Annotated in this window: 34 protein-coding genes and 1 pseudogene (1 of these 35 running past the window's edge); 14 read left to right on the top strand and 21 right to left on the bottom strand. The window is 45.0% G+C overall.

The window, feature by feature from the left end:
• Window positions 1-450, top strand: partial view of a pyruvate:ferredoxin (flavodoxin) oxidoreductase gene (nifJ, locus tag Q5076_RS05375; RefSeq protein ID WP_303011429.1) — the end only. 3,099 nt of this gene lie to the left of the window's left edge; the window shows 450 of its 3,549 coding nt (coding positions 3,100-3,549); its start codon lies off the left edge, out of view; it ends in the stop codon at window positions 448-450.
• Window positions 451-573: 123 nt separating this feature from the next.
• Here the strand turns inward: nifJ and Q5076_RS05370 are convergent, their stop codons facing one another.
• Complete coding sequence (locus Q5076_RS05370) at window positions 574-1,563, bottom strand: hypothetical protein (protein WP_303011427.1); 990 nt, start codon at window positions 1,561-1,563, stop codon at window positions 574-576.
• A gap of 157 nt (window positions 1,564-1,720) precedes the next feature.
• On the bottom strand, window positions 1,721-2,020 hold the full coding sequence (locus Q5076_RS05365) for an NVEALA domain-containing protein (RefSeq protein WP_303011426.1): 300 nt from the start codon (window positions 2,018-2,020) through the stop codon (window positions 1,721-1,723).
• An 80-nt stretch (window positions 2,021-2,100) separates the two neighbouring features.
• On the opposite strand from Q5076_RS05365, the gene Q5076_RS05360 reads away from it, so the two are divergent.
• Complete coding sequence (locus Q5076_RS05360; RefSeq protein ID WP_303011425.1) at window positions 2,101-2,322, top strand: hypothetical protein; 222 nt, start codon at window positions 2,101-2,103, stop codon at window positions 2,320-2,322.
• A 153-nt stretch (window positions 2,323-2,475) separates the two neighbouring features.
• Here Q5076_RS05360 and Q5076_RS05355 read toward each other — a convergent pair whose 3' ends face one another.
• From Q5076_RS05355 to Q5076_RS05305, 11 genes are all read right to left on the bottom strand, one after another.
• Entirely contained in the window at window positions 2,476-3,339 is an 864-nt protein-coding gene (locus Q5076_RS05355; protein WP_303011524.1) for a glycine betaine ABC transporter substrate-binding protein, read from the bottom strand.
• A 20-nt stretch (window positions 3,340-3,359) separates the two neighbouring features.
• On the bottom strand, window positions 3,360-4,184 hold the full coding sequence (locus Q5076_RS05350; protein WP_303011424.1) for a proline/glycine betaine ABC transporter permease: 825 nt from the start codon (window positions 4,182-4,184) through the stop codon (window positions 3,360-3,362).
• Entirely contained in the window at window positions 4,181-5,407 is a 1,227-nt protein-coding gene (locus tag Q5076_RS05345) for a glycine betaine/L-proline ABC transporter ATP-binding protein (protein ID WP_303011423.1), read from the bottom strand. The genes Q5076_RS05350 and Q5076_RS05345 overlap by 4 nt, the downstream gene beginning before the upstream one ends.
• Window positions 5,408-5,664: 257 nt before the next feature.
• On the bottom strand, window positions 5,665-6,003 hold the full coding sequence (locus Q5076_RS05340; protein WP_303011521.1) for an MGMT family protein: 339 nt from the start codon (window positions 6,001-6,003) through the stop codon (window positions 5,665-5,667).
• Window positions 6,004-6,116: 113 nt separating this feature from the next.
• A complete protein-coding gene (locus Q5076_RS05335; protein ID WP_303011422.1) occupies window positions 6,117-8,858 on the bottom strand; it encodes a substrate-binding domain-containing protein in 2,742 nt (913 codons plus the stop codon).
• Window positions 8,859-9,149: 291 nt separating this feature from the next.
• Window positions 9,150-11,576: an alpha-amylase family glycosyl hydrolase gene (locus Q5076_RS05330; protein ID WP_303011419.1), complete on the bottom strand. Its 2,427-nt coding sequence runs from the start codon at window positions 11,574-11,576 to the stop codon at window positions 9,150-9,152.
• Window positions 11,577-11,602: 26 nt separating this feature from the next.
• Entirely contained in the window at window positions 11,603-13,474 is a 1,872-nt protein-coding gene (locus Q5076_RS05325) for a SusE domain-containing protein (RefSeq protein ID WP_303011418.1), read from the bottom strand.
• Window positions 13,475-13,493: 19 nt separating this feature from the next.
• On the bottom strand, window positions 13,494-15,137 hold the full coding sequence (locus Q5076_RS05320) for a RagB/SusD family nutrient uptake outer membrane protein (protein WP_303011415.1): 1,644 nt from the start codon (window positions 15,135-15,137) through the stop codon (window positions 13,494-13,496).
• Window positions 15,138-15,149: 12 nt separating this feature from the next.
• The gene (locus tag Q5076_RS05315; protein WP_303011412.1) at window positions 15,150-18,224 is read right to left on the bottom strand and encodes a TonB-dependent receptor; all 3,075 of its coding nucleotides are present in this window, start codon (window positions 18,222-18,224) and stop codon (window positions 15,150-15,152) included.
• Window positions 18,225-18,313: 89 nt separating this feature from the next.
• On the bottom strand, window positions 18,314-20,491 hold the full coding sequence (locus Q5076_RS05310) for a glycoside hydrolase family 97 protein (protein WP_303011410.1): 2,178 nt from the start codon (window positions 20,489-20,491) through the stop codon (window positions 18,314-18,316).
• A gap of 199 nt (window positions 20,492-20,690) precedes the next feature.
• Window positions 20,691-22,541: a glycoside hydrolase family 13 protein gene (locus tag Q5076_RS05305; RefSeq protein ID WP_303011409.1), complete on the bottom strand. Its 1,851-nt coding sequence runs from the start codon at window positions 22,539-22,541 to the stop codon at window positions 20,691-20,693.
• A gap of 248 nt (window positions 22,542-22,789) precedes the next feature.
• On the opposite strand from Q5076_RS05305, the gene Q5076_RS05300 reads away from it, so the two are divergent.
• From Q5076_RS05300 to Q5076_RS05270, 7 genes are all read left to right on the top strand, one after another.
• Window positions 22,790-24,391, top strand: coding sequence for a DUF6377 domain-containing protein (locus Q5076_RS05300; RefSeq protein WP_303011408.1), 1,602 nt, complete (start codon window positions 22,790-22,792; stop codon window positions 24,389-24,391).
• A 560-nt stretch (window positions 24,392-24,951) separates the two neighbouring features.
• The gene (locus tag Q5076_RS05295; RefSeq protein ID WP_303011407.1) at window positions 24,952-28,074 is read left to right on the top strand and encodes a TonB-dependent receptor; all 3,123 of its coding nucleotides are present in this window, start codon (window positions 24,952-24,954) and stop codon (window positions 28,072-28,074) included.
• Between the two features lie 12 nt (window positions 28,075-28,086).
• Complete coding sequence (locus Q5076_RS05290) at window positions 28,087-29,934, top strand: RagB/SusD family nutrient uptake outer membrane protein (RefSeq protein ID WP_303011406.1); 1,848 nt, start codon at window positions 28,087-28,089, stop codon at window positions 29,932-29,934.
• Window positions 29,935-30,340: 406 nt separating this feature from the next.
• A complete protein-coding gene (locus Q5076_RS05285) occupies window positions 30,341-34,369 on the top strand; it encodes a hybrid sensor histidine kinase/response regulator transcription factor (protein WP_303011405.1) in 4,029 nt (1,342 codons plus the stop codon).
• A gap of 384 nt (window positions 34,370-34,753) precedes the next feature.
• Window positions 34,754-35,869: a glycoside hydrolase family 105 protein gene (locus tag Q5076_RS05280; protein ID WP_303011404.1), complete on the top strand. Its 1,116-nt coding sequence runs from the start codon at window positions 34,754-34,756 to the stop codon at window positions 35,867-35,869.
• Window positions 35,870-35,917: 48 nt separating this feature from the next.
• Window positions 35,918-38,032, top strand: coding sequence for a glycoside hydrolase family 2 protein (locus tag Q5076_RS05275; protein WP_303011403.1), 2,115 nt, complete (start codon window positions 35,918-35,920; stop codon window positions 38,030-38,032).
• Window positions 38,033-38,072: 40 nt separating this feature from the next.
• Entirely contained in the window at window positions 38,073-39,626 is a 1,554-nt protein-coding gene (locus Q5076_RS05270) for a Gfo/Idh/MocA family protein (RefSeq protein WP_303011402.1), read from the top strand.
• A gap of 424 nt (window positions 39,627-40,050) precedes the next feature.
• Here Q5076_RS05270 and Q5076_RS05265 read toward each other — a convergent pair whose 3' ends face one another.
• The 7 genes from Q5076_RS05265 to Q5076_RS05235 all read right to left on the bottom strand — a co-directional run bounded on the left by Q5076_RS05265 (window position 40,051) and on the right by Q5076_RS05235 (window position 52,044).
• The gene (locus tag Q5076_RS05265; protein WP_303011401.1) at window positions 40,051-40,938 is read right to left on the bottom strand and encodes a carbohydrate kinase; all 888 of its coding nucleotides are present in this window, start codon (window positions 40,936-40,938) and stop codon (window positions 40,051-40,053) included.
• A 34-nt stretch (window positions 40,939-40,972) separates the two neighbouring features.
• Window positions 40,973-42,139 carry an MFS transporter gene (locus tag Q5076_RS05260; RefSeq protein ID WP_303011400.1) on the bottom strand — a complete coding sequence of 389 codons (1,167 nt, stop codon included), beginning with the start codon at window positions 42,137-42,139 and terminating at the stop codon, window positions 40,973-40,975.
• A 116-nt stretch (window positions 42,140-42,255) separates the two neighbouring features.
• Window positions 42,256-44,043 (bottom strand): GH32 C-terminal domain-containing protein, encoded by a 1,788-nt coding sequence (locus Q5076_RS05255; RefSeq protein ID WP_303011519.1) that lies wholly within the window; start codon window positions 44,041-44,043, stop codon window positions 42,256-42,258.
• A gap of 69 nt (window positions 44,044-44,112) precedes the next feature.
• The gene (locus Q5076_RS05250; RefSeq protein WP_303011399.1) at window positions 44,113-45,774 is read right to left on the bottom strand and encodes a glycoside hydrolase family 32 protein; all 1,662 of its coding nucleotides are present in this window, start codon (window positions 45,772-45,774) and stop codon (window positions 44,113-44,115) included.
• A 231-nt stretch (window positions 45,775-46,005) separates the two neighbouring features.
• Window positions 46,006-47,742 carry a RagB/SusD family nutrient uptake outer membrane protein gene (locus Q5076_RS05245; protein WP_303011398.1) on the bottom strand — a complete coding sequence of 579 codons (1,737 nt, stop codon included), beginning with the start codon at window positions 47,740-47,742 and terminating at the stop codon, window positions 46,006-46,008.
• An 18-nt stretch (window positions 47,743-47,760) separates the two neighbouring features.
• A complete protein-coding gene (locus Q5076_RS05240; protein ID WP_303011397.1) occupies window positions 47,761-50,883 on the bottom strand; it encodes a TonB-dependent receptor in 3,123 nt (1,040 codons plus the stop codon).
• A 291-nt stretch (window positions 50,884-51,174) separates the two neighbouring features.
• The gene (locus Q5076_RS05235) at window positions 51,175-52,044 is read right to left on the bottom strand and encodes a patatin family protein (RefSeq protein ID WP_303011516.1); all 870 of its coding nucleotides are present in this window, start codon (window positions 52,042-52,044) and stop codon (window positions 51,175-51,177) included.
• A 212-nt stretch (window positions 52,045-52,256) separates the two neighbouring features.
• Between Q5076_RS05235 and Q5076_RS05230 the strand changes: the two genes are divergently transcribed.
• The 3 genes from Q5076_RS05230 (at window position 52,257) to Q5076_RS05220 (ending at window position 54,288) form a co-directional block, all read left to right on the top strand.
• Window positions 52,257-52,784, top strand: a complete 528-nt coding sequence (locus Q5076_RS05230; RefSeq protein ID WP_303011396.1) for a hypothetical protein — start codon at window positions 52,257-52,259, stop codon at window positions 52,782-52,784.
• 51 nt (window positions 52,785-52,835) lie between these two features.
• Entirely contained in the window at window positions 52,836-52,961 is a 126-nt protein-coding gene (locus Q5076_RS05225; protein ID WP_303011395.1) for a hypothetical protein, read from the top strand.
• A gap of 142 nt (window positions 52,962-53,103) precedes the next feature.
• A complete protein-coding gene (locus tag Q5076_RS05220) occupies window positions 53,104-54,288 on the top strand; it encodes an aminopeptidase C (protein WP_303011393.1) in 1,185 nt (394 codons plus the stop codon).
• 28 nt (window positions 54,289-54,316) lie between these two features.
• On the opposite strand, the pseudogene Q5076_RS05215 reads toward Q5076_RS05220, so the two are convergent.
• Window positions 54,317-54,477: pseudogene (locus Q5076_RS05215) on the bottom strand (DNA-binding response regulator); the annotation flags it as partial.
• A gap of 78 nt (window positions 54,478-54,555) precedes the next feature.
• Between Q5076_RS05215 and Q5076_RS05210 the strand changes: the two are divergent.
• Together Q5076_RS05210 and Q5076_RS05205 are read left to right on the top strand one after the other, a co-directional pair.
• The gene (locus Q5076_RS05210) at window positions 54,556-55,245 is read left to right on the top strand and encodes a hypothetical protein (RefSeq protein ID WP_303011392.1); all 690 of its coding nucleotides are present in this window, start codon (window positions 54,556-54,558) and stop codon (window positions 55,243-55,245) included.
• A gap of 39 nt (window positions 55,246-55,284) precedes the next feature.
• Window positions 55,285-57,165 carry an alpha-L-fucosidase gene (locus Q5076_RS05205; protein ID WP_303011390.1) on the top strand — a complete coding sequence of 627 codons (1,881 nt, stop codon included), beginning with the start codon at window positions 55,285-55,287 and terminating at the stop codon, window positions 57,163-57,165.
• The last annotated feature ends 506 nt before the right edge of the window (window positions 57,166-57,671 follow it).

The raw sequence follows: 57,671 nt of genomic DNA, 5'->3' as shown, positions 1-57,671 counted from the left end.
CTGATGGCTACCACTTACGGTTATGTATATGTCGCTCAAATCGCTATGGGCGCTGACCAGGCACAAACCCTGAAAGCACTCCGCGAAGCTGAGGCATATCCCGGACCTTCTCTGATTATCGCTTATGCTCCATGTATCAACCACGGCCTGAAAGCCGGTATGGGCAAGAGCCAGGCGGAAGAAGAAAAAGCTGTTAAGTGCGGTTACTGGCACTTGTGGCGTTACAACCCGGCTTTGGAAGCAGAAGGAAAGAATCCGTTCCAACTGGATAGCAAAGAGCCTAACTGGGAAGACTTCCAGAACTTCTTGAAAGGTGAAGTACGTTACGCTTCCGTAATGAAACAATACCCGAATGAAGCAGAGGAACTGTTTAAGGCTGCTGAAGAAAACGCTAAGTGGCGTTACAACAGCTACAAACGCCTGGCTAAAGAAAACTGGGGTGCTGAATAAAGAGCTATTTTAAGAAAGAAAAGGCGGAATCCACAAGGATATCCGCCTTTTTTACACAATGAGTAAAAATATCTTTAATCAATATAGCTTCAGCTCACCCGGCAAACTAGGGGAATTCGTGCATTACAAGATAGTGTACTTCAAAAAGCCGTCTTCAAATACATCACTATTATAACCATATATAATTCCGTTCTCTTCATCTACATCAAATGCATACAATAGAACGTCCAGTTCGTATTTGGCAACAGAATGTCCTGAATAATCAAAAACTTCAATAAAACATCCCTTTTCCTTTTTAGGACATCTTATATAGAAATACCGCTTACCGGCAACTAATTCACGCTGACAGAATTTGGTTTCTTTGACATTATTCACTATTATATGAGGTACTACAGTATTATCAATAAGTCTTTTGCAGAGCTTCATATCGCTCACTCGATAAAAATCTATTTGCTTTTTATAGGTATATGCATAGATTATTAGAGAATCGTTAGCTGCCAAATATCCTCTATTCTCATCAAAAAATAATTCCTTCTGCTTTTGCTCAATCAAAATCCGTCCCGTTACCTGCATGGTATTCAAATTGACTTTCTCTATGTTAAGTTTATAGGGAAACGTACTATATATAAATAAAGAATCATTGATAACATTCATATAATTGACTATTCCATCAGAGATAGGTAGTCTAATTTCTTTCTCAAAAGACATATGGTTATTATCCAACATAAAACATTTGATAAGAAATGGAGTGTATCCCCAAATATAAACTTTATCAGAAACAGTTTTACACAATGTGGGAGGTATTTGAAATTCATCTTTTCCTCCTCCTTTAACCCCACCTTGATAAACACAATGAAATTCCGGAAGTGAATATTGATATAACATAGCATCATTGTTTCTTGAAGCTGTTACAAAGAGATTTCCTTTTTTTATCTCTATTCCATCAGGAGAGAATATTTCATTTACTCTTATTTTCTCCCCATGAAAAAATTTCTTCACTGGAAAGGTCTCCATTGCCTGTGAAGATACCTGCCTTTGTGCACAAGTCTGCCCGCTGCATGCAATAATGATTAAAGTATAAATAAGCAATAAACAAGTTTTATTTTTCACCATATAATTTATTCTTTCTAAAATGACTATCTTAATTCAATAAATAAGCGTAGATAATCCTGTCTCTATCATTTAGAGGGTTTTAGCCCGAAGAACCAGTTTTTATGCATAAAAAAATGATATTTTTCAATGAATAATAAATCTATAGGCTATAATAAAGTTACCATCCCGGTAGATTAGGAAAAGAACCTGCACAGGTAGAAGCACCCATACTCGTAGTAGATTTTACTGTATGGCAGTCACTGCACGACGTAACATACAATGCGGGTTCGTCCGGTAACAATGTTGTACTAGTAAAAATGTAACACTGTTTAAACCCTCCAGCAAACTCATAATTTGCCAAAGCCTCCACATTAAGAAGTGTCAACTGAGCTAATTCATTTTTTGAATTATGCGTCACATAGGTGCCATAACAAGCAACAGCTATAACCAAAGCAGCTAAACCATAATTTTTTTTCATCTTGATAAGTTTTTAATTTGTTATTCTATGTATTTCCTGTAAATGTACCGGTTTATTAGTTGCAAATAATATATTACTCTATGTTATTCAACAGATTACGTATAATTTATTACTGCTGCTTGTGGTGTTACAACCCGGCTTTAGAAGAAGGCAAGAATCCGTTCCAATCGGATGGCAAAGAACCGAACTGGAAAGAATTCCAAGGTTTCATGAGGGGAGGAGTTCGTTACGCTCCTGCAATGAAACAATATTCTGCAGAAGCTGAAGAACTGTTCAAAGGTGCTGAAGCAAACGCTAAATAGCGTTACAATAGCTACAAACGTGGCTATGCTGAATAATTAATCACACTCTGATAGATATAAAAATGGAAGTCATGCATTGAGCAGACTTCCATTTTATATGTTCAATCCTTTTCTTATGTCTAAATCGATTCCGAATAAAGAATTGTACCGACCTTACTTTTTTGATTCCGGAATCCAGCTATCCACCAATTGCCGATGTTCATTCCGCCATTTACGCGCTATCTCCTCTTCGTCCATCCGGGCGTCTTTCATTGCTGTCATGAAAGAACCCAACTCTTCTGTCGTGAGTTTCATATTGCCCAGAAAACCGGCAGCAAACGGGTCCGCTTCCCTGAAACCTTTCCATGCAACGGCATGTATCCCTTCAAGGTCGCCGTACACTTTCTTCGGGTCATTCAGGAACTTCAAATCAAACCGGTCGAACATCCAATGAGGAGTCCAACCTGTAATGACAATCCATTTGCCTTTATCCATCGCTTTTTTCAAAGACGCCAACATCGTCGAACTGCTGGAAGTCATCAGCGTATAACCGTCCAATCCATAAGCCGACATGGCTTTATCCGTTGTTTTCATAATTCCCGCACCGGCATCAATTCCTACAATTTCAGCAGAAAAACGTTCCTTACTGGCTGCCAGTTCACTGATGGAATCGATGGTGACGTACCGGGGCACCACCAATCCTACCCGCGCTTCGCCATACATCTCTCCCAGAAATTCAATGCTGTCTCCATATTGGGACAAATAATCCTTCATGGTTATCGGCAACCAGGTATCCAGAAACACATCCGTATTCTTGCCGGAGACAGATACGAAAATAGGTGCAAGGTCTGCATTCTGCAATTCGACCTCATATCCGTATTCTTCCAGCACGACTTTAGCCAGATTGCTCATGGCTATTCCTTCCAGCCAGTTAGCATACCCTATCTTTATCTTTTTCCTACCGGACCCCGTACCGCCGCACGATGCCAATAAAAGCAGTGCAGACAATACGATTCCTGCTATCTTATATATTCTTATGTGCATTTATACCTCCCGCTTTATTTTTTATCCTTACGGCCTGCCATCCCTTGCGTGATACGGTCTAAGATTATAGCCAGAATGACAACGGCTATGCCGCCTTCAAACCCAAGCCCGATTTTCATTTGGGTGATTCCTTTCAACACAATTTCCCCCAGGCCGCCGGCAGCAATCATGGCAGCGATTACAACCATGGAAAGCGACATCATTATTGTCTGGTTAACTCCGGTCAGAATGGTAGGCAACGCCAATGGGAGCTGTACCTTATACAGCAATTGCCAACGGGTAGCGCCGAACGAACGGGAAGCTTCCACCACATTCTGGGGAACCTGACGGATTCCCAGCCCGGTAAGGCGTACCACCGGAGGCATGGCAAATATGATTGTCGCAAAAACTCCGGGTACTGTCCCTAAGCCGAAGAACAGAACGGCGGGAATCAGATAAACGAAAGCGGGCATAGTCTGCATCAAGTCCAGGATAGGGCGGACAATCTGGTTCGCACGTTTATTGTTGGCCGTCCAGACTCCCAGCGGCACACCGAGAATCAACGCCAGGCAGGTAGATGAGAAAACAAGGGCCAACGTCTGCATGGTAGCTTCCCAAAAGCCCATGCCGTATATCAGGAGCAATCCCAATACTGTAAAAATTGCTATTCCCCGTCCTGCTTTTATCCATGCGACGGCAGCAAGCACAAGAATAGTCAGATAAAAAGGGATTCCGAAAAGGACATGCTGGAATCCTGTTATAAAGCTTCCGATACCGACATTCACGGCATCAAAAAAAGTTGAAAAATGTACCATCATCCAGTTGATGGCTATTTCTATATATTGTCCTATATTTATCATAAATCTATTGCGTTTTGAATTATTTCATTTATTTCGTCTTTATCTTTTCCCGTCACCTCTATAATCAAGGATGAAAGGGGAATGGTGCCGAGAAATTCACGTGATTCGTCAATCACCCAAACAGGTGAATTGCTCTTTGTCATCAAAGGCAGGATGTCTTCCAGCACCGTATCGTACAAGACGGAATGTACTTCTTTACGTATAACGGGCTCTATGGACTTTTCCTGCCTGCTGCGCAAATGAAGCAGGTCTTTCAAACGTACTTCTCCCACCAATTTATCATCGGCGTCTACTACCGGCAACACGGTGATGTTCTTCGCACGCATCTTACGAATCAGCACTTCGGGACCTTCTTTTTTCAGACGTGCCACCAACGGTTTGTCAATCATCAGGGAAGAGGCGGTTATAATCTTACTTCTGTCCACATTTTCCACGAAACGGGCTACATAGTCATTCGCCGGTTCGGTCAGGATTTCCTCGGAAGTACCCACCTGAACGACTTCACCGTCTTTCATGATGGCAATCCGGTCGCCCAGTTTGATTGCTTCGCTCAAGTCATGGGTGATAAAGACAATTGTTTTTTTCATTTTCGACTGTAAAGCAAGCAATTCATCCTGCATCTGTACCCGTATCAGAGGGTCAAGGGCGGAAAAAGCCTCATCCATCAACAGCACTTCCGGATTGTTGGCTAAAGCACGGGCAAGCCCCACACGTTGCTGCATTCCGCCGGAAAGTTCGCTCACCATCTGGTCTTCATATCCTTTCAGCCCCACCAGTTTCATACTTTCCATCGCTTTCTTTTCGCGTTCTTCTTTTTTCACTCCCTGGAGTTCAAGGCCAAACGCGATATTATGCAGTACCGAACGGTGTGGCAATAACCCGAAATTCTGAAAAACCATCGCCAGCTCTTTCCGCCGGACTTGCAACAGTTCTTTTTCCGAAGCTTTGGATATATCTACTCCGTTGATTAACACCTGCCCCGAAGTGGGACGAATCAAACGGTTGATGCACCTCAACAAGGTTGACTTCCCACTACCGGAAAGCCCCATAATCACAAAAAACTCTCCTTCATTAATCGAGAGATTGGCATTTTTCACGCCTACCGTACAACCGGTACTCTGAAGAATCTCCGCTTTGCTCTTATTGTCTTTCAACATTTTGAGCGCTTTCTGCTTCTCATTGCCGAAAATAAGATACAAATCTTTTATCTCTATTTTACTCATATAATAAATTGGTTTAGATTAAATATTCACTTTATTCCAACTTGCCGTGTTGTCATTCTCAACAATAATAAACAAATCGGGCGTTCCGTTGGTTCGCCCGTACAATGTCATTACCTGACAATCCGAAGATTATCGGAACAATTTTCTCTACTGGCAGGATTATTTTAAAAGAAAATACGCAAAGAAGAGGATAACAGCACTCTGTTTTATATAATATGGAAATAAAAAGACGGGAAACAGACTGATTTATACAAACTCTATTCAGAATCTGAATAATTCCAAAGATGTTTTTTCAAATCCACATACCCGTTTTTCCTGAAAGCGACTTTCTCTTCCAGCAAGAGCCGTTTTTGTTCTTCCCAACCGGGCACAAGACGTCCGGACGCATTGACTACCCGATGGCAAGGCAACGCCAACTCTTTCGGGACCTGTTTCAACACACGTCCTACCATACGCGAACATTGCGGCACTCCCAACAAAGCGGCAATCGCTCCGTAAGTAGACACTTTACCCGCAGGAATTTCCCGGACAACCTGATATACTTCCCGGCAAAAAGAGGCGGAAAGCCTGGCTTTATCTGTTTTATAATCTTTCATCATTATCTTTACTTACTTCCGGATTTACTGTTCTACGGCATTATCCACACCCCGCCGTATTGTCTCGGAGATTACTCCCTTGTAAGATTGCAACCGTAATATCCGATGTTCTCCTACCCTCTCCTTTTCAACAGGTCTGTAGGACTCTCACCGAACTGTTCTTTATAACATTTGGCAAAATAAGAAGGAGAGCTGAAACCGACTTCATATCCGATTTCCGCTACTGTCATGTCCGAAGAGGCTAACAAAGAAGCTGCTTTCTTCAAACGGGCGATACGGAGCAGTTCATTAGGAGAATAATTCGTCAACGACTTTATTTTACGATAAAGCTGCACACGGCTTAATCCCATCTCTTTTCCCAAATCTTCTACATTCAGTCCGGAATCTCCCATTTTCTCTTCAATCAAGGTTTTGAACTTTTCTACGAAATTCTTATCCATATCACAGACATTCTCTTTCGCCAACGTTTGCCCGTCACCAAAAAATTCTTTCAAACGACGATGGGAATCTATCAAATTACGAACACGCACCAACAGTAATTGCGAACTGAACGGTTTGGATATGTAAGAATCCGCTCCACCGTCATATCCCTGAATACGCTGCTCGTCCAAAGAACAGGCGGTCAACAGAATCACCGGAATATGACAGGTTTGGAGCTCGCCCTTTAAACGGCGGCAACATTCCACACCGTCAATTCCCGGCATCATCACATCGGAAACAATCAAATCCGGAACATATTTCATCGCTTTACGGATGCCTTCCGAACCGTTTGCCGCTTCAATTACCACATAGTCGGAACAAAGCAATCTGCGGACATATAAACGAATATCCGCATTATCATCAATAATAAGTACGGAAGGTTTGGAAGAATCATATTCTTCTTCCCCGTCTTCTTCGACTGCCGGGACATCAATGGCGGCTGACGGCGCAAGTGTCATAGGAACGACTTTTTCCCCCGAATACGTTTCGGAAACTTCCACAGGCAGGTCTACCGTAAAGACGGTTCCCTGTTTCTCATCGCTTTCTACGGAAATCACGCCTCCATGCATTTCCACAAAAGCCTTTACCAATGCCAATCCGATTCCCGAACCGGCATGATGCATATCTATCTTGTAAAAACGGTCAAAAATATTCCGTATATGCTCTGCAGAAATCATACTTCCCGTATTGGCTACGGTAAACCGGAACCACCGTTTATCCTCTTTGTCCAAAACCGACAAACGAACTGTCACTCTTCCATTCTCCGGAGTAAACTTAAAGGCATTTGAAAGAAGATTAAAATAAATACGTTCCAATTTTTCCACATCCGCCAAGGTATGATAGTCTGTATCGGGCATGCTATCAAACGAAAAACGGATGTGCCTTTTACGGGCAACTGCCTGAAAAGATTCGTTCCATCCTTCAAAAGACGAAAGGATATCCACCGGAACAGGCGTATATTCCATCTTCCCGTTTTCATATTTACGGAAGTCCAATATCTGATTAACCAGACGCAGGAGGATGTCTACATTACGCTGGACCAGCATCAACATCCGGCGCTGGTCTCCGCTCAGCGTTCTATCTGCCAGCAATTGCTCTACCGGATCGGCTACAAGCGTCAACGGAGTACGGAAATCATGGGAGATATTGGTGAAGAAAACCAATTTTGCATGAGTAGCCTCTTCCAACTGATGCGAAAGCTGAATCAACTGGTCACGCTGCATTTCCAACTCGTCACGTTGTTCTTCCAACTGTCTCTTCTGCAAAGACAGCTCTCTGTTCAACCGGTTTTTAGAACGAAGAGACTTATAAACGACAAGTAATAATCCCGCCACTAACAAAAGAATCAGCAAACTCCCATACATGATAACCTGTTGGGTAGCCACTCTCGAAAGATACCCTCCGATACGCCCGTTCAATGTTTCGATTTTCCGGTCCAGCTCTGAAATATGGGTGGTTTGAAGTTGCATGATATGCGCATTGGTATAATCGACAACCGCCGTATTCATTACTGTCTCACGAGGATAAGGTTTCTTCTCCAGAATATTCATAGCCAACTGCATCACTTTATCGCCATTAGTCGGATAGATGAAAGTTGCGTCCAGCACACTGTCAAGCACTAATTCCAATCCATTGCCTTTACCCGGCAAGGCATCGATGCCGACAAAAATCATTTCTTTTTCCCGCCCTGCCTTCTTAGCCGCCTGATAAGCTCCCGGAGCTATCCGGTCGTTATGGGCATATACCGCATCAATCTTCGGATGCTTGCGAAGCATACTGTCCATTTCCACTTCCGCCGGTTTACTCTCCCAGGCTGCATCCGCTTTGTCAATCAGCCGTATATCCGGAAAACGGCTGATAGCAGCCATAAATCCTTGATGACGTTCCATAGCGGGAGTGGAGCCGCCTAGTCCCGTCAGCTCCACGATATTTCCTTTTCCCTTCAAACGGGATGCAAGGTAATTGCCTACCGCACGGCCAATCTCATAATTATCCGCTCCGATATAGGCCGTATATTTATCCGAAAGGATTTTCCGGTCGACCGTAATCACCGGAATGCCTCTCCGGTACACCTCTTCTACAATCGGAGTGATAGGCGCCGCCTCATTGGCTGAAATAATCAAAAGGTCTACTCCCTCATCCATAAAATAATAAACATCTTCCACCTGCTTGCGGTTATCGTCCCCGGCAGAACGGATTTCAACCGACACGCCGTCATAAAACATCGCTTCACGAAGAAGCTCATCATTCATCTTATGCCTCCATGAATCATCGCTACACTGAGCTACGCCGATACGGAAACGGGGAGTATCCTGCCGGCAGGCAGTCATTCCGACAAGGCTAAACAATAAAACCACCCACTTAATATATTTCATCACGATATCTTTCTTCTTGCAACCTGATAACAGAACAGCTTTATTCGCCCATTCAAATACGGCTATTCCATTATACAAACGGTTTGTTACAGAACAAAAATACGAAATAAAACAGTATATTCTTCAGTCTGTCTTCAATTATTATTGTAAAAAGCGCAATAAGAAGCCCATACAGGGATATAAACAGCCCTATAACGAAAAAAGCGAGAGTACCCGTTTCCGGATACTCTCACCCAATGATTCCCGCCTCCGAATTCGTTTGTTACGGCGGCAAATTGTTCTATTTATTTTTTACGGTTGGAAGCTGGTTCCCAAAAAGAAGCTATGCGGATTGACAGTGATACTGCCTGAAACGTTCTCGCCGGACATATAATCATATTTAATTTTAGAGTCCAAAGAATAAGTGCTTGTTTCGTTACCGAAATTCCCGACAACCACCAGTTCTTTATCACCGTATTTCAAATGAATGGTGCGCGGCTTGTTTCCTGTCCAATAATCATTCGTAACCTTCCATGAGAAAGATGCATTCTGTCCGAACAAATCAGCGTGCTCCTTGCGCAATTGCAAAAGTCTGGCATATACATTATATAGGTTCCGGCGTGCCGGTTCATCATAATATTCCCAATGCAGCGGTTTCTTGGCGGTTTTATTATCTTCCGTGCCCAGCGTTTCATCATACCCCAATTCTCCAAACTGCCAAATCATTTTCGGTCCCGGAACAGTAAAACAGAAGGCGGCATTCGCAGCAAGCTGGTTCATGCGGACAGTAAGCTCCGTACCGATATCATCGGCCCCATAAGCTTTTGCCTTATATGCCACCCGCTCTTCATCATGGCTTTCCATAAATCCTACCCAACCGCCGAAATGGATAGTATGTTCGCCGCTTTGCGTCAGATTGGTAAACGAGCTTCTCTCCTGCCATCCCATACCGGACTGGTAGTAACCGTCCTCTGCCGTATTGCTTCCTTTACGCCAACACTGTATGCCTGCCAACGCAAGAACATTTTCTTCCGCCCAATCCGCCCAGTGTTCGCAAATCATCACGGCTTCCGGGGATACGGACTGAATCGTATTATAATAATCCCGCAAAATACTGATACGTGAGTTGTCATAAGCCGAAGCATCATAATTTCCATTCGTGTTTTGAGTAAATCCTTTGGTTAAATCGAAACGGAATCCGTCGATATGGTACTCGTCAATCAAGTACTTCAAATTACGTTTCACGAAATCCCGCACCAACGGACTTTCATGATTGAAATCATGGAATACGCTGAAATCATGAGGAGCGTCGACATTGAACCACGGATTGTTTTCGGCTGTTTTATTGTTTTCCGAATCCCAGTACAAACGGGCAAAAGTATTGCTTCCGGTAGCATGGTTATAAACTACGTCAAAAAGCACCGCAATCCCCCTCCCATGGCATTCGTCTATAAATTTCTTATACATATCGGGAGTACCGTAGGCCTTGTCAAGCGCAAAATAGAACGTAGGATTATATCCCCAGCTATCATTGCCTTCAAACTCTTGCACGGGCATCAATTCGATAGCGGTCACTCCTAATTTCTCCAGGTAATCAAGCTTCTGATATGCTCCCTGCAAATCGCCGGTCTCGCTAAAATCACGCAAAAGCAATTCATAAATCATCAGATTGTTTTTATCCGCTATTTTGAAATCGTCATGAGCCCATGCATAACTGTCTTTCTGTATTTTAAAGACTGAAACGACGCCTGCCCCTTTGTCCGGGTAAATTCGTTGTGACGAAGGATAGGTCGATTCGGGGATATAGGAATCACTGCTTGAATCAAGTATCTTCTCCGAATACGGATCGGCTATGCGCAGTTCCGTATCTTTCTCTCCTTCTATCGTGCTTTTCTTACCCAGATAATATTGAAACGCATATTCTTTAGTGGCGTCCAGGCCGCTTAAAGTAATCCACCAACATCCGTTCTGCTCATCATAATACATTTGGGAATTTTCATCATTAGTGCGTTTCCAATTGTTAAAGTCGCCCATCACATAAGCATAGTCATAGCAGCGTTTTCCCGTTTTATCTTTTTCATACAATACCAAAGCCACCGTGCTGTTATCTATAACATTGATGCCGTGCTGCAATCCGGAGGGCATGGGAGCAAATACGACTTCAGCCGGGGTAAAACTACTGTATTTATTATCTTCAATATCAACGTAAGTATCTTCCTCTATCCCTTTCACTCCGTCGGCCGTACGGATAATCAACCCCAACTGTTCGACAGGAGTGGAACCGCTTCCGAACCAGTCGCGTATAGAAGGTGAAAGGGTGATTTTCCATACATTCTCTTTCACACGGGACATCTTGCACTTATCGGCATTTTCCGTCCAAGCCGCCGGCACATACATCCAGGTTCCTTCCGAATAAACACCGGCATGCAAGTAACATACATCATCGTATCCTAATAACGGGCATTCCTCTTCCCCGTCCGCAACTTCCCGGCCTTCGGCATAGAAATAGATTTCCAACGGTTCGTCCGCATCAGGCAACTCGTCCGTCTCGGCTTTCGGATTCAGGTTGAAACCGAATTTCAGCAGACTTACGTCGATATCATCGTCTTCAACGGGCTCTTCCTCCTCAGCTTTTGTGAGAAGATTCAGTTTATCGGAGTCTATCCACTCGTCACTGCATGAACTGATATAAGGTGCAGTGAACAACAGCAACAACAGATATATAAAATATTTTTTCATAAGATTCTTCTTTTGTTATGGATAAATTACTCTTTAATGACTATCACATAAGGAACCGGTTCATTGAAATACCAACGTACCTCATAAATACCGGTCTGACTTACGGTAAACTTGGTATTGTCGACAGCATCCGTTTCGAAATGCCCTTCCATATTTTGCGGAGTCACTTCCATATTCAGTATTTGGGAACGTATCTGCCAGGTATTTCCGGCCTGCATGCTTACCCCTTTCTTTTGTAAATACCATTTAGCGCTGTTTTCATCATAAACAATACCCATTTTCGAATCATCCCCGAAAGAGTGGTTGTTGTGGTCTCCCAATAACATCCATGACTTCTCTTCATTGCTCATGGTAAGGCGTCCGTCATTCGGATTAAATTCCACCATATAACTGGTGTTATTGTCACCGCCGTAATCGAGTACATTGCTTCCGTTCCCTTTTGTCATAATTCCATCTTGAACAGGCGCGCCCCACTGATTGCCGGACCAGTCCGCCTGTTCCGTTATCTTCCATCCGTCTTGTCCCGGATTGCCTCCTGTCAGATTGTTTGCCACGATATGCCCTTTATACGTTCCGCCGTCCGTCTGGTATAGCCGCTGGCTTTTATCGAAGTTCCAATCACAGTAATTTCCGATGAAATAAAAAACCGGGGAAGTTTCTTCGCTATTGTCATAAGTCACGGCAGCCGTTTCAGTCTCCGAGAAGATGCCTGTCTCCGTATTGCTGAAATATGCCCTTACCCGGAACTCAAGTTCGTGTTCTGCGGCAAGCACAGATGCACCGTGTGCAATCAGCAAATATTTTACAGCTTTGCCGACCGCCGCATTGTCTATGGACAAATTTGTATCGGTCAAGCCGCTTCCCAACACTGTTTTCTGTGAGAACGAGGCTCCTTTTATATCCATTTCCACCTGATACTGCGCTCCTTCCACCGCACTCCATGCCAGTGAATAATCCATATCGGATGTCAAATCCAGGCTTTCCGGTACAGTGAGCACAGGAACGGCTACATAAGGAACAAGAATCACATTGAAAGGAGCGGAAGACAGCGCTTTGACATAGCCGCTTTTAGTAGCGGAAACAGAAAGGCTGATTTCGGTTTTACCCACTTGCCTGCCATACTTGGCTAAAAGGCTGACAAGCGCATCATTCAATTTCTCATGTGTCAAGTTGCATGACGTTTCCTTGGTTGTCGATACCGTAACCCTTTTACTCCAATTATATTCTTCATCTTCCCCCGGCAAATTCATTTCCACCGAATAGGTTATGCTCGCATTATCTCCCAAATAGGCTTCCTGCCAAGAGAGAAGCAAGGCTGTTTCTTCTTTCCGGTCGGTTGATAAGGCCAGTTCTCCTTCAACGGCGTCTGACGTTATAACAGCTCCTTCATATCCCGTATTTTCATTATCATAGGGAATGACGACAGAAGAAACGATGTTTGAAACAAGGGCTGTTTTAGCATCCGAAATGGTGGAAGTGACACGAAATTCCAGATTGGCGGGACCTACGGTATATACTCCGGCCTCATCCGTATAGTTTTGGAACAATGCCAGCACATAATCATTCAGTTCCTTATTAGTAAATGACGCGGAAGAAGCGTTTCCCACCGTGGAGGATAACACGACTTTTTTATTTCCGAAATTGCCATCACCTTTTATATCCATTTCCAGATTGTTAGTCACCGATGCGTTATATCCCATTTGCGGCGCACTCCACCGGAACGTCAACGCGACTTCATCTTGTTTCAGCTTATCTATAGCATACGTTTCCGGTAGAGCCTCCAGCACGGCCGGAAGAGCCTGCCCGTCGTTATAATAGGCTTTATCCAAATCGCTTTCGCATGCCTGAAGCAAGCAGGCTACGGCAAATACGCCTATGTATCCGTATATTGTTTTCATATATATTCTGATTTTTAGATTAATAACCTTCGTTCTGTTTTAAATTGCCGTTGACGCTGATATCGCTTACAGGTATAGGGAAAAGGTTGTATCGGCTGTCTACTCCTACTCCGGTGACAACTCCCCCTTTTTCAGCCCACGTATAAGTGCCTGAGGTGAACAGCCCGTAACGAATCAAATCCGTACGGCGAGTAGCCTCCCAATAAAGTTCACGGCAACGTTCATTCAAGATATTTCCATAAACGACGCTCGCCGTACTGCCGTTAATCGAAGCCGATGCCCTCAACCAGTCCGCATCTACTTGGCTGTAGCCTGTATTGGCACGCTTACGCAATTCACGGACATATTCCACTGCCTGCGCGTCGCTGCCTCCCTGTCCGCCACGGGCTACAGATTCGGCATACATCAAATACACATCTGCCAGACGGAAAAGCGGAAAGTCCGTATCGGGAAATGTCGAATTCTTTCCGGGAGTACCGTCGCTGTTCAGGTTAGTAAACTTAAATACCGCCCAACCTTCCGTGGTAAATGTTCCGATGGCTGATGTCGTTATATCGAGCGAGCGCCCCGTACTGTAAAAAATAGCGCGGTTATCATGCGCATTCAGATTATCGGCAGTCCACGCCGACTCTTCCGCTTCATACTCGAATGCACGTATCAGACTCCCCGTAGAACGGAAACCATCCCATCCGCCACTGCATCCGTAGTTGGCGACAGTACCTTCACTGCTTGAGCGCGAGCCTACAATGATAGCTCCTATTCCGTAAGATTGAGTCGTATTCCCATCTGCCAGTACCGGGAAAATAATTTCTTTATTGGCGTCGGCATTCTCTCCGTTATTGGCCATGAAGAGTTCGGCATAATTATCGGCAAGCGAATAATCGCCGCTTCCCAGAATATAATTGCAATAAGTGATGCAATCGTCATAGCGTTGTACCCCTGTATATATTTCTGCATTAAGATACATACGGGCCAGCAAGAACTCAACGGTATGCTGGTCGGCACGTCCGTATTCATCTGTCTTTTCCGGAAGAAGCGTACGAATATCGGCAAGCTCTCCCTCCAACCAGTTGAACAGATCTTTACGCATTATCTGTTCAGGGATTGAAGCTGCACTCTCTTCTGTCGCAAAAGGAGGGTTAGCAAATGCATCCATCAGCACATAGTAGGCTAAAGCACGGCAAAAACGCGCTTCAGCAGCATAGCGTTCCCTGTCTACTTCGGCAGGCGCATTCTCCAATTGCCGTAAGAAGTCATTCGCAATGCTCACAATATACATGGCACGGTGATAAAGGCCTTCCATCGACTCTACCTTAGCCGTATTCCAGGACAATTCGTTAACTTGCGAAACCCAGCTATCCGACCAGGCGCATTTCGCTTCATCGGTAGTATTTTCCTGTAAAGTCCACCAACATCGCAAAAGTACCGTATTACCGGCATTCAAATCACTCAAATCTGATGAACCCGCATCCTCTTGTCCGGAAAGGGCCCATACCGAATATATCTTTTTTAATCCTTGTGTATAACCCTCAGGTGTAGAATAGGCATCCCCGGCCGTCATCACATTCGGGTCGAGAGGCATCACGTCCAAATCACCCACACAACCGCCAAGCAAAGTAAAGGCGGAAACTAATATAGCCGATTTTATATAATAGAATTTCATAATACTGACGAATTAAAAGTTAAGATTGATTCCAAGAGAAAATGTACGCGGACGCGGCCAAATATTTTGGTCTATGGCATTGCATTCCGGATCAAGCCCTGAATACTTTGTGATGGTGAACACATTTTGTACCGATGCGCTGATACGTCCGGACAACTTATCGGTGAACAACTTTTTAAAAGTGTATCCTAACGTAATATTATCCATTTTCAAAAACGAAGCGTTTTCAAGGAACAGGTCGCTCGCCTTTTGCTCAGTAGAATTCGTAAGCGTAAATCCGGTACTTTCTACTGCTGTTTTATAATAGTTACTGATAGAGCCCTGATTCGAGAAAGCGTTTAAAGAGCTGTTATCCGCCGCACTGGCATTATAGACGTAGTTTCCGATACTGGCACGCAGGTTAAAGCCCAAATCCCAGTTCTTATAAGTAAACTGCGAGCTTAACCCCATATATACATCTGCCATCGGGCTCTTTTCAGTCATGTACCGGTCGTCATTCGTAATTTGTCCGTCATTGTTGCGGTCTACTACCGCATTTTGTACAGGTTTTCCATTTTCGTCATATACTTGTTGGAAAAGCCAGAAAGTAGACGGAGCATAACCAACCTGGTGTTTTTGTAACACTGTTCCGCTGTTATAAGAAGCGGAACCTGCATCGATTCCTTCATAATCAGGATTGTAAGTAGCTGTCAATTTGGTGATTTTACTGGTATTCCAAGTAAGATTATAACCCAGTTCCCAAGAAAAATCCCTGGTCTGTACGGCAACGGCATTGATGTTAAACTCCAATCCCTCGTTTTTCATCGAGCCTACATTGGCGGTTATCATATTGGTAAAATTACTTCCAGCCGCCACGCTTACCGTATTCAACAAATCTTTGGTCCGTTTCTGATAATATTCAATACTACCATTGATACGGTTGTTCAGGAATCCATAATCTACTCCTACGTTATAAGTCGTGGTCTGTTCCCACTTTAGGTCGGGACTGTAACCGTCCGGTTTCAACAGATATGAGCCTAAATATTGTGAGGTCGTGTTGTTTCCCAAAGAATAGGTCGTTATGTACAGATAATCATCGATTTCCTGCTGTCCGGTCACTCCATATCCGATACGTAATTTCAAATTGGATAATACGTTACGCGCCTTTTCCATAAACGGCTCATTGATAATGCTCCAAGCTAATGCCGCTGAAGGGAAAAGTCCCCAACGGTTATTCTTGCTGAAACGTGAAGAACCGTCCTGACGTAAAGTGGCTGTAAGCAAATAGCGTTCTTTAAAACTGTAGTTTAATCTCCCGAAAAAAGAAACCAGATAGTTTTCTTTCAGTGAAGGAGTATTATTGTTTTGTATGTAACGCTCTTCTTCGTCATTATAAGTCCATCCTTCCTTACTACCCGCATTGTCGATGACATTCGATTTATAAGTATTCAGGTCTCTATAATAGAAATGCTGCCAGGAATATCCGGCCATTACGTTCACATTACTTTGGATGGATGAGAGCTCTTTCGAATAATTCAGGTAAAAATCCAATAAATGATTACGGCGAAGATTACTCCAGTCGTTACCGCGTCCGATATTCTTGAAATCACTATCTTTGGCTGCCTGGAAAGAACCGGGATTATTGTAATTTCCTCCTGTCGTTTTCGCCACGTCGTATCCCAGATTCAAATTGGCATGCAAATCCTCCAATCCGTGTACTTTATAGTCTAACTGGATATTTCCGAGACTTCGTTTGGTTGTTCCCGCATTGTCCACATCGTAAAGCAATGACAACGGATTAGCAGAAGAAAGCGTATTGGGCATATTTTCCCCGCTGCTCCAGTTCCAATAGCCATTGTAGTTATAAATGTTGCTGGCGTATGACGGGTCTTCCGTATCAATACCGTAAATAGGTTTGGTCGGGTCGAAAAAAGCTGCGGCTCCCACTGCTCCCGAATCTGCAAAACGGTTTTTATTTATCGTTCCTTTTACATTAATATCTACGCTCAAATGATTATCAAAGAATTTGGGGTTCAAATTAACCGATGCGGTATATCTTTCATATTTGGAAGTCTTGATAGTACCCCGTTCATTATTATAACCTAAAGAAACCCGAAAAGGCATAACTCCGGCTTTTCCCGCCACGGATATGTTCTGGTCCATACTCAAACCACTTTGATATATAGCGTCTTGCCAGTCTGTGGACTGTGAAGGATAAAGATTTATCAAGTCACGCGCCGCATCGCCCAAAGCAGTACCTTCGGCGTATTGGTTCATCACCGTACGGCGAAATTCGTCGGCATTCATGGTTTCAATACGCTTATAAGGGTCTTTAAACGTATAGGTACTGTTATACGTCACTTTTACTTTGCCTTGCGTCCCTTTTTTGGTAGTAATAATGATAACGCCGTTTGATGCACGCGAACCATAGATGGCGGTTGCCGAAGCATCTTTCAAGACGGTAAAAGTTTCTATATCATTCGGATTGATGGTAGACAAGGCATTCGTGGTTCCCGGAGCGGCATCATTGGATACGGGAATCCCATCTATCACAATCAACGGGTCGTTACTGGCATTCAGCGAAGAACCGCTACGGACACGTATGGTAGAACCGGCTCCCGGCCCTCCGTCACCTTGTGCTACCGACAGTCCCGGAACTTTGCCCATCATCAACTCTTGAGGTGACGTAACGGCCCCTTTATTCATTTCTTCCGCTTTGATGGCGACTACCGAACCGCTTAAATCTTCTTTCTTGACAGAACCGTATCCGATAATCACCACATCGTCCAACTGCTTGGAATCATCTTTCAAAACAATGTTCATTTGTGCGGCAGCCGGTATTTCCTGCGTTTTATACCCGATAAAGGAAACAACAATGATATCTCCTTTTTTAGCCTGCAATTTGAATTTTCCGTCTATATCGGTAATGGTCCCGTTTGCAGTGCCCTTTATCAATACATTTGCCCCGATAACGCCTTCTCCGGTAACGGCATCTTTTACGAGTCCGCTTACAGTCAAATCCTGGGCGACAGCTTGTACCGTAAACACCAGACTCGCCAAAAGCAATAGCATTATTTTAGCCGGTTCACTAAATATTCTTGTTTTCATGTTATTAAATAAGTTTGCTAAAATATAATTATTTCTCTATCGAAATACCTATTGAAAACTTCTAAATCTTAATTTGATTTGCAATATTTTTATTTCAATTCTTTGATGGAGATTGCATATCCTCCTCCTATTGCAGCTTTTAACGTGAGTTTGCTTTTGTTGTTTACCTTTTTCTTCGTGATAACGTAAGCCTGCGGATTTTTATCCCAACTGGCGTCTTTCGCATCAGCATAGATAGTGGCTTCATATTTTTTTCCGGGTTTCAGGAAGTCAAGACTCAATTTTGAGACATGCCCGTTTTCACCGGCAGTGCAACCGACAAACCAGTTATCCGTACCCTTGGCACGACGTGCTATGGTGATATATTCCCCCGGTTCCGCTTCCAAATATTTACTTTCATCCCAGTCAAGAGCCACGTCTTTAATAAACTGGAAAGCATCCATAAAACGCTCGTAGTTTTCTGGAATGTCGGCAGCCATCTGCAACGGACTGTACATCGTTACATACAATGCCAACTGGCGGGCGATGGTAGAACGCACCTGTGAGTTATTAGCGGGATTCATCTTGTTGCAATGTGTTTCAAAGATACCGGGGGTATAATCCATCGGTCCACCTATCAGGCGGGTAAATGGAAGGATTGTCGTGTGATATACTTTATTTCCTCCGAATGACTCATATTCCGTACCACGGGCAGATTCATTGCCTATCAGATTAGGATAAGTACGGCAAATGCCGGTCGGACGGGTTGCTTCATGAGCATTGACCATAATTTTGTAATCGGCAGCTTTCTTCACGGCATAAAGGTAATGATTGTTCATCCATTGTCCGTAATGGTGTTCGCCTCGAGGGATAATATTGCCGACATAACCGCTTTTTACCGAATTGTATCCATTATCTACCATAAACCGATAAGCCTGGTCCAGATGACGTTCGTAATTGCGGACAGAAGCGGAAGTTTCATGATGCATCATCATCTTAATCCCTTTGCTTGCCGCATAACGATGTATCTCCTTCACATCAAAATCGGGATACGGAGTCACAAAATCAAATACATAATCTTTGCTGTTACCAAACCAGTCTTCCCAGCCTTCATTCCATCCTTCTACCAGAACCGCATCAAACCCGTTGGCTGCCGCAAAATCAATATAACGTTTCACATTAGCCGTATTGGCAGAGTGCTTGCCGTTCGGCTTGGTCTTAGCGTAATCCGTCTCACCTAATTTTACGCCGGTCAGTTCGTCAGTATAAGCCCATGAGCCTTTTCCGGTAATCATATCCCACCATACACCGATATATTTCACCGGTTTCACCCATGAAGCGGCATCGGCAATCTGACAAGGCTCATTCAAATTAAGAGTGATGCGGGACGCCAGGATATTACGGGCATCGTCACTGACAATAACCGTACGCCACGGAGATTTGCAGGGAGTTTGCATATATCCCTTATCCCCTTTTGCATCAGGTGTCAGCCAGGATTCAAAAATCATATTCTTATCGTCGAGATTCAGATGCATGCAAGAATAATCAATCAAAGCAGCCTCGTGAAGGTTGATGTACAAACCATCGTCCGTTTTCATCATCAAAGCCGTTTGCACGCCTGTCTGCGAAAAAGGAGTTTGAGATGAATTCGGAGTAATAGCCTGTTTCATCAGTCCTCTGATTTCCGACAGACGGGAAATGGTATAGTCATACTCTTGTGTATCATAATCTCCCGGAATCCAAAAGGCAGTATGGTCACCAGCCATAGCAAATTGGGAATGTTCTTCTTTAATTACGAAATAATTCAGATTTTTCTGTTGCGGAAATTCATAACGGAAACCTAAACCATCGTTGAACAAACGGAAACGAACCAGAATCGAACGGTCGTTCACAGGCTGATATAATGTCACCGCCAACTCATTATAATGATTACGGATTTCCTTTTCTTCTCCCCAAACCGGTTGCCAAGTTTCATCGAAAGTAGCAGTTTGAGTATTTTTCAGTTCAAAACCGTTATACAAATTTGTCTTTGAATCGAGTTTAGTCAGGTCTCTCCGGTCTACCCAGTCAAAATCGGTTTTGGTATTATCCTCTTTCTTTAATTCCAATCCTAATGTACTGGGCTTGATAACAACCCGGCCTTTGTACGTCAAATCATACGTAGGGGCTCCTTTTTTATCTACTTGGAAAGTCATTACCAGATTTCCATCCGGTGAGGTCAACTTCTGTTGTGCATTCATAACGAACGACACACAGAGAAACGCAATAATCAAAAAGTTCTTTTTCATTTTATTTATGGTATTAAATTATAAGTCAACCGGTATCTCCATCCCTATTAATTCCGGACATTGCAAATATAGCGACCATCTTTCCGGTCTCGTCCCAATAGAATAAAAATACAAGTCTGACAAAAAGTTATTTAATTAATTTACAGCATATTATATAGAACACAGAAGCTTATAAATATAAGTTGAAATGAAGTTTTTTTCAGAAAGCCAGAAGAACAATTCCACGTTTGGACAGTGTCAGGTCTTCTTCTAATTCCACATTTCGTCCTGCCAATACATCATAAGCGGAAGAAGCAGGCAATATTTCCCGATAGGCAGATAAATCAATGGTCTGTTCACGGTCGTTTCCATTCAGGAATACAACGACAGATTTATCTCCATGCCTGCGTTCGTACACATAAACGCCCTTATTAGGGGCAAAGTGTTTCAACCCGCCTTTGGCAATCACTTCATTTCCCTTTCTCCACCGGAGAAGTTTTTGCAGGAAAGAGAAAGCTTCATTCTGCCGAGAAGTGCGATTTACCGACTCAAAACAATTGTGGGCATCTCCCTGCCAACCGCCGGGAAAGTCACATCGAAGCAAGCCGTCTCCATTCGCTTTATCAGCAGCCATCAGAATTTCCGTACCGTAGTAAATCTGCGGAATCCCCCTGGTAGTCAACAGGAAAGTCAACGCTTGCTTATATCTGTCCAAATTCCTGGTGGCTGCTTCCGAACGATAGAAACGGGAAGTGTCATGGTTATCGAGGAAGGTCAATAAATTCATCGGATTGGCAAAAACGATATCTTGAGACAGATAATCGTAGAGTCGGTAAAGCCCTCCGTACCAGTCGGTAGTCTCTTCATCAAAAGCCTTATTCATCTGTTCCATTAACGGAAAATCCATAACTGTCGGTAAATTGGAGTTCTTCGGAGCTGCCAACTTACTGTCTTTCTGCCAATAAGAAACAAGCACATTACTGCCTATCCAAGTTTCTCCCACAATATTAAAATCCGGATATTCTTCATTGATTGCCTTACACCAGTCAGACATCATATCGAAATCCGCATAAGGATGCGTATCATGGCGAATGCCGTTGATACCCGCATACTCAATCCACCAAATACTACTTTGTATCAGATAAGCGGCTACATGACGGTTACGCTGATTGAAATCGGGCATACACTCACTGAACCAACCGTCTACCACTATTTTTTTCTCACAATCAATGGCATACGGGTCTGCCGGAACAGCGGTCTTAAATGTAGTCTGCATATACTCGCCTTTAAAATTGAACCAATCTTTAGAAGGCATGTCTTTAAACAAGTAATTTTCATTCCCGCAATGATTGAAAATCATGTCCATTACCACTTTTAACCCTTTGGCATGAGCCTGTTTCACCAGATGACGGAAATCTTCATTATTGCCAAAACGGGGGTCTACCCGATAATAATCGGTAATGGCATATCCATGATAAGAACCATCTTTCATATCATTTTCCTGAATCGGATTAAGCCAAATGCTGGTAACCCCCAAATCGGACAGATAATCCAAATGGTTTTCAATGCCTTTCAAATCACCGCCATGACGGGCAAAAGGTTCATTACGGTCGACCTTAGTTTCAAGCATACCGGGGATTACATCATTAGAAGAATCACCATTGGCAAAACGGTCGGGCATAATCAGATAAAGGACATCACCGGAATTGAATCCTTCGATGCGGGAAGCCCCCGCCTCACGTTGTCTGAGTTCATAAGGAATCACAGTCTGTTTTTTACCCTGTTGCAGAATAATATTGAAATGTTGCGGGGCAGCTTCGGACAAATCCAGATATAAAAGCAGATAATTGGCATTTTCCTGTTTGACAATTTCTTTCAGAATAACATCTTTGGAAGAAATGCTCACTTCGGCTGACGCAATCCGTTCGCCGTACAACAGGATTTGTAATTCGGGATTTTTCATACCTGCCCACCAAAAGGCAGGAGCCACTTTTTTTATTTCAGTTGCAGCAGTAATCTGCTGACACCCCCAAAATACAAGCAAGACAACAAATAACAAATTTCGTTTCATGATAAATAGATTTTTAACATTGGTTTTACTCGGATAACCGACTCTGCAAAAGTATGGGAGTAATTCCGGCTATCCGGCAATTAGAATAAAAATATAAATAGTCCATAAAACTATACCACTGATTTACAGGGATATCTATTTAATACAGATACAGAAAAATACAAGTTACAATGAAAATATATCAGGGTATATTTTTCATTATCATCAATATATTCATTATATTTGTGACAACATAAAAGAACAGCCGAATGAAACAAAGAATCTACTATCTTATACTTGCATTATTGATTGGTCCGGTCAGACTGTCGGCCGGACACACGGATAATGAAGCGATACTTAGAAAGGTAGATGACATTATTGACAAAAAGACATCCTATCATATCCACAGCGAAAAAGAAAAAGAGATAGATGCTTTGAAAATACAGTTAGCACATACGGACAATCCTGAAGAAAGATACCGTCTGTACAATTCATTATTCGATACATACGCGCATTATCAAGCCGATTCCGCACTTCATTATATAAACAGCAGCATGCAGATACTGCCATTATTGAAACAGCCGGAAGCCAAATATGAAATTATGATTAACCGGGCAATGGTGATGGGGCTCATGGGAATGTACAATGAAGCATTTAACGAATTAGAACAAATTGAGCCTCAAAAATTAAAAGGGCATGTCCTGGAAAGTTATTACCAAACCTACCGTGCCTGTTACGGTTGGCTCGCTGACTACACTACCAACAAAAACGAAAAGAAAAAATATCTGAAGAAAACAGATTTATACAGAGACTCTATTCTCAACGTAATGCCTGCCGGAGTAAATAAAAATATTGTCCTGGCAGAAAAATACATTGTGAACGGAAAAACGGATACGGCATTAGTCATACTGGACGATGCGCTAAAAGAGGCAACGGACAACCGCCAAAAAGCCTATATCTATTTCACGTTGTCCGAAGCATACAATATAAAAAAGGAAGTCGAAAAAGAAGTGTATTACCTGGCGTTGACAGCTATCGCCGATTTGGAAAGCTCCATCAGAGAATATGCTTCCCTACAGAAACTAGCCCAGTTGATGTATCAGTCCGGAGATATTGGCAGGGCATATAAATACCTGACCCACTCAATGGAAGACGCAGTCACCTGCAATGCCCGATTGAGATTTATTGAAGTTACGCAATTTTTCCCTATTATCGACAAGGCTTACAAACTAAAAGAAGAAAAGGAACGCAATATCGGACGCATCATGTTGATTAGCGTCAGTTTATTATCCCTATTTCTTCTTATCGCCATCTTCTTCCTCTATCGCTGGATGAAAAAATTATCCGCCATGAGGCATAACCTAAGCGTAGCTAATGAGCAAATGCGACAGGTAAACAAAGAACTGGAACAAACGGGAAAAATTAAGGAAGTATATATCGCACGCTACCTAGACCGGTGTGTCAATTATCTGGATAAACTGGAAACCTACCGCCGTTCTCTGGCAAAACTGGCAATGGCGTCCCGCATAGAAGACCTATTCAAAGCTATAAAATCGGAGCAGTTCATTCGGGATGAAAGAAATGAATTTTACAATGAGTTTGATAAATCATTCCTGAAGCTCTTCCCGAACTTCATAACCTCCTTTAACGAGTTACTGGTAGAAGAAGAAAGGATATATCCCAAATCGGACGAGCTTCTGACTACGGAACTTCGTATTTACGCACTTATCCGCCTGGGAGTTTCGGACAGCAACAAAATTGCACACTTTCTGGGATATTCCCTAGCAACAATCTATAACTACCGGAGCAGAATGCGCAACAAAGCTATCGGAGACAAAGAACAATTCGAACAAAACGTAATGAATCTGTAAAAGAGTCTTATCATTCCTCTGTCAATCAACACATTTATATGATGTTAGAGCGTAACTCAACAAATCGAACATTATAAATCACAGTATTCTGATAAATAATCCATTATATAGTATTTGACATTTACTACTTTCCTAACTTATTCAGTATATTTCCCCTATCCTCTGAAAACAATACTGATAATCAACACATTACCAACATCCATTGAATTTGAGTAAAAGAAAAAATTAAAACAGTAAAACTTCTAGATTTTATATACATAAGTTTGCCACATGATATCCGGACAACGTAAATATACAAATAAAGGATTAGAAATCGATATAAAGTTATTCTAAAATATAAGTGTTATCTTAATTTATTTTATCATGAAAAAAATACATCTTTTATCTTTTCAAAGGAGAGCTTATTCTGTGCGTCACCAATCCCTACACAGTAGCAAGTTACGCTAATCATTACATTTTCTTCCAATTTATGTGATATGAGAAATAGAAGTAAAGGGTTAAACGCCCTTATTATATTTACTAAAACACACAATTGTTCTAATTTAAATCTAAAAAGAAAAATGAATTTTAAGAAGTATGCAACGTTTTTACTGTTACTGATTCTTTGTTTGCCTTTGTCGGCGCAGGATGACAAAACTGCATCTGATGCAAAGATTACCATCAAAGGTCAGTTGATTGATAATTCGGGAGAACCGATTATCGGAGCCAATGTAATTGAAGAAGGTACTACCAACGGTGTAATTACAGATTTGGATGGTCGCTACAAGCTGATTGTAAATGCCAATTCCAACATTCAGTTCTCCTATATGGGTTATGCGACACAGACTCTAAAAGCCAAATCGGTTCCTTCGATTATCACCATGAAAGAAGATTCCGAGTTATTGGAAGAAGTAGTAGTAGTCGGTTACGGTACGATGAAGAAACAAGACTTGACAGGAGCTGTGGCTTCAATAAAAGCCGACAACATGGTTAAAGAACAACGTCAAACAATCCAAGACATGTTACGTTCGGGAGTTGCCGGACTTTCCGTCGGTATGGAAACTGACGCCAAAGGAAATACCTCCATGTTGATTCGTGGAAAAAGTACGATTGCCGCAAGCACCGATCCGTTACTCGTATTAGACGGTGTGATATACAATGGTCAAATGACAGACATCAACCCGAATGACATCGAACGTGTAGATGTCCTGAAAGATGCCAGTTCTGCAGCAGTATATGGTGCTCAAGCCGCAAATGGCGTTGTATTGATTACCACCAAGAAAGGTACCAGCAGCAAAAAACCGACTATCAGTTTCAGTGGCAGTTGGGGCATCCAGATGGTAAATTCGCTGCCGGAAGTTTATGAAGGAGAAGATTTTGTCAACTTCCGCCAGGCAGTTATGAAAAGCGCCGAGTATGAAAAAGCCGCTACAGGATATTATGACAATCCGGCAAATATGAGTGATGCGGAACTGGCAGAATGGATGGGAACCGAAACCGGTAATCCGACTGAAATCTGGCTAAACCGCTTGCGTATGACCAGTACGGAAATATCCAACTACATGGCAGGCAAAACAGTTGACTGGAAAGATTTGACACTCCGTACAGCACTCCGACAAGATTACACAATCAGCATTGCCGGTAAAAAAGATGAAATGTCTTATTATTCTTCCATCAACTATCTGAAAAACGAGAGTAATAACGTAGGTGGTGACTACAGTGCTATACGTGCCCGTGTCAACATAGAGAATAAAGTACAGAAATTTCTCACCTATGGTATGAATGCCCAATTTACTTCACGTGACGAAAGCAATCTGAACACAACAGACAATGCTGTCTATTCAAGCTGGTCTTCCGCACTATCCCCTTACGGAAGTGTATATAATGAAGACGGTTCCCTGAAACTCTATCCCAATGACAACAATAATGCAACCAACCCGTTACTGAACGGAGCCTATTATAGTAAGAAGTATGACATCAACAATCTGAATGCCTCTATCTATCTAAAAGTAGATTTACCGTTGGGATTTTCCTTGCAGACCACTTATTCACCCCGTTTTGAATGGGTTAATTACCTGCATCATCGCTCTGCCGACCATCCGTCTGCCGGTGATGAAGGCGGCTATGTACATCGTTATGCAAAGAAAATCTTCTATTGGCAATGGGATAACATGCTGAAATGGAACAAAACATTCGGCAAACACTCATTCGACTTTACAGGACTGATAAATTGGGAAAAATACCAAAGCTGGAAAACAGTATCCAAGAATCAAGCTTTCCAACCCAGCGATAATTTAGGATATGGCGGTATTGCCTACGGAACCTCTCCGTCCGTAGATTCCGACGATACCTACAATACGGGAGACGCACTTATGGGACGTCTGCATTACTCTTACAACAATCGCTATCTAATAACAGCCACCGTACGCCGTGACGGATATTCCGCATTCGGCCAGGCCAATCCTCATGCCGTTTTCCCCTCTGTCGCATTGGGTTGGGTATTCACAGAAGAAGCATTCTGGAAAAAAATAAAAGCCGACTGGTTCGAATACGGAAAACTGCGTTTTACTTACGGTGAAAACGGTAACCGCTCCATCGGCGAATATGCAGCGCTGATGCGATTGGAACCGCGCAAATACATGTACGTAGACCCGGCTACCGGACAATTAGTCAACATCAACACTTTCTATTGCTATAATATGGCAAACTCCGGCCTGAAATGGGAAAAGACAACCTCCTACAATGTCGGTCTGGACTTCTCATTCCTGAACGGACGCCTGAACGGTAGTATCGATGCCTACCATAAGAGCACTACAGACCTGCTAAACAACCGCCAGTTACCCAGCTTGATTGGTTACAGCAGCGTGAAAGCGAATATCGGAGAAATCTGGAACCGTGGCCTCGAACTCTCTTTAAGCTCCACCAATATCAATAACGATGCCCTGACTTGGCGTACAACATTCAACCTCACATACAACAAAAATACCATCAAACACTTATATGGTATTATGGAAGATGTAACAGACGAAGCCGGAAACGTTATCGGTCAGAAAGAAGCCGACGATATCACGAACGGATATTTTATCGGTCACGCACTAGACGAAGTTTGGGGATATAAATTTATCGGAGTATGGCAAGAAAACGAAACGGAAGAAGCAGCCAAATACGGGCAAATTCCCGGCGACCCCAAGATTCTGGATGTAGATAAGAGTTATAGCTATAGCAATGACGACAAAGTATTCTTAGGGAACACCACTCCGAAAGTACGTTGGAACCTGCGTAACGAATTCACTCTTTTCAAGAACTTCGATATTTCTTTCAGCATGTATTCATATCTGGGACATATCAAAAAGATGGATCGCTTTACCAACAACAATGCCCTATTAAATACGGTAAACCAGATTAAACGTAACTATTGGACTTCCGATAATCCAATCAACGATTATCCTCGTCTGAGTGCGAAAAGCCCGGACGGCATTACATATTATATCTACAAAAAAGCCTCCTTCCTGCGTATTGACAATATCTCTTTGGGCTATACTTTCCCAAAACGCCTGCTGACCCCGTTGAAAATGGAAGCATTACGCCTGAACCTGTCAATAAAAAATGTGGGATACTTTACCGGATGGCCGGCTTACGACCCGGAAAACTCGGACAGCAATACTCCGAGAACAATCACTTTTGGTATTAACATGACATTATAATATAAATAAACAATGAAAAAAATTGCAAAATATACATTAGGACATATCGGTGTGCTCGGACTGATGTTTGCCGTAAGCGGCTGTTCCGATTGGTTAGACCCTAAACCCCTCTCCTTCTTTACCCCGGAAAATACGTTTAACACGTATGAGGGATTAAAGACAAGTACCGACATGTTAAACCGCGATGTGCGTTACTTCGATTTTTATCCGACATCCGGTTCCAGCGACCCTTGCATCCTCTCCGAATATTTTTTCTCGGAGATGGGAATAAACGGCCGTACAGATGCGTCCAATGCTCCGGTCGACTTAGTCAGGCAAATTACGCCTTCCGCCTCCCTGACCGGAAATGCAAGCCAAATCAATAACTATTGGACCTATCTGTATAAAGGAATCAAAGACGCCAATACGATTTATGACCGTGCGGAAGACATCGAAATGACCGAAGAACAAAAAGGAGAAGTACAGGCACTGGCATGTTTCCACCGTGCATACCGTTATTACCGCCTGGTACATCAATACGGAGATGTCCCCTTCATCGTACACGAAGTAACCAGTCCCCGTTATGATTTCTATACTACTAAACGCGAAGCCATCCTGCGTTATTTGAAAGAAGATTTAGAGAAAACAATTCCCCATCTTTCCAATGACGTATATATCGGCATGGTCACACAAGCCGCCGCTTATCACTTATTGACTAAAATCAATCTGGCTTTAGGAGAATTCGAAGATGCAGTGGAATCCGCCAACAAAGTGATTGGTGACGGTGTACACAGCCTGATGACCGAACGTTTCGGCGTAGACAAAGACGACCTGACCAAAGATGTTATCTGGGATTTGCATCAATCGGACAACAAAGCATTGCCCGAAAACAAAGAAGTCCTTTACATGGTAATTGACCGTTACGATGCCGGAACAGACATGCGTTCCGCCGCAGGTCTGGAAATCAAACGGCAACTAGTACCGTGGTTCCCGGCTTCCGGACAAATCACCACTCCCGACGGCGAACAAGCCTTCGTAGATAATAACGAAACCAAAAATCCATATCTGGCGATATACGGCCGCGGCGTATGCACCCTGCGTTCCACTTGGTACCACCAGAATTCCATTTGGACCTTGGATGATACGGACTACCGCCACAAAACAGGCAACTGGGTACACGTCAAAGACCTGAAATACAACAATCCGGCTCTGGAAGGCACATCGGAATGGTATGGAAAAAACGTCCAATTATACGATGATGAAGGCCATATCCTAATTCAGGACACCATCCGTTGTTGGAGCGGCTGGCCCCATTATAAATCCAATGTAGCCGACCAGAAAGCAAGTTGGTGGCGTGGAGGTTGGGCAGATTGGTATATATTCCGTCTGGCTGAAACCTATCTATTGCGTGCCGAAGCTTATGTCTGGCTGGACAGAGCGGATTTGGCGGTAGAAGATTTGAATGCGGTACGCCGTCGTGCCGGCGCCCGTGAATTGACAAAAGATGAAGTCAACATCAGTCAGATTCTGGACGAACGTGCCCGCGAATTATTCTATGAAGAACCGCGTAAGTGCGAACTGACCCGTATCGCATACCTGTTTGCCCAAACCGGAAAAGCCGACGAAAAAGGACGCACCTATTCCATGGACAACTTTACGACAGACAATTATTTCTACAACCGGATTATGGACCGTACGGAATTTTATAACCAAGGCGTAAAAAATTCCGTAGGTAATTCTTATACCATCGCCCCCTACAATGTACTATGGCCTATTTCAGAATCATCAATTTCAACAAATGTTGAAGGACATATCAACCAGACTCCGGGCTATGCCGGTTCCGAGAACAACATCGAACCGCTGGACACCCCGAATAAATAACTGATGAATCTCATTTAATTGAAATATGCTACAGGAAAGGAGCCGGAGGAAACATTTTCACTTCCGGCTCCTTTTCTGATTTTCTTCTTATGTAAAACCGGATACAACCCGAAAAAGACACAATCAAAAACAACAGACGGCTCTCCCCCTGCCAACAGCAAGCAATCCAACGGTGTACTCCACAAAACCTACGAAACATGCAATTTCCACATCCGGGCGTACACGCAACACCGCAGCAAATTAGCAACCGGACAAAAAATTGGGAAAAACCATCCCGTCCATAACGACGGAACCATCCTTATTAAACAGTCTATATAAGATTTCCCCTCATATTTTTTCTGTTATATTTCCTTTTTCCTAAATTAGCCCCCGTTATGAAGTTTCATCCTTAATACGACATTATTTTATGAAAAATAGATACTTGCTGTTCTTTCTAATCCTTCTCTGCACCATGCCGGTTTCCATTACCGCTGAAACATACAAATTCAGGACCATATCCCCCAACGGCGGTTTCTATTATGACGGCGTGAAAGCGATAGAACAGGACGAGGATGGTTTCATATGGGTGATGATGGACTATGAACTCTACCGCTTCGACGGATACCATTATAAAAAATATCGCCCTTATTTCGCCTTGATGGACCCTACCAAAAAATGGATATTCAATAACATGAGTTCAGACACCCTGGGCTACCTCTATGTAAATACGAACAACGGGCTTTACCGCTATGAAAAAATATCGGATAAATTTGAAAAGATTTACGATGCGGTAGCCCAAGTCAAAGTCGATAAAACGAATCATATATGGGTCAGGGACAACAACCAATGGAACATCCTGAATGTAAACACAAAAGAACTCTATACCCCGCGCTATGACGGAAAAATACCGGCATACAGCAATACCGCCTTCTGTTTCCATAACAATGACCTATATACCTTTATACATAGAAAAATATATCGCTTCAACTATTCGGAGAAAGAATTCCTCCCCTGTCTCACCCTACCGGACTCAGGTAACGGAAACATCCGTTTCGCCCAGACATATATGGGAGAGCTATGGATTTATATCAACCGGGAAGGATTGTACAGAATAGACCTGTCCACTTTCAGAATAACGGAGCATTATGATGCAGTCTCCGAATGCGACGGCAATTCGTTACGCACGTTCCACATAGACAAGAAAGGGAAAATATGGTTTGGAACGATAAACGGATTGTACATATTCGACCCGTCAGACGGACAGATGTCCCGATACGCCCATTCAATAACCGACCCTTTCAGTCTGCCCAACAATTCCATCTGGACGATTTTCGAAGACCGGCAGAAAAATGTCTGGCTCGGTACATATTCGGGAACCCTATGCTATGTAAACGTCGATGAAAACGGCGCGTTCAAGACCTACCACACCCAAAACAGCGGCCTGAACAATACCCCGGTCAGCGCTTTCGCCGAAGACCGCAACTACCTGTGGATTGGGACGGAAGGCGGCGGCGTCAACCGGATGAACAAACATACGGGAGAATTTAAAAACCTTGCCGACGGAAACGGCATGACCTCCAACAATGTAAAATCCCTATCGATGGATTCCGACCTCAACCTGTGGATTTCCACATTCAGGGGTGGTCTGAACCTCTACGATTCCAACCGGAACAAAACATCCGACTACAAACACATCAAAAACGACTCCACCTCTCTACTGGTAAACAACATCAGAAAAACCATCCTTGAAGGAGACACAGGCTTATGGGTGGCATACCAATACCCCATGCCTAAAATCTCCTATTTCTCTTCCCGAAGCAAGTCATTCACCCATTTCACGCTGGACAGCATCTGGAATTACGCCTATCTGTTCGACATCCTCCGGCAAGGAGAAAAAACATTATGGGCCATCAGCAATGAAGCGCTCTACCGCATGGACATCAACACACATGCCGTAGAAAAGATTATTCCTCGCGACTCGACCTACTTAGGACTGTTCACCTTCTGTCTGGACGACTCCGGCAATATCTGGATCGGCACCATCGGTAATGGCCTTGTCAGGTTCGATACCAACACCTCGACTTTTATTCCGCTGAAAGACATATCGCAACACAGCGTCTACTCCATTTACAGCATTTGCTACGACGACGGAAATGTCTGGATGGGAACCGATGACGGATTATGCTGCTACGACATAGCCCGCGACCGGTTAATGAAATTCGATGAAAAAGAAAACACGCAAGGACAAGTCTATTATCCCCTGGCATCCATGAAAGGCGAAGACGGCCTTTTATATTTCGGAGGAACGAACGGATTCACGATTATAGACCCGCAAAAAATCACATACAACAGCTACAAACCCAAAGCCATCATTTCAGACTTCTTCATAGACCATGAACCGGTCCATCCGAACTACACACAAGACGATTCATTCAAGACCATCACCCTGGACTATGACCAAGTCAATTTCGGTTTCCGGTTTTCCTCGGACAACTACTATATTCCGGAAAAAAACCGTTTCAAATACCGTTTAAGAGGATATAACGACTCGTGGATTACAGCAAATGCCGAACAACGCACAGTCATGTACTCCAAAGTGCCTGCAGGCACTTACTATTTTGAAGTCTATGCAGCCAACAACGACGGATTATGGAGCGATGCCCCTATGACAATCAAAGTGATAAGGAAAACAGCTCCCTGGTTCAGCCTGCCTGCATATCTATTCTATGCACTTACGATTTTGGGAAGCATCTACCTGATTTACAGACATTATTCCGAAAAGAAAAGACTGAAAATGCTGCTCTATCAAGAAAACATAGAAAAAGACAAGAAAGAACAAATCCACCAGGCGCAGTTACGCTTCTTTACCAACATATCCCATGATTTTCGCACTCCGCTGTCACTCATCCTCGCAGCTTTGGACAAATTGCGCCGCGAAGGCCTGAAAGAATATTATTACCGGATATTGAACGGTAATGTGCAACGTCTGCTCAACCTGGTAAATGAGTTGATGGATTTCCGGACAATAGAAAACGGAATGATGAAACTGGAACTGCAACCGTTGGACATCAACCGGCTAGTCAATGAAATTGCGAACGATTTCATCGACTATGCACACCAGCGGAACATCGATTTCCGTATCCAGTGCGACGAAACCCTGCCCGCAGAAATCCACGCCGATAAAAATGTAATTGAAAAAATAGTCATGAACCTGCTGAACAACGCCTTTAAATACACACCGGACAAAGGGAAAATTCTTTTGGAAACGAGAGCGGGAAACAGCTTCACATCCGGCTACAAAAACAGCTACAAAGTAGGCGAAAGCATCAAAGATGTTTTTAGCATTGTCGTCAGCGACACGGGAGTAGGCATCTCCCGCGAGTCCATAAACAGTGTTTTCGACAGGTTCTATAAAGTAAACACGGTAAATGCCGACTCCCATTTAGGTACGGGAATCGGACTGGCCCTTGTGAAAAGCCTGGTGCTGCTGCATAAAGGCGATATCTCCATTTTCAGCGAGAGAGAAAAAGGGACCGACATGATTGTACGCCTTCCTCTGGACAGCAGTATTTTTTCTGCCGCCGATTTCATGCAGCAGAAAAACGACGTGCAGGATTCTCCCGTGCAACCGTCTGAACGAGAAGACATTCCGGCAGGGATAAAACAACCGGAAGAAGAATACCTGCCTTCCTGTAAAAAGAAGATACTAGTCACCGAAGACAACGACGACTTGCGGATGCTGATTGCCGAATCCCTGTCCGACGAGTTCCATGTCATGCAGGCACATGACGGCATGGAAGCCTTAGCCTTGATAAAAGAGACAGACTTCGACTTGATTATAAGCGATATCATGATGCCCAATAAAGACGGCGTATCCCTGTGTAACGACATAAAAAACAATGTAGACACCTCACATATTCCCGTTATTTTGCTGACAGCCAAAACCAGCCTCGAAAGCAAAATAGAAGGAGTCGATTCAGGGGCAGACCTCTATTTTGAAAAACCGATAGATTTGACTTACCTGAAACTCTCCATCCAGAATATATTCAGGAACCAGCAACAGTTGAAAGAACATTATGCCAAAAACTACTATGCCGACAGCAGCGAACTGTCGGCCAACGAACAAGATGCCAAATTCCTTAAACGGCTAATAGACTTCATTGAAAAAAACATAGACCAGCCGGAGATGGATGTAAACAGAATTGCCGAAGAACTCTCCATGAGCCGCAGCAAACTCTACACCAAAGTCAAAAGCCTCACCGGAAAATCCGTCGTCGAATTTGTCCTGAACTGCCGTTTGCGCAAAGCAGCCAGATTAATCATTGAAGAAAACATGACCATGCGGGAAATCATGATGCAAATAGGCATAGAGAGCCAGGCATATTTCACCAACTCATTCAAAAAAGTGTTTGGCGAAACCCCTACTTCCTTTGCCTCAAAGCATAAAAAAACATGAATAGGCAGATTTTACCCTTTTGACACGGGTAAACCTCCGGAAAAGGCCTCCTAAGGTAATTTGGATAAAATAAATGGCAAATCGAGCAAGATGCAAAAAAGGGAATTGGCTTTCTTTGCAAAAACTTTTTTAAATTTAATAGCATGAAAATAATTTTGCAGACAACAATTCCACCCCCATCGCAGACAACGGACGTATTTGTTCAAAAACGATACGATGCGGGTCCCCCTCGAAAAACCAAACGTAAATATGCCGGTCCGGACACCTGCTGACTTTTCAATAGTTAAACTACAGATTGGAAAAAATACAAGTGCCGCCGATAATTCGGAAAGCACTCATTTCGTTTTCTCGTTTGTTTTATGAATATAATATAGAAATGGCATTATGAAGAAATTTCTCTTTTTTACTTCTCTCCTGTTGATGACCGTCACAACAATTGCCGCACAGCAAAGTTTTGACAAAACAACCATAAAATCCGTTATGAAACGGGTTGCGGACTGGCAGATTGCCCATCCTAACAAAAGCGCCGAACATGACGACCTGGACTGGACACATGCCGCCTTGTATATGGGCATGCTGGATTGGGCGGAATTGACAGAGAAAGAAGACAACGACGATTCATATTACCAATGGTTGCTCCGTATCGGACGACGCAATCATTTCCAAGTAGGAAAATGGATGTACCATGCAGACTTCATTGCCGTAGGACAGCCTTTTATCGACCTTTACCAAAAATATGGCAACAAAAAAATGATAGCTCCAGTCATGGCACGTGCCAATTGGATTGTGGAAAATCCGGCCAATACGACTTTAGAATTGGATTACGGCAAATTAGAGACATTAGACCGTTGGTCTTGGTGTGACGCATTGTTCATGGCTCCCCCAGTATATGCCAAACTTTATGCAGTCACCAAAGATAAAAAATACTTAGACTTCCTGAACAAGGAATACAAAGCTACTTACGATTACCTGTACGACAAAGAAGAACACCTGTTCTACCGCGACCGCCGCTACTTCTCCAAACGGGAAGCCAACGGAAAAAAAGTATTCTGGGGACGTGGCAACGGATGGGTACTGGGAGGTCTGGCTGAAATCCTGCAGGCACTTCCCAAAGACGAGCCTTCCCGCGCCTTTTATCAGGATTTGTTTGTAACATTAGCCACACGTGTAGCAGAGCTGCAAAGCCCCGACGGATACTGGCACGCCAGCTTACTCGACCCGGCATCCTACCCGTCACCGGAAACGAGCGCGACCGGTTTCATCGTATATGCATTCGCTTACGGCGTGAATGAAGGATTGCTTGATAAAGCGAAATTCATGCCCGCCATCGAAAAAGGATGGAAAGCGCTGGTAGACGCCGTTGCCCCCGACGGGAAACTGGGCTACGTACAACCGATTGGCGCAGACCCGCGCAAAGTAACCCAAGACATGACAGAAGTGTACGGAGTAGGCGCTTTTCTCTTGTCAGGTTGCCAGATATACAAAATGGCAAGCAAATAACCTCCGGAACGTAATCGCCACAAAAAGTGAAAAATTAATTATCCAATCATGAAAAAACAGACATTGTTCTTACTGCTAATGCTGCTGATATCAAGCATATCAAGCGAAACGGACGCACGTGAAGTGACAACTTTCAACGAAGGTTGGGAGTTTAAAAAAGGTCCCTTCTCCCAAGAAACCATGCAAGCCGCACAAAAATGGAACGCGGAATGGGAAAAAGTAACCATTCCCCATACCTGGAATGCGGATGACATGCAAAAAAAGGTAGCTGCCTTTTACGAAGGTGCCGCCTATTACCGTAAAAAAACCGTTTTCCCGGAAAAACTAAAAGGGAAACGTGTCTTCCTCCGTTTTGAAGGCGTAGGTTCCTGTGCAGAAGTTTACATCAACGGCTATTTGGCAGGAACCCACAAGGGAGCCTATTCGGCTTTCGTTTGTGAAATCGGCTCCCAGATAAAATTCGGACGGGAAAACGAAATCATTGTAAAGGCGGATAACTCCTCACGCCCCGACGTCATCCCCACCAACCATAACTTATTCGGAGTTTACGGAGGCATCTACCGTCCCGTATGGTTGATTGTAACGGAACCGTGTAATATCGTCGTAAACGATTGCGCCTCTCCGGGAGTATATATCACCCAGAAAAACGTTTCAAAGAAATCCGCCGAAGTGGCCGTAAAAGTGAAAGTAGACAATGCCGCACTGGCTCCCGCTCCCTTGGAACTGGAAAATGCAGTGTATGACATGAAAGGCAAACTGGTGAAAAAACACCGCCAGGCTTTCGAGCTCATCCCGCAAGGCGTACAGAGCTATACTTCACATTTCAAACTGAGCAACCCCCATCTGTGGCAAGGACGTGAAGACCCCTATTTGTATAAAGTAGTGTCGCGCCTGATGCAAGACGGACGTGTGATAGACGAAGTTGTCCAGCCGTTGGGACTCCGCAAATATGAAATCGTGGCAGGCAAAGGCTTTTTCCTGAACGGCGAAAAATATCCCATGTACGGCGTAACCCGCCACCAGGACTGGTGGGGACTGGGCAGCGCCCTCACCAATAAGGAACACGACTTCGACCTGGCGCAAATTATGGATGTCGGCGCAACCACCGTCCGCTTCGCGCATTACCAACAATCCGATTACATATACTCACGCTGCGACACGCTGGGATTGATTATTTGGGCGGAGATACCTTTCGTCAACCGAGTCACCGGACAAGAATGGGACAACGCCCACCAACAAATGCGTGAACTCGTCTGCCAAAGCTTCAACCACCCTTCCATTTATGTATGGGGCATCCATAATGAAGTCTACCACCCTCACGGATATACGGCAGCACTTACACAGTCTATCCATGACCTGTGTAAATCCGAAGACCCCGACCGTTATACGGTAGCAGTCAACGGATACGGGCATGCCGAACATCCGGTCAACCAAAATGCGGACATACAAGGAATGAACCGCTACTTCGGCTGGTATGAGAAAAAAATACAAGACATCAAACCGTGGGTGGAAAAAATGGAAAAAGAATACCCCTGGCAACGCCTGATGCTCACGGAATACGGAGCAGACGCAAATATCAAACACCAGACGGAGATTCTGGGCGACGCCTTGAATTGGGGCAGTGACTTTTATCCGGAAACCTTCCAGACCAAGACACACGAATACCAGTGGGCAATCATCTCCCAACATCCGTACATCATCGCTTCCTATCTGTGGAACATGTTCGACTTTGCCGTTCCGATGTGGAAAAGAGGAGGAGTAAACGCCCGCAACATGAAAGGCCTGATGACAATCGACCGCAAAGTCAAGAAAGACTCCTATTTCTGGTATAAGGCAAACTGGAGCAAGAGCCCCGTACTCTATCTCACACAACGCAGAAACGTGGAAAGAGAAAAGAAAAACACATCCGTGACCGTATATTCCAATATCGGAACCCCCAAAGTATATCTCAACGGACAAGAATTGTCCAATGCCCGTAAAGGCTATACGGATGTACACTATATCTTCGACAACGTAGTGCTGAACGAAGGAAAGAACACCGTGAAAACAGTTGTTTCTTATCAAGGAAAAGAATACACGGACGAAGTGGAATGGACATATAACGGAGAGCACAAGCGGAAAGCGGACACTTATGAACACAAGAAAGAACATGCAGGCTGGTAATCTATCTAACCCTATTGATAATTAAAAATAATTGTTGAAAATGAAAAGTATCAAGACATTGTTGTTATTGGGACTCTGTGTATTGGCGGGCGCATGTTCCGTACAATCACCAAATTCCATCGTACAAACCAACGAACATGACACGAAGTGGCAATGGAAAAACGGAACCATTGTGGTAGAAACTCCCGAACGTCCGGCAGGACAAAAAAGCGTAATCGGACTGACTGCTCCGAAAATGGAAGTCGTGCGCGTCGGATTCGTAGGGCTCGGCATGCGCGGTCCCGGCGCAGTGGCTCGTTTCACCTACATCCCCGGCACACAGATTGTAGCCCTTTGCGATTACGAACAGAAACGTGCGGAAAAATGCCAGCAATACCTGAAAGCAGCCTCTCTGCCCAAAGCTGCCGTTTACTCCGGTGAGAAAGGCTATGAAGAGCTCTGCAAACGCGAAGATATAGACTTGGTCTATATTGCGGCCGACTGGCTACATCATTTTCCCATAGCGAAATGCGCTTTGGAAAACGGCAAACACGTCGCTATCGAAGTCCCCTCCGCTATGAACCTGAAAGAATGCTGGGAACTGGTTAATCTGAGCGAAACGACCCGCAAACACTGTTTCATCTTGGAAAACTGCTGCTATGACTGGTTCGAGATGAACACCCTGAATATGGCACAAAACGGCGTGTTCGGCGAAGTCATCCGTGCACAAGGAGCCTATATCCATAACTTGGACGCTTTCTGGAACTACTACTGGAAAAACGGAGAAAACGATAAATTAGGATGGCGTTTGGATTACAACATGCGCCACCGGGGCGACGTATATGCAACCCACGGACTCGGCCCCGTAGCACAAGCACTCGACATCCACCGCGGCGACCGCATGAAAACACTGGTGGCTATGGACACCAAATCCGTTGTAGGCAAAGCGTTGGTGGAAGCACGGACAGACTCCGCCTGTAACAACTTCCGCAACGGCGACCACACGACAACGATGATTCGTACGGAAAACGGTAAAGTGATAGAAATCCAACACAACGTAATGACCCCGCAACCCTACAACCGCTTGTACCAACTTACCGGAACCAAAGGCTTCGCCAACAAATACCCGTTTGAAGGATACGCCCTCGACGCCAAACAGCTTACGGCTTCCGGAGTACAGCCCAAAGTAGACGACCTCAACTCACACGGTTTCTTACCCAAAGAAGAAAAAGACGCCCTTGTGAAAAAATACCAACACCCGATATTGAAGAAATACGGTGAAATGGCTAAGGAAGTAGGTGGTCATGGCGGTATGGATTTCATCATGGACAGCCGCCTTATATACTGCCTGCAGAACGGCCTTCCCCTGGATATGGATGTTTATGACCTGGCAGAATGGTGCTGCCTGGCGGAATTAGGCGAACTCTCAATGGACAACGGATGTGCTGCCGTAGAATTCCCCGATTTCACCCGTGGCGAATGGAACGTAGTAAAAGGATACAAACATGCCTATGCAAGCCCCGAAGATGAAAAGACAAGCATGGAAAAAGCAAAAGCTTTCACCGCAAAGCTAAAAGAACAAGGCGCTAAAGAATGGGCACAGGAAAAGAAATAACCTGCTTTCAGACAAAAAGCCTGCCTTTATAAAAAGGAGGTCTCAAAATAGAAATTGAAAGTTGGAAATCTTACAGATTAAAACTTAAAAAAGAGGGAGTCGAAACTCTGTTTTGGAGAAGGTGAACCTTTAATCTGAAATCCGGCTACCTCCTCAACTATAAAAAGAACCGTATCAGAACTCCATTTCCGAGTAATGATACGGTTCTTTTATGTTTACCTGTCACAATCCCTAAGTTTTCCGAACGCTCAGTCGAGTTTTCATTTTCCCTCTCACCTTCATATTACAAATAATGCCGTCCCGTTTTTCCATACTGAAACAACCTCCTTTATATGAACAAGAGGAGACCGGTGAACAACCCGTCCGGGAACATCCGGCAAACTTCCACCTTTAATACCTGTCCGGATAGACCAAGCACGAAAACCTACATCAATCTGTCTTTCAGCACCTGCGGAAGTTCCGGCATCGCACCGCTCTGCGTACAGACATAGGCGGAAACCTCAACCGCCAACCTATGCGCTTCGGGCACAGGCTGGCCATTCAGAACGGAAGCGCAGAAAGCGGCCGTGAAAGAGTCACCGGCCCCCACCGTATCAGCTACCGGAACCTTCGGTGTCTCCTGGAAAGAAACGACCCCTGGAGTAAACACATAACTTCCGTTAATACCGCAAGTCAGAATCAGCATCTTCAAATTATATTTCGCCAACAGAATCCAACACTTGTCCTGTAAATCAATCCCCGGATAACCGAACAGACGGCTGATAGTCACCAGCTCCTCATCATTTATCTTCAGGACATTGCAACGGCGGAACGATTCGCGCAAGACCTCCTTCGTATAGAAATCCTGCCGAAGATTGATGTCGAATATCTTCAATTGCCCGTCCATATCGGGCATCGTATCCAAAAAACGGTTGATAGTGGCCCGGCTTACCGCGTTGCGTTGTGCCAATGAGCCGAAACAAACGGCACGTGTATTCAAAGCCAACCGTTTCAGTTCATCCGTAAAAGGAATGTTATCCCATGCCACACCCTCCTTGATTTCATAGCAAGGAACTCCTTCGCCGTCCAACGTCACCTGCACCGTTCCGGTAGGATAATCCACCCTCTCAATCTGTGTTTTCAGATTCTTCTCATTGAACACCCGCAGAATCTCATCCCCCAGCCCGTCATTGCCTACCGCACTGACTACCCGGCTGTCAAAACCGAATTGCGACACATGATAAGCGAAGTTCGCCGGAGCACCTCCTATCTTCTTCCCTTCGGGCAGCACATCCCAAAGCGCCTCACCCATTCCTACGATTATATTATTCATGTCCTATAGATTTTATTATTCCCAAAGTTATAAATTATTTTCTTATACGGAGCGTATAAAACAAGAGATAAAGCACGCCCACCGTCATTACGGCTACCGCCCCACTCTGTCCCATTGCATCGGATGCGACTCCCATAGCCAACGGAAATATCGTTCCTCCGAAAAGCCCCATAATCATCAGGCCGGAAACTTCATTCTTCTTACCCGGCAAATAAAGCAACGCCTGCGAGAAAATAACCGAGAAAACGTTGGAATTGCCGAAACCGATGAATGCGATGCACGTATAAATCATAGCCTTCTCATGAAACATGAACAAGCCCGCCATAGCAACCAGCATCATCACGGCGCTAATGCCGAAGAAAGACTTGGCCGGCATCTTGCGTAAAATGAAAGAACCCAAGAAACAGCCCGCCGTACGGAAGATAAAATAAAGGCTTGTCGCAAAAGCCGCATCATCCAACCCCATCCCGACACGTTCCATCAAAATCTTCGGGGCAGTGGTATTCGTACCGACATCGATACCCACATGACACATGATACCGATAAAACAAAGCAAAATGAACGGCTTGCCAAGCAAAGCAAGGCACTGGCCGAAAGTAGACGGCTTGCCTTCCTCTTTTTCCTCCTCAATCCGGGTGGCATTCAGCAAAAGAACAGCTACAACCGCTACTGTCATATAAATCGGGAAAAGAACGCGCCAGCCCAGACCGAAAGAAGGAATAGCCTGCGTAGCTCCCCACATCGCAATATACGGCGCAAGAAACGAAGCTATAGCCTTCACGAACTGGCCGAAAGTAAGGCTACTGGCAAGCCGGTCACCTCTGACGATATTGGAAAGCAACGGATTCAAAGAAGTCTGCATCAGCGCATTTCCGATACCCAGCAAAGAAAAAGAAACCAACATCAACATATAACCGTCTCCGAAAACCGGCAACAACAAAGAAGCGAACGTGACAAGCAAGCTCAGCAACACAGTCTTCTTCCGGCCGATACGGCTCATCAACATGCCCGTCGGTACGGAGAAAATCAAAAACCAGAAAAACACCAATGAAGGAAAGATATTCGCCTGCGAGTCAGTCAATCCTAAATCCGCCTTTACGTAATTGGAGGCGATGCCCACCAAATCGACAAATCCCATTGCAAAGAAGCAGAGCATCACAGGGAACAATTTTGAAAGAGAAGAATTTTTACTATTTTCCATTGTCTTAATTATTTTTTCAACTATCTATCATGCCATTCAGTCCGGAACCGCCCGTTCATCAACCGCCCCTATCCTAAAAGGAAACAGAAGAGACACACGGGACATACCGGCAAAAACTACCGTTTCAACCTATGGACCACGAATGAAACAACCTTATAACTTCCTCCTTTACTATAAAAATCCACACAGTCGTAAGGTTCGGAAGGAAACACCTGGTTAGTCATAACAAAACGCCCGCCTTCCCCGAAAGCCTCTATGCTCGACTTGTCAACAAACAGGCGAAGTTTCAAGACACCTTCGGTATCCTTAACAGCCGTCCAGGTCTCTACCGGGAAATTTTCGTTAAAACCTACCTCCCCGCTTTTCCGGCGGTCCATACTAAATTTATTCTCCTTCATATCATACCGCATGTCTACCTCCTCGCCCTTGCTATTGTAAAGGCGGAAACCGGCAACAGCCGCATTCTGATTCCTTAACGACAATTCTATTTCATAAGTACCTTCATTATCCGGAATCAAATTTTTCACAGTATGTATCCCGTTCACCCGGAAAGAACGCTTTTTGGAAACATCACGCAAAGCCAGCAGTTCGGGAGAAGGAGCAGATTTCAGGTAAATCCCGCCGTCCGCACAGAACAGGCTCAAATCACGGGGAACGGAATTCGGACTCCTGTACTGAAGAGTCGGCGCATCATTCGCATACTGCCAGTTACTCATCCATGCAATAGCAATACGGCGATTGTCGGGAGCATCGCTCCAAGTCACCGCAGCATAATGGTCTTTTCCCCAGTCCATCCATTTCGTCACATCCGGCTGATTGTCACAAACAAATTTTTTACCGTCAAAACTACCTATAAAATATTGAGTGGCACTTCCCCCGAAAGGACCTCCGGGATTCAGGTTACAAAGCAACACCCACTTCTTTTCACTCGTACCTTCTACGGGAAGCTCGAATAAATCCGGACATTCCCACACGCCTCCGTGCGCGCCGAAACCTTCTCCGAAACTGCTTTCATACGTCCAGTCCTTCAAATCGGGAGAAGAGAAAATCTGCATCTCCTGTCCCACCGCCAGTACCATAATCCAGCGGTGCGTCCCCTCATGCCAAAAAACCTTCGGGTCACGAAAATCACGCGCTTCAGACACAAGCACAGGATTGTTCTCATACTTAATGAAAGTACGTCCGTTGTCAGTGCTATAAGCGATGCTCTGCACCTGCCGGTCACCGCTCTGCGTATAAACGGCAACGATAGCGCCCGCTCCGAAACCGGCCGTATTGTCATGGTCCACCACCGCCGAACCACTGAAGATTGTGCCCAAAGCATCCGGTACGATAGCATCCGGATAATGTTCCCAGTTAATCAAATCCCGGCTGACAGCATGTCCCCAATTCATATTTCCCCATTTGGAGCCGTAAGGATTATGCTGATAAAACAAATGATATTCGCCATCTTTATATACCATTCCGTTCGGGTCATTCATCCACCCGTAAAGCGGAGAAAAATGATAAGCCGGACGATACTTCTCACGGTTATCCGTATCAAATACGTCGGACAACTCCATTTCCTTGCAGCAAACCGCCGAAAGTTCACCCCGCACCGGGTCATTCGAACTCAACTTAAACTTCACCAGAATGTCTTTGCCTGCATAACCGGAGAGGTCCAACGGAACGAAATAATCCACCCTGTTCACCGCCAGACGGACATCCGCCGCCTTCACTTCCCTATTGCCGGCAATCATGCTGACACGCACGTCAGGCATCGCCTCCTCAACGGGAAGAAGCAAATATTTCCGATTCGTATTCACACGCACCAAGTAATGCCCCTCTCCCAGATTCTTTACTGTCAGAGAAGAACCGGCCGCTACCGCGTCCGATACAGGAAAAACGGCCAAAAACATACACATCAAAAAGAAAAAAAACTGTTTTAACAAACACAACACATTCATATCAACTGGTATTAGAATTATTACAGACTACACACCTGCCTGCCAAATGGACTCGACAGAAAAAATCTCAAGATTCTTTATTTCAATACGGTTACCCCAGAAATGGAGCCCTTCCTTATTATTCACGTCCGGACGACGTTCCATAGAATACGAATACAAGCCGCCGTCGATAAACACCTCGATGGAAGTACGGTCGATATATATATCGGCAGTCAGTTCCATACTGGTAGGGTCCTGAGGGGAATAAAAACGCCCGTTGACAGTATTGGCATTCATATCATAATCAATAATACGTTGTCCGAACAAATTCAAGCCGGCGCTTGTTGCATGGGAAAGCTTAAAAGTCGTTTTGATACGAAGACAGTCCGTATCGTAAAACTCCTTCAACAGCCGGTTCGCCTCATCCGACGAAAGAGCGCTCCACGAACGCACGGGTTTAAACAAAGCCTCGGTTTCTTTCACGGGAACACTGACCAGACGGATACCGTCTTTTGTCGTCCGCAACGTCAGTTCGGTAGGAAGCATCATCATCCCGTTGAAAGGCATGTCCGGATGGGAAATCCTTCCCCACCCTATCTGGATACGCCGGCCGTCAGTTGCCGGAATGTTGTTGATGGTCTGCCCCGCATAAATACTGCCTGTCGTATAACAGTGCTTTCCGGATTCAGGAGTGAACACCTTTCCATCGAAAGAACCCAACATATAAGTACCGGAAGCACCGTACATCACCCACTTGGTATGGTTCTTATCCCCGTCCACAGGAAGTTCGAACAATTCGGGACATTCCCAGAAACCCGTTACATGGCTCCGGTAAGTCCAGTCTTTCAAATCGGCGGAAGTATAAATGGAATGCCCGTCACGTTCATTGAGTACCATTACCCAATGTTTGGAAGGCTCGTACCAGAACACCTTCGGGTCACGTGTATCCACCGAGTTCCACTTAGCCTTAGAATCAATCACGGGATTTTTCTCATATTTCGTAAACGTGTACCCATTGTCAAGACTGTAAGCGATGCACTGTACCTGCTTGTCAGGTCCCGCAGCAGTATAAACCGCCACCATGGCGGGCGTCTCCCCCTGATTAAATCCGGCGGTATTGCCATAATCAATCACCGCCGAACCGGAAAACATGGTTCCCAGACAATCGGGATAGAGAGCGTCGGGCTGCTCCGTCCAATGCACGAGGTCACGGCTTACGGCATGTCCCCAGTGCATATTCTCCCAATCACGCTCATAAGGATTATGCTGATAATAAAGATGATATTCGCCACGATGGTAAACCAGCCCGTTGGGGTCATTAATCCAACCGCGACGGGTTGTGAAATGGAACTGCGGACGGTTCTTTTCCTTATACATTCCATCACCTTCCGCCAACCGGTCAGACTGGTAAACCTTACTCAATCCGGCTTCATCCCCTTCATAAGAAATTTTCAATACCTTACCCTTGAAAGCCGAGACATCCTTAAACACCCAATAGTCGGCCTCATCCGGTGCCAGACGGATAACCACGGACAAGTCAGGACAACCATCCACAGTAAATGTCATCCGGGCGCGGTCCACTTTATGGGAAACAGGAAAATTCAAATACCTGCCGGTAATCTTAAACGTTCTCTCACCCGCCTCCGCCGATGACAAGGCAAATGCGCAGCTCAAAAATAAAAAACAAACAATATTACGTACGGTTTTCATTACTAAATTATTTTAGCGGGTTGATTAATGAATTAACAAAGACTCGGAAACAAACGGCAACATGTCGGACACTTTCCGCATTTCCAGCGGACAACCGCTTGCCGTCTATGGCGCAAAGATAAGCGTAACGGATAGTTACGCCTATCACATTTGTTTCAGAAGATAAGAAAAATGTTGCTTATCCGCATATAACCTTTGAACGGTGCGCCAATCGCCGCCAAATACAACCTATCAATAATTTTTATTCTGAGTGTACAATCCGGGAATATAATACAACTGGTTGTAAGGTATCGGGAAGAACTCATTTTTACCGGGTTCATAATGAGCATCCTTATAATATTGCGCATAAGTCTGCCCGTCGTACACGCTATTCTGCTCGCTCTCAAAATAAGCGTTCAGAGTTTCAGAAGCAATTCCCCAACGGCGCAAATCAAAATAACGTCCATTCTCCATAGCCATCTCCAAACGGCGTTCCCAACGCAAACATTTCCGCGCCGTTTCCTTATCCTGGAAATAAGACTCCGGATAAAGAGCTATCTCACACTGTTCCTTCGCATAAGAGATATGCTTGTCAACCGAATTAGCCGCACGCCGGCGGATATCATTGATGATAACGCGCGCCTTCTCCAGTTCGTTCAATTCCACCAATGCTTCCGCACGCATAAGCATCACGTCCGTATAGCGGAACACATAGTCGTTCATAGCAAACGCCTGCCAGGAACCATTGTATGTCTCCCCTTTAGAACGCTGCGGAACCTCTTTCAGTGAAGTGTAATACCCATACGTGTTCGGCGTGCGGGAATTATTCTTAGTCATGATATATTCAGCCTCATATTTATAAGGATAAGTCGGCATACCTACCGTATGGAACAAACGCGGGTCCCATTTCTGCCCGTCCGTCTCTCCGTTGACGGGATAGTCTATCTCATCATTATAATCGTCAAACATAGGCAGGCCGTTTTCAGTCTTAAACGCATTCACCAGATTTTGCGACGGCTTATGGAAATCCCATCCGCAAGACCACATCCCCCAGCATCCGTTCAGCACATTCGACCAGTTGGCACGTCCGTAACTCGTATTATCATCCTGGTAATCGGAACATTGCACGGCAAATATAGACTCCTTGCTGTTCTTGCACTCCGGCAAGAAGATATCCCCGTAATCCTCCAGATAACCATATGCCGAGTTCTCCACTTCATCCGTATAAGTCACCACCTTCTCCATATAATCCTCATTGATATAATTCTCGCCGGTAGTAGCCTCGTAACCGTCTCCCCACGCAAGGTTCAGATAACACTTAGCCAGATAAGAAGCGGCGGCAATCTTGTTAACCCGCCCGCCTTCAGCCTGTTCCGCAGGCAATACGTCATAAGCAGCCTTGAAATCCTCAATCACCTTACCGAACAGCTCCTCATAAGTAAATTCATCATTGCGGATTTGTTCAATGCTATTATTCACATACGCCGCCTCGTTAATCCAAGGAACCTGGCGGAATACCACCAGCAGCTTGTAATAAAAATGCGCCCGGAGGAATTTCACTTCAGCGACACGCTGTTCCTTCACACTCGCACCCAGAACCTTATCCCCGTTCCTGTCTAAAGCGACCAACGCCCGGTTACAACGGGAAATGGCACAATACAGACGATACCACAGTTCGTCCATTTCTCCCGGAGTAGTAGCTGTCAGCGTCGACCAAATTTCCAAAGGATGATATCCGGTATCCGTTGTCCCCGACCCACCCTTCAAGCAGTCGTCGGAAGTAATGTCACCGTAAGGAAACAAATTAAACGGATACGAGTACCAACAATCGCCCAGCATGGCATAAGCGGCATTCACCATCTTCTCCGGTTCGGCAAAAGCCTTATCCTCATCAATAACCGCGGTCGGGTTATAATCCAGAAAATCATCGCAGTTTGTCAAAGTCAAACTCATCAAACAAGCTGTCACCAACGTATATATCTTTTTCATAATTCTCTTCTTTAAATATTAAAAACCAAGTTGTAGACCAAATGAGACAGAAGTAGCCAACGGATAATTCCAATCCGGATTTTCCGGGTCCGAACAAGTCAGACTTTTGCTCTTGATAGTCAGAAGATTTTGTCCTGACAAATAAATTCTCGCACTGCCCATCTTGAATTTAGACAAGAATGACGTAGGCAGATTATACCCCACTTGCAGGTTACGGAGTTTCAGATAAGAACCGTTTTCGACGAAATAGGTCGAAGCGCGCCCCTCATCGGCAGTATTATTGGTTGTCAGGGCGGGAATAGTAGAACCGGTATTGTTCGTGTTCCAGGCTCCCAGCAAACGGTTTCCCTTATTTGAACCGGCATCGGTCACGCTCCAGAAGTCCGTCTGAAATTTCTGGTTATTATATACATCCTTGTCATATACCCCCTGCCAAAACATGCTCAAATCAAACCCCTTATAACTCAATGCGATATTCAAGCCGTAAGAGAAAGCCGGAACAGGATTGAAAATCCAGGTCTGGTCATCGGCCGTTATACCGTTTTTGCCGTCCAAGTCCGCATACTTCAAGCCTCCCACACGCGCATTCGGCTGTCCGGAAGCATCCACCTCCGCCTGGTTCTGGAAAATGCCTTCAACCACATATCCCACGATAGAGCCGTAAGGCTGGCGGGACTCCACCAGATTTTCCGTCGTCGTATGAGCGTAGGAACCGGTTGACGTTTCGGGAAGATAAGTAACCCTGTTGCGGAAAAAATCCAGATTGCCGTTCACGTCAATCCCCAGCCCGCAAGCCAGCGTTTTACGATATCCCAAGGTAAATTCCATACCCCAGTTACGTAAAGAAGGACCGTTGGCCCATGATGCGCCGCCTTCGCCCAAAGCACCCAAATAAGCGGGATTAATCAACATATCGTCCACATCCTTGACAAAACCGTCGATTGAACCGTACAAGCTCCCCCCGAAAAGAGTAAAGTCCGTACCGATATTGAACTGTTCCGCCGATTCCCATTTCAAATTAGGATTAGCAATCTGGGTGGCACGATACCCCGACGGGAAAGTCCCGGAAGATTGCAGAAGCAAATCATACGCCGTGGAAGTCACGCGGTCCAACCCGTAATCGGCAACATACAAGCCGAACTGCGCATTATTATCAATTGCCTGGTTACCGGTCTTTCCCCATGAGAAACGGATTTTCCAGTCATCCATCCAATCCTTTTTAAGCAACTTCGACAAGCGTAACCCCAAAGTAGCGGCAGGAAAAGTTCCCCAACGGTTATCCTTGCCGAAACGTGAAGAACCGTCACGACGGATCGTAAACGACGCCAGAATCAAATCATCATAATTATAATCCAGCTTGCCGAAGAAAGAAGCCAATCTGTATCCCACCTTGGCGCCGGAATTTCTCATAGTCCCCGTCGCCGCGTTCGGCCACATATAATCCTTATCTTCTACTGCATACTCCTCCGAATAGGCAGAGAAATCAATAACAGACTGTTTAGACATTTCAGTACCCAACAAAACGGTAAAGTCATGCTTGTCCGCCAGCCGGAAATTATAGTTCGCCGTATTAGACCAAGTCCAGTTAGTCTCATTGTTATGAGACAAAGTTGTCTTTGCAATATCATTATTGACAATATCCGAATGATAAGTATAAGTCATCGAATTGATGAAAGAAGAATAATGGTCGATACCGAAATTAGAACGGAGCACCAACCCCTTAACCGGTTTTATCTCCACATACCCGTTGCCGAACAAACGCCAGTAATCCAGATGATTGTCACGGTTGTCATAGGACTCGCGCAACGGATTCTGCCGGTCGCTCATTCCGCCGACCGGACCGGCAAAAGTCGTCCCGTCCTCCTCATACACAGGAACGGTAGGAGCCATCTTCAAGGCATTTTCCATCGGGGCGCAATCCACCTGGCTGGTGTAAGTCACCGTGAAGTTCTCACCGACAGTCAGATACTTGTTCACATTATAAGAAGAATTCATACGGGCGGATATATTCTCAAAATCCGTATATTTCAAGATTCCGTTATTCTTCTTATAGCCCAACGAGAACATGGTGGAATGTTTGTCATTGGCATGAGAAAGAGAAAGGTCGTAATTCTGAGAGAATCCGGTACGGGAAATCTCGTCCAGCCAGTCTGTATCGGAAAACTTCATCGTCTTCTTCTGGTTGATGTAACCGTCATACAAGCCGTTTACCGTATAATCCACATAACTCTCCGTCGCCGGATTCCAGACAGTGATGGGCGTACCTGCAGCAGCATTCAGGTTCAAGCCATAATTGCTGGCATAAGCCACCGGGTCCAATCCGTCGTTCAAAGCCGCCTGCGCCATTGCCGTCGCATATTCCGATGTATTGGAAAGTTTCATCAAAGATTGGGGAGTATAGAACTGCGCAGTCAGATTAGCGGAAAAATCCACTTTTATCTTATCCGCTTTCTTCCCCTTTTTAGTAGTGATGATGATTACTCCGTTCGAAGCACGCGAACCGTATATGGAAGCGGAAGCCGCATCTTTCAAAACCTGCATGCTTTCGATATCATTCGTATTCAATGAATTCAACGCGCGGGTGGTAGGCACTCCGTCAACAACATACAACGGATCTTGTGAAGAATTGAAAGAACCGATACCGCGTATGCGGACCGTACCCGTACCGCTGGGCGAACCGTTGGAAGTAATCGTCATACCCGGCACTTTACCCTGCAAAGCCCTCATCGGGTCCGCATCGGAGGTCGTTTTCAGCGCTTTCGTTGAAACGACAGCTACCGAACCGGTCAAATCGGCTTTCTTCTGCGTCGAATAACCCGTCACCACCACCTCGTCCAACAACTCGGAATCTTCTTCCAACACGACATTCAACAAAGCCTTCGCTTTCAGCCTGACAGGCTTAAAACCCACATACGAAATTGTCAGGTCCGCCCCCTGTTTCACCGTCAATGTAAAATTACCGTCCAGGTCGGTAATGGTTCCGTTAGCCGTAACCGCGGTTTCAACAACAGATGCGCCGATAACCGGCTGTCCGTCTGTCTTGGAAGTAACGTTTCCCTTTACTGTTATGTTCTGCCCCCAGACAACAGGCATGAAAATGAACAGGAAACAAATGCTGCAAAGAAATTTTTTGTTCTTCATGACATTATGCATTAGTTTAATGTTATTAATTTAAAAATACGAATTTTCTCTTTATCGATGATGCAAATTACGGTTGATTTACGTCAACCGACTAAAAAAAATGTTTCAAAGGCTGTAAGATTTGTTACATAAACCGCTATTTTACAAGGTTTTCCTGCAAAAGGCAAAAACCGATACGATTTTTTACCGGCAGAAAAGGACATCCGAAGCAAACCACACCGGCTTTCAGAAAACAATAGCTGCCGGATATGAAATCCGGCAGCTACCCGTACCTATCGTACCTATTCTATCCTATTTACAATCCCCGAATAAAGCCCTCGTACATGCATACCCCTCCTCATAAAACATCGTCAATTTCCGCACATCCCGTTCGATACGGTCCACAACCACCGGTTTCAACGGACGGACAACGATAACCCTTCCGTCATCCTCCATCCGTTCCACCATTTCCAACTGCTCATTGTAAACGGCGCAGCGGCGGCTGAGCGCCTCCCTCAGCTTCGGATATTTCCGGTACACGAACGGAGGAATACGGATATCCTTCGAATCTTTCCGATAACCGCGGTTACGAGTAAGCACGACCACGTTACGGTCACAACCGTCTTCAATGGCTCTCCGCAAGGGAATGGAATCGACAATACCCCCGTCAAGCATGGGAACGCCGTCCACATAAGCAATGGGACAGACAAAAGGCAGGCTGCTCGATGCCCTGACAATATCAATCACCCTTCGCTTGTCCTTCTTCTCCTCGAAATAGTCCGCCTCTCCCGTAAGGCAGTTGGTAGTCACCATCACAAACCGTTCCGGCGAAGCAAAATACGTTTCGTAATCATAAGGAAGAATATGTTCGGGAAACTCATTGAACAACAAATCGAAATCAAGAATATTACGTTTCTTCAACAAGTATTTCAGACCGATATAATTGTACTTCTCCAACAAATCAATGTTACTGTACCTGGCGCGTCCCCGTTGGCGGGAAGCGTATGACAATCCGTTGCACGCACCGGCGGACACCCCTATCACATAAGGAAACCGGATATTGCAATCCATAAAATAATCGAGTACGCCGCAAGTAAACACTCCGCGCATTCCCCCGCCTTCCAGCACCAGCCCGGTTGCAGGCCCGTCCATTTTCAAATCCTTTCCATATTTCTCCCGCATTCTTGTCTCCCCTCCTTTTTTACGACTATGCAAAACTTCCGTCATCTGCCGCATATTTATGATAAAAACAAACGAAAAAGGCAGATAGTCGGGCAAAAATAATAAATATTCAAACAAAATCTTGCTTTTTTGCTTCAATCTATGTAACTTTAGGCTAACTTAAATTGTTTAAGGAAGAAATCCTAAAAAAGCCCTGCTTGCAGGCAAGCACCATGAGAATACAGTTCGAGATTAAAGAGAATTTGCCGGAAATTATTGAGGAAATCATGCATTCCCCCAAATGGCACACTTCCGTGAAAGAAGAAATTAGCGGCCGGACAACCGTTGTAATCCGTGACCAGGAGTATGGCTCAGAGGCAACCATTGAAATCTACGCCAAATCAATTGAGATTAAAACTGCATGGTCAAAGTACACCTATCGCATATTCGTAGTCAACGGCCTTGTCTGGTGCGAATATGAAGGCGCCTACCGCGGATTGCTGGAACAAGTGCTCTTGCCCACCATCACCCCGAAGGAAAGCTTGCTCGACTCGGAAGTAACTGAAAGCTCGCTCTACGGACGCGAACACAAAAAACTGCGGGAATATGCCGAAGACAATCTGAAACTGAAACAATTCCGCAGAGAGAATTTTGACGAACAGAGAAACGGGACAGCCCCGTTCGACCACCCCAAACGGGTTTACGACGAGTTCATCAAAGAAGACTACATCGTGTCACCCAAACAAGAAAAAACGGAATGAACCGTATCGGATAAGAAAATTCCGGAAACGTCACGGACGATGCCGCCCGGCATGAAACCCGAATTGCCGGTTTCGGAAATAGGCTGCGACATCATCCGTGATGAAGAAATCCGGGGGCTGCACAACGGCAATCTCCCTTCCATCGGTGTGAATATCACCTTCCCCGGACATACTTGACACGCCCGAATGCAATAAAATCCGTCATAGATTGCCTTTTTCACAAAAGTAAACAGGATAATCTGTGCAAATCTGTATAATCTGTGATGAAACTTTCCTATCTTTGTGACCTGAACAAAATTTAATATTAATGTCATTAAGAATGAAAAAAAGTATCCTTATCGCTGCCCTGGGCTTATTCAGCCTAAGTACAATGGCACAAGACGCAAAAACCGAAGAAGGCTTCGTTTTCACGACAGTGAAAGAAAATCCGATTACATCCATCAAAAACCAGAACCGCTCAAGTACCTGCTGGAGTTTCTCAACCCTCGGATTCATAGAATCCGAACTGCTCCGTATGGGCAAAGGCGAGTATGACCTGGCGGAAATGTTCGTAGTGCACAAAACGATGGAAGACCGCGGAATAAACTACGTGCGTTACCACGGTGACAGCTCCTTCTCTCCGGGCGGGAGTTTCTATGACGTACTATACTGCATCAAGAATTACGGAATCGTCCCGCAGGAAGTGATGCCGGGCATCATGTACGGCGACACGCTACCCGTACACAACGAGCTGGATGCCGTCGCATCAGGCTATATCAACGCCATCGCCAAAGGCAAACTGAGCAAACTGACCCCGGTATGGAAAAACGGGTTGAAAGCCATTTACGATACCTACCTGGGAGAATGTCCGGAACAGTTCACTTACAAAGGCAAGGAATACACTCCGAAGACCTTCGCGGAATCGCTGGGGCTGAACTGTGACGACTACGTATCACTGACCTCATATACACACCATCCGTTCTACACCCAGTTCTCCATCGAAATCCAGGACAACTGGCGCAACAGCCTTTCCTACAACCTGCCTATCGACGAACTGATGGCGGTAATGGACAATGCGGTAAACAAAGGATACACATTCGCATGGGGCAGCGATGTCAGCGAACAGGGATTCACCCGTGACGGCATCGCCGTTATGCCGGACGCGACCAAAGGAGCCGAACTCACAGGCTCAGACATGGCACGCTGGACCGGACTGACTGCTGCAGACAAACGCAAAGAGCTGACTTCCAAACCTCTTCCGGAAATGACCGTCACTCAAGAAATGCGTCAGGAAGCGTTTGACAACTGGGAAACGACCGACGACCACGGAATGGTTATCTACGGTATCGCCAAAGACCAGAACGGGAAAGAATACTTCATGGTTAAGAATTCCTGGGGAAAAGCCGGTAAATACAACGGTATCTGGTATGCTTCCAAAGCGTTCGTCGCATACAAAACGATGAACATCGTCGTACACAAGGATGCGCTTCCGAAAGATATCGCCAAAAAATTAGGAATCAAATAAGCCGCCGGCAAAAATTTCACTTGCCGGTCTATTCCGTAAACCGCTCCTTATAACTGTCCTTGGCAAAAAATAGATATTCCCGCCAAAGACAATGCAGAGACGGAAAATCCCGGCAATCTTACGCAGATTCACGATATAAGAACGGCGCACCCGCACGGAATATGCGGGAAGCCGTTCTTCCGTTTTCCGGAATTTGCCACGGCCAATCCCTATATGCCGTATCTCCGTTTCCCATTAGAACAACCGCTCATTAGAACAACCGATGAAATGAAAAGACAAACCCTACTGTTTATCGCAATCTTGTGTTGCGCGGCATTGGCAAAAGCACAGGAAGTCTTTGTAAATGCGGATTTCGTCAGCAGCTACATCTGGCGCGGAACGGATTCGGGCAACGCAAGCGTACAGCCGTCCCTAGGAATCAACTGGAAAGGACTGACCGTCTACGCATGGGGTTCTACGGAATTCCGCGAGAAAAACAACGAAATCGACCTGTCCGTAGAATACGAATACGGAAACCTGATTCTCTACGCCAACGACTATTTTACGCAGACCGCCGAAGAACCTTTCAAATATTTCAACTACAGTTCACACTCCACCGGACACACTTTCGAGTTAGGAGCAGGCTACTTGTTCAGCGAGAGGTTTCCCCTTACCGTCAACTGGTACACCACATTCGCCGGCAACGACTATCGGGAAAACGGCAAACGCGCGTGGTCCAGTTATTGCGAATTAAGCTACCCTTTCGACGTGAAAGATGTGAACATGAGCGTTGAAGCGGGATTTACCCCATGGGAAGGGATGTACTCCGACAAATTCAATATTGTCAACATCGGATTGTCCGCCACCAAAGAGCTGAAAATAACCTCCGGGTTCTCCCTCCCCGTTTTCGGGAAACTGATAGCCAACCCTTACGAAAAACAGCTTTATTTCGTACTCGGATTCAGCATACGGCCATAACACGGCCGCTCATTAATAACATTAAAAACAATTACCCCCATGAAAAAACATCCTCAAATCTTTTACGCAGGCATCGCTTCCCTTTTATTGAACGCCTGCAGTCCGGCAAAAGCCCCGGAAGCAATCTTGCCCGTCCCCGAACCCAAACAAGTGGAATGGCAAAAAATGGAAACCTACGCTTTCGTGCACTTCGGACTTAATACGTTCAACGACCGCGAATGGGGATACGGAGATTCCGACCCCAAAACATTCAATCCTGCCAGGCTGGACTGCGAGCAATGGGTGCAAACCTTTGTCAAATCCGGCATGAAAGGAGTGATTCTGACAGCCAAGCACCACGACGGATTCTGCCTGTGGCCCACGCAACTGACAGAATACTGTATCCGCAACACCCCGTATAAAGACGGAAAAGGCGACATCGTCCGCGAACTCTCGGACGCCTGTAAAAAGTACGGCATCAAGTTTGCCGTCTACCTGTCTCCTTGGGACAGGCATCAGGCGAACTACGGTTCTGCGGAATACGTAGACTATTTCTATAAACAACTCCACGAACTGCTAACCAACTACGGTGACGTATTCGAAATCTGGTTTGACGGTGCCAACGGCGGAGACGGCTGGTACGGCGGTGCAAAAGACAGCCGCACAATCGACCGCAAGACTTATTATGACTATCCCAGAGCTTACCGGATGATTGACGAGCTGCAACCGCAAGCCGTTATCTTCTCGGACGGCGGTCCGGGTTGCCGCTGGGTAGGCAATGAGAAAGGATTCGCAGGAGCCACCAACTGGTCTTTCCTCCGTGCGGGAGAAGTCTATCCGGGATATCCCAAGTACCGTGAACTGCAATACGGGCACGCCGACGGCAACCAATGGGTAGCGGCGGAATGTGACGTTTCCATCCGTCCGGGATGGTTCTATCATCCGGAAGAAGACGGCCGGGTAAAAACCGTAGACCAATTGACGGATTTGTATTACCGTAGCGTGGGACATAATGCGACGCTGCTGTTAAACTTCCCGGTCAACCGTGACGGATTGATTCATCCCGTCGACTCCGCCAATGCCGTAAACTTCCATAAGAATATCCAAAAACAACTGGCCCGCAACCTATTGGCGGGAATCTCCCCCAAAGCATCGGACGAACGCGGAAAAACATTCTCTGCAAAAGCCGTGACCGACGGCGATTACGATACCTACTGGGCCACCAACGACGATGTCACTTCCGCCTCCATCGAGTTCGAGCTGCCCCGGAAAGAAAAGATAAACCGCATGATGTTGCAGGAATACATTCCTTTGGGACAACGTGTCAAATCATTCGTCGTAGAATATGAACAGGAAGGCGAATGGCTTCCCGTAAAGCTCAACGAAGAAACGACCACTGTCGGATACAAACGCCTCCTACGCTTCGAAACAGTCTCCACCGGTAAGATTCGCGTCCGCTTCACGGATTCACGCGCGTGCCTCTGCATCAATAACATCGAAGCATACTACGCGGGAGAAACGCCCGATACGTACACGGCGAAAGCCGAAGAGCTGAAAAGCTATCCGTTCACCCTTGCCGGAATAGATGCGGAAGAAGCGCAGAAGAGCATGGACAAGAACGGGCAAACCACTTGTTTCATCGACGGAAACACACTGTTGATTGATTTGGGAGAAGAACGCACGGTTACTTCGTTCCATTACCTTCCCGACCAGAGCGAATACAACAAAGGAGTAATCGCCGCTTATGAAATCTCTGTCGGCACGGATAGCAACGCAGTAGACCGGGTAGTGGCCAAAGACGAGTTTTCCAATATAAAGAACAATCCGATTCTGCAATCGGTCTACTTCACTCCGGTCAACGCACGTTATATCCAACTGAAAGCGACACGGATGATACAGGACGGGGAACCGATGGGACTGGCAGAAATCGGCGTACAATAATAAGGAGAAGGGACTGATTGGCGAAATCAGGGTAAAGCCTTGCGGCTATTGTTTATCCTCCGTGCAATATCCAATCCCCCGTCTCGCTGCAAATATTTCGTTCCACGACTGTTTTCCTTTCGTTCCACAGATATGGAACGAAAGGAAAACATCTGTGGAACTAAACGTCAACAGTTGTGGAACGAATTAGTATTCGCATAAAAAACAAGTAAGGCATGCGGCGGAACATCTTAACCAGTCCAACCGTGCAAGCTGTATGATACGGTATCACCAGTCCGTTACCCGATGTGCCCGCAACCGTATCCGAATGAAATTTCCCCCTAATGCGCGCGTCGGAGAAAACAGGATTCGCCAAAGCCGGAATTCTGCAGAAAGTTGTTTTCAAAAACGGTGACTTTACAGACGTACATTATTACGGACGGTTAAAGGAACAGTTCCCTCTCTAAAAACGCTCCTCTTTTGCTCAAAAATCTTAAACCTGTGCATTTTTTACTCGGATTTCTTGT

It is taken from the genome of uncultured Bacteroides sp. (genome assembly GCF_958445495.1).
In the GTDB taxonomy this organism is placed as follows: domain Bacteria; phylum Bacteroidota; class Bacteroidia; order Bacteroidales; family Bacteroidaceae; genus Bacteroides.
Note: the sequence above shows the minus strand (reverse complement) of the source record. Positions and strands in the feature narration are given on the sequence as shown.

Excerpts from the sequence above, each read along its gene's own strand:
- Q5076_RS05245 (WP_303011398.1), bottom strand. The coding sequence starts at position 47,742 with ATGAAAAAGATATATACGTTGGTGACAGCTTGTTTGATGAGTTTGACT.
- Q5076_RS05290 (WP_303011406.1), top strand. The coding sequence starts at position 28,087 with ATGAAAAAAATTGCAAAATATACATTAGGACATATCGGTGTGCTCGGA.
- Q5076_RS05250 (WP_303011399.1), bottom strand. The coding sequence starts at position 45,774 with ATGAAAACCGTACGTAATATTGTTTGTTTTTTATTTTTGAGCTGCGCA.
- Q5076_RS05225 (WP_303011395.1), top strand. The coding sequence starts at position 52,836 with ATGAAACCCGAATTGCCGGTTTCGGAAATAGGCTGCGACATCATCCGT.
- Q5076_RS05320 (WP_303011415.1), bottom strand. The coding sequence starts at position 15,137 with ATGAAATTCTATTATATAAAATCGGCTATATTAGTTTCCGCCTTTACT.
- Q5076_RS05350 (WP_303011424.1), bottom strand. The coding sequence starts at position 4,184 with ATGATAAATATAGGACAATATATAGAAATAGCCATCAACTGGATGATG.
- Q5076_RS05210 (WP_303011392.1), top strand. The coding sequence starts at position 54,556 with ATGAAAAGACAAACCCTACTGTTTATCGCAATCTTGTGTTGCGCGGCA.
- Q5076_RS05340 (WP_303011521.1), bottom strand. The coding sequence starts at position 6,003 with ATGAAAGATTATAAAACAGATAAAGCCAGGCTTTCCGCCTCTTTTTGC.
- Q5076_RS05255 (WP_303011519.1), bottom strand. The coding sequence starts at position 44,043 with ATGTGTATGTTTTTGGCCGTTTTTCCTGTATCGGACGCGGTAGCGGCC.
- Q5076_RS05310 (WP_303011410.1), bottom strand. The coding sequence starts at position 20,491 with ATGAAAAAGAACTTTTTGATTATTGCGTTTCTCTGTGTGTCGTTCGTT.
- Q5076_RS05265 (WP_303011401.1), bottom strand. The coding sequence starts at position 40,938 with ATGAATAATATAATCGTAGGAATGGGTGAGGCGCTTTGGGATGTGCTG.
- Q5076_RS05365 (WP_303011426.1), bottom strand. The coding sequence starts at position 2,020 with ATGAAAAAAAATTATGGTTTAGCTGCTTTGGTTATAGCTGTTGCTTGT.
- Q5076_RS05295 (WP_303011407.1), top strand. The coding sequence starts at position 24,952 with ATGAATTTTAAGAAGTATGCAACGTTTTTACTGTTACTGATTCTTTGT.
- Q5076_RS05325 (WP_303011418.1), bottom strand. The coding sequence starts at position 13,474 with ATGAAAACAATATACGGATACATAGGCGTATTTGCCGTAGCCTGCTTG.
- Q5076_RS05300 (WP_303011408.1), top strand. The coding sequence starts at position 22,790 with ATGAAACAAAGAATCTACTATCTTATACTTGCATTATTGATTGGTCCG.
- Q5076_RS05240 (WP_303011397.1), bottom strand. The coding sequence starts at position 50,883 with ATGAAGAACAAAAAATTTCTTTGCAGCATTTGTTTCCTGTTCATTTTC.
- Q5076_RS05305 (WP_303011409.1), bottom strand. The coding sequence starts at position 22,541 with ATGAAACGAAATTTGTTATTTGTTGTCTTGCTTGTATTTTGGGGGTGT.
- Q5076_RS05270 (WP_303011402.1), top strand. The coding sequence starts at position 38,073 with ATGAAAAGTATCAAGACATTGTTGTTATTGGGACTCTGTGTATTGGCG.
- Q5076_RS05235 (WP_303011516.1), bottom strand. The coding sequence starts at position 52,044 with ATGCGGGAGAAATATGGAAAGGATTTGAAAATGGACGGGCCTGCAACC.
- Q5076_RS05220 (WP_303011393.1), top strand. The coding sequence starts at position 53,104 with ATGAAAAAAAGTATCCTTATCGCTGCCCTGGGCTTATTCAGCCTAAGT.
- Q5076_RS05280 (WP_303011404.1), top strand. The coding sequence starts at position 34,754 with ATGAAGAAATTTCTCTTTTTTACTTCTCTCCTGTTGATGACCGTCACA.
- Q5076_RS05205 (WP_303011390.1), top strand. The coding sequence starts at position 55,285 with ATGAAAAAACATCCTCAAATCTTTTACGCAGGCATCGCTTCCCTTTTA.
- Q5076_RS05285 (WP_303011405.1), top strand. The coding sequence starts at position 30,341 with ATGAAAAATAGATACTTGCTGTTCTTTCTAATCCTTCTCTGCACCATG.
- Q5076_RS05230 (WP_303011396.1), top strand. The coding sequence starts at position 52,257 with ATGAGAATACAGTTCGAGATTAAAGAGAATTTGCCGGAAATTATTGAG.
- Q5076_RS05335 (WP_303011422.1), bottom strand. The coding sequence starts at position 8,858 with ATGAAATATATTAAGTGGGTGGTTTTATTGTTTAGCCTTGTCGGAATG.
- Q5076_RS05345 (WP_303011423.1), bottom strand. The coding sequence starts at position 5,407 with ATGAGTAAAATAGAGATAAAAGATTTGTATCTTATTTTCGGCAATGAG.
- Q5076_RS05275 (WP_303011403.1), top strand. The coding sequence starts at position 35,918 with ATGAAAAAACAGACATTGTTCTTACTGCTAATGCTGCTGATATCAAGC.
- Q5076_RS05330 (WP_303011419.1), bottom strand. The coding sequence starts at position 11,576 with ATGAAAAAATATTTTATATATCTGTTGTTGCTGTTGTTCACTGCACCT.
- Q5076_RS05315 (WP_303011412.1), bottom strand. The coding sequence starts at position 18,224 with ATGAAAACAAGAATATTTAGTGAACCGGCTAAAATAATGCTATTGCTT.
- Q5076_RS05260 (WP_303011400.1), bottom strand. The coding sequence starts at position 42,139 with ATGGAAAATAGTAAAAATTCTTCTCTTTCAAAATTGTTCCCTGTGATG.
- Q5076_RS05360 (WP_303011425.1), top strand. The coding sequence starts at position 2,101 with ATGTTATTCAACAGATTACGTATAATTTATTACTGCTGCTTGTGGTGT.
- Q5076_RS05370 (WP_303011427.1), bottom strand. The coding sequence starts at position 1,563 with ATGGTGAAAAATAAAACTTGTTTATTGCTTATTTATACTTTAATCATT.